General features: G+C 68.7%; 49 protein-coding genes and 2 tRNA genes (2 of these 51 only partly in view). 32 read left to right on the top strand and 19 right to left on the bottom strand.

Going from position 1 to position 57,671, the window contains the following annotated elements; all coding sequences use genetic code 11:
* The 3 genes from IE075_RS04460 to IE075_RS04450 form a co-directional block, all read left to right on the top strand.
* On the top strand, positions 1–814 hold the 3' portion of the coding sequence (locus IE075_RS04460; RefSeq protein ID WP_189453686.1) for a MoeA family protein. 44 nt of this gene lie to the left of the window's left edge; 814 of the gene's 858 nt are visible here — the last part of the coding sequence; the start codon falls outside the window, past its left edge; it ends in the stop codon at positions 812–814.
* An 18-nt stretch (positions 815–832) separates the two neighbouring features.
* Positions 833–1,963, top strand: a complete 1,131-nt coding sequence (moeB, locus tag IE075_RS04455; protein ID WP_189453684.1) for a molybdopterin-synthase adenylyltransferase MoeB — start codon at positions 833–835, stop codon at positions 1,961–1,963.
* Between the two features lie 78 nt (positions 1,964–2,041).
* On the top strand, positions 2,042–2,995 hold the full coding sequence (locus IE075_RS04450) for a DUF2272 domain-containing protein (RefSeq protein WP_189453682.1): 954 nt from the start codon (positions 2,042–2,044) through the stop codon (positions 2,993–2,995).
* Here the strand turns inward: IE075_RS04450 and IE075_RS04445 are convergent.
* Positions 2,987–3,808, bottom strand: coding sequence for an alpha/beta hydrolase (locus IE075_RS04445; protein ID WP_229792311.1), 822 nt, complete (start codon positions 3,806–3,808; stop codon positions 2,987–2,989). The two genes, IE075_RS04450 and IE075_RS04445, sit on opposite strands and share 9 nt — an antisense overlap.
* Positions 3,809–3,915: 107 nt before the next feature.
* On the opposite strand from IE075_RS04445, the gene folD reads away from it, so the two are divergent.
* The 4 genes from folD to tadA all read left to right on the top strand — a co-directional run bounded on the left by folD (position 3,916) and on the right by tadA (position 9,001).
* A complete protein-coding gene (gene folD / locus IE075_RS04440) occupies positions 3,916–4,797 on the top strand; it encodes a bifunctional methylenetetrahydrofolate dehydrogenase/methenyltetrahydrofolate cyclohydrolase FolD (RefSeq protein ID WP_189453680.1) in 882 nt (293 codons plus the stop codon).
* Between the two features lie 236 nt (positions 4,798–5,033).
* Positions 5,034–6,491: an IMP dehydrogenase gene (guaB, locus tag IE075_RS04435; protein ID WP_189453678.1), complete on the top strand. Its 1,458-nt coding sequence runs from the start codon at positions 5,034–5,036 to the stop codon at positions 6,489–6,491.
* Between the two features lie 118 nt (positions 6,492–6,609).
* Complete coding sequence (gene guaA / locus IE075_RS04430; protein ID WP_189453675.1) at positions 6,610–8,178, top strand: glutamine-hydrolyzing GMP synthase; 1,569 nt, start codon at positions 6,610–6,612, stop codon at positions 8,176–8,178.
* A gap of 325 nt (positions 8,179–8,503) precedes the next feature.
* Positions 8,504–9,001, top strand: a complete 498-nt coding sequence (gene tadA, locus IE075_RS04425; protein ID WP_268244908.1) for a tRNA adenosine(34) deaminase TadA — start codon at positions 8,504–8,506, stop codon at positions 8,999–9,001.
* Between the two features lie 9 nt (positions 9,002–9,010).
* Here the strand turns inward: tadA and IE075_RS04420 are convergent, their stop codons facing one another.
* Complete coding sequence (locus tag IE075_RS04420; RefSeq protein WP_189453672.1) at positions 9,011–9,469, bottom strand: DUF2721 domain-containing protein; 459 nt, start codon at positions 9,467–9,469, stop codon at positions 9,011–9,013.
* A gap of 32 nt (positions 9,470–9,501) precedes the next feature.
* Between IE075_RS04420 and orn the strand changes: the two genes are divergently transcribed.
* Positions 9,502–10,113: an oligoribonuclease gene (gene orn, locus IE075_RS04415; protein ID WP_229792310.1), complete on the top strand. Its 612-nt coding sequence runs from the start codon at positions 9,502–9,504 to the stop codon at positions 10,111–10,113.
* 134 nt (positions 10,114–10,247) lie between these two features.
* Here orn and IE075_RS04410 read toward each other — a convergent pair whose 3' ends face one another.
* Positions 10,248–11,141: a mechanosensitive ion channel family protein gene (locus IE075_RS04410; RefSeq protein WP_189453670.1), complete on the bottom strand. Its 894-nt coding sequence runs from the start codon at positions 11,139–11,141 to the stop codon at positions 10,248–10,250.
* 116 nt (positions 11,142–11,257) lie between these two features.
* Complete coding sequence (gene ppsA / locus IE075_RS04405; RefSeq protein ID WP_189453668.1) at positions 11,258–13,636, bottom strand: phosphoenolpyruvate synthase; 2,379 nt, start codon at positions 13,634–13,636, stop codon at positions 11,258–11,260.
* 130 nt (positions 13,637–13,766) lie between these two features.
* Here ppsA and ppsR point away from each other — a divergent pair, with 130 nt between their 5' ends.
* The 5 genes from ppsR to IE075_RS04380 all read left to right on the top strand — a co-directional run bounded on the left by ppsR (position 13,767) and on the right by IE075_RS04380 (position 15,831).
* Positions 13,767–14,588 (top strand): posphoenolpyruvate synthetase regulatory kinase/phosphorylase PpsR, encoded by an 822-nt coding sequence (gene ppsR, locus IE075_RS04400; protein ID WP_189454794.1) that lies wholly within the window; start codon positions 13,767–13,769, stop codon positions 14,586–14,588.
* A 90-nt stretch (positions 14,589–14,678) separates the two neighbouring features.
* Positions 14,679–15,173 carry a DUF1249 domain-containing protein gene (locus IE075_RS04395; protein WP_189453665.1) on the top strand — a complete coding sequence of 165 codons (495 nt, stop codon included), beginning with the start codon at positions 14,679–14,681 and terminating at the stop codon, positions 15,171–15,173.
* A 45-nt stretch (positions 15,174–15,218) separates the two neighbouring features.
* Positions 15,219–15,294 (top strand) — tRNA-Ala (locus IE075_RS04390).
* Between the two features lie 68 nt (positions 15,295–15,362).
* A tRNA-Glu gene (locus IE075_RS04385) sits at positions 15,363–15,438 on the top strand.
* 132 nt (positions 15,439–15,570) lie between these two features.
* On the top strand, positions 15,571–15,831 hold the full coding sequence (locus IE075_RS04380; RefSeq protein WP_229792309.1) for a hypothetical protein: 261 nt from the start codon (positions 15,571–15,573) through the stop codon (positions 15,829–15,831).
* 111 nt (positions 15,832–15,942) lie between these two features.
* Here the strand turns inward: IE075_RS04380 and IE075_RS04375 are convergent, their stop codons facing one another.
* A complete protein-coding gene (locus IE075_RS04375; protein WP_189453661.1) occupies positions 15,943–18,447 on the bottom strand; it encodes an ABC transporter permease in 2,505 nt (834 codons plus the stop codon).
* Complete coding sequence (locus IE075_RS04370) at positions 18,444–19,166, bottom strand: ABC transporter ATP-binding protein (RefSeq protein WP_189454792.1); 723 nt, start codon at positions 19,164–19,166, stop codon at positions 18,444–18,446. Before IE075_RS04370 ends, IE075_RS04375 begins: the two co-directional genes overlap by 4 nt.
* A 66-nt stretch (positions 19,167–19,232) precedes the next feature.
* Here IE075_RS04370 and IE075_RS04365 point away from each other — a divergent pair, with 66 nt between their 5' ends.
* A complete protein-coding gene (locus tag IE075_RS04365) occupies positions 19,233–19,892 on the top strand; it encodes an arylesterase (RefSeq protein WP_189453659.1) in 660 nt (219 codons plus the stop codon).
* A gap of 246 nt (positions 19,893–20,138) precedes the next feature.
* Positions 20,139–22,496 carry a Tex family protein gene (locus tag IE075_RS04360; RefSeq protein WP_189453657.1) on the top strand — a complete coding sequence of 786 codons (2,358 nt, stop codon included), beginning with the start codon at positions 20,139–20,141 and terminating at the stop codon, positions 22,494–22,496.
* A gap of 111 nt (positions 22,497–22,607) precedes the next feature.
* Here the strand turns inward: IE075_RS04360 and IE075_RS04355 are convergent, their stop codons facing one another.
* From IE075_RS04355 to IE075_RS04345, 3 genes are all read right to left on the bottom strand, one after another.
* On the bottom strand, positions 22,608–22,907 hold the full coding sequence (locus IE075_RS04355) for a hypothetical protein (protein WP_189453655.1): 300 nt from the start codon (positions 22,905–22,907) through the stop codon (positions 22,608–22,610).
* Between the two features lie 286 nt (positions 22,908–23,193).
* On the bottom strand, positions 23,194–24,015 hold the full coding sequence (locus tag IE075_RS04350) for a hypothetical protein (protein WP_189453653.1): 822 nt from the start codon (positions 24,013–24,015) through the stop codon (positions 23,194–23,196).
* Positions 24,016–24,158: 143 nt separating this feature from the next.
* Positions 24,159–25,187: a sodium:calcium antiporter gene (locus tag IE075_RS04345; RefSeq protein ID WP_189453650.1), complete on the bottom strand. Its 1,029-nt coding sequence runs from the start codon at positions 25,185–25,187 to the stop codon at positions 24,159–24,161.
* Between the two features lie 260 nt (positions 25,188–25,447).
* Here IE075_RS04345 and IE075_RS04340 point away from each other — a divergent pair, with 260 nt between their 5' ends.
* Both IE075_RS04340 and IE075_RS04335 read left to right on the top strand, forming a co-directional pair.
* A complete protein-coding gene (locus tag IE075_RS04340; protein WP_189453648.1) occupies positions 25,448–26,230 on the top strand; it encodes a YdcF family protein in 783 nt (260 codons plus the stop codon).
* Between the two features lie 323 nt (positions 26,231–26,553).
* Positions 26,554–27,135, top strand: a complete 582-nt coding sequence (locus IE075_RS04335; protein ID WP_189453646.1) for a hypothetical protein — start codon at positions 26,554–26,556, stop codon at positions 27,133–27,135.
* A gap of 168 nt (positions 27,136–27,303) precedes the next feature.
* Here the strand turns inward: IE075_RS04335 and IE075_RS04330 are convergent, their stop codons facing one another.
* Positions 27,304–28,128: a DUF2382 domain-containing protein gene (locus IE075_RS04330; RefSeq protein WP_189453644.1), complete on the bottom strand. Its 825-nt coding sequence runs from the start codon at positions 28,126–28,128 to the stop codon at positions 27,304–27,306.
* Between the two features lie 154 nt (positions 28,129–28,282).
* Positions 28,283–28,843, bottom strand: a complete 561-nt coding sequence (locus tag IE075_RS04325; RefSeq protein WP_189453642.1) for a hypothetical protein — start codon at positions 28,841–28,843, stop codon at positions 28,283–28,285.
* Between the two features lie 332 nt (positions 28,844–29,175).
* On the opposite strand from IE075_RS04325, the gene IE075_RS04320 reads away from it, so the two are divergent.
* Positions 29,176–29,562: a host attachment family protein gene (locus IE075_RS04320; RefSeq protein ID WP_189453640.1), complete on the top strand. Its 387-nt coding sequence runs from the start codon at positions 29,176–29,178 to the stop codon at positions 29,560–29,562.
* A 180-nt stretch (positions 29,563–29,742) separates the two neighbouring features.
* Positions 29,743–31,014, top strand: coding sequence for a glycosyltransferase (locus IE075_RS04315; RefSeq protein ID WP_189453638.1), 1,272 nt, complete (start codon positions 29,743–29,745; stop codon positions 31,012–31,014).
* A 12-nt stretch (positions 31,015–31,026) separates the two neighbouring features.
* On the opposite strand, the gene IE075_RS04310 is transcribed toward IE075_RS04315, so the two are convergent.
* Positions 31,027–34,374 carry a GAF domain-containing protein gene (locus IE075_RS04310; protein ID WP_189453636.1) on the bottom strand — a complete coding sequence of 1,116 codons (3,348 nt, stop codon included), beginning with the start codon at positions 34,372–34,374 and terminating at the stop codon, positions 31,027–31,029.
* A gap of 229 nt (positions 34,375–34,603) precedes the next feature.
* On the opposite strand from IE075_RS04310, the gene IE075_RS04305 reads away from it, so the two are divergent.
* Both IE075_RS04305 and IE075_RS04300 read left to right on the top strand, forming a co-directional pair.
* Positions 34,604–34,870, top strand: a complete 267-nt coding sequence (locus IE075_RS04305; RefSeq protein ID WP_189453634.1) for a DksA/TraR family C4-type zinc finger protein — start codon at positions 34,604–34,606, stop codon at positions 34,868–34,870.
* A gap of 115 nt (positions 34,871–34,985) precedes the next feature.
* Positions 34,986–35,237: a DUF378 domain-containing protein gene (locus IE075_RS04300; protein WP_189453631.1), complete on the top strand. Its 252-nt coding sequence runs from the start codon at positions 34,986–34,988 to the stop codon at positions 35,235–35,237.
* A 152-nt stretch (positions 35,238–35,389) separates the two neighbouring features.
* Here the strand turns inward: IE075_RS04300 and IE075_RS04295 are convergent, their stop codons facing one another.
* Together IE075_RS04295 and IE075_RS04290 are read right to left on the bottom strand one after the other, a co-directional pair.
* Positions 35,390–36,280, bottom strand: a complete 891-nt coding sequence (locus tag IE075_RS04295; protein ID WP_189453630.1) for a pirin family protein — start codon at positions 36,278–36,280, stop codon at positions 35,390–35,392.
* A 130-nt stretch (positions 36,281–36,410) separates the two neighbouring features.
* Positions 36,411–38,309, bottom strand: a complete 1,899-nt coding sequence (locus tag IE075_RS04290; protein ID WP_189453629.1) for a diguanylate cyclase — start codon at positions 38,307–38,309, stop codon at positions 36,411–36,413.
* Between the two features lie 161 nt (positions 38,310–38,470).
* Between IE075_RS04290 and trxC the strand changes: the two genes are divergently transcribed.
* Positions 38,471–38,911, top strand: a complete 441-nt coding sequence (trxC, locus tag IE075_RS04285; protein ID WP_189454790.1) for a thioredoxin TrxC — start codon at positions 38,471–38,473, stop codon at positions 38,909–38,911.
* Positions 38,912–38,942: 31 nt separating this feature from the next.
* Here trxC and IE075_RS04280 read toward each other — a convergent pair whose 3' ends face one another.
* Complete coding sequence (locus IE075_RS04280; RefSeq protein ID WP_189453628.1) at positions 38,943–39,944, bottom strand: energy transducer TonB; 1,002 nt, start codon at positions 39,942–39,944, stop codon at positions 38,943–38,945.
* A gap of 129 nt (positions 39,945–40,073) precedes the next feature.
* On the bottom strand, positions 40,074–41,357 hold the full coding sequence (locus IE075_RS04275; protein WP_189453626.1) for a sensor domain-containing phosphodiesterase: 1,284 nt from the start codon (positions 41,355–41,357) through the stop codon (positions 40,074–40,076).
* 255 nt (positions 41,358–41,612) lie between these two features.
* Here IE075_RS04275 and IE075_RS04270 point away from each other — a divergent pair, with 255 nt between their 5' ends.
* The gene (locus IE075_RS04270) at positions 41,613–42,854 is read left to right on the top strand and encodes an acyltransferase family protein (protein ID WP_189453623.1); all 1,242 of its coding nucleotides are present in this window, start codon (positions 41,613–41,615) and stop codon (positions 42,852–42,854) included.
* Between the two features lie 54 nt (positions 42,855–42,908).
* Here the strand turns inward: IE075_RS04270 and IE075_RS04265 are convergent, their stop codons facing one another.
* The 3 genes from IE075_RS04265 to IE075_RS04255 all read right to left on the bottom strand — a co-directional run bounded on the left by IE075_RS04265 (position 42,909) and on the right by IE075_RS04255 (position 45,585).
* The gene (locus IE075_RS04265; protein ID WP_189453621.1) at positions 42,909–43,430 is read right to left on the bottom strand and encodes a hypothetical protein; all 522 of its coding nucleotides are present in this window, start codon (positions 43,428–43,430) and stop codon (positions 42,909–42,911) included.
* Positions 43,431–43,591: 161 nt separating this feature from the next.
* A complete protein-coding gene (locus tag IE075_RS04260) occupies positions 43,592–44,638 on the bottom strand; it encodes a mechanosensitive ion channel family protein (RefSeq protein ID WP_189453618.1) in 1,047 nt (348 codons plus the stop codon).
* Positions 44,639–44,784: 146 nt separating this feature from the next.
* Positions 44,785–45,585 (bottom strand): SDR family oxidoreductase, encoded by an 801-nt coding sequence (locus IE075_RS04255; protein ID WP_229792308.1) that lies wholly within the window; start codon positions 45,583–45,585, stop codon positions 44,785–44,787.
* Between the two features lie 385 nt (positions 45,586–45,970).
* On the opposite strand from IE075_RS04255, the gene IE075_RS04250 reads away from it, so the two are divergent.
* The 9 genes from IE075_RS04250 to IE075_RS04210 form a co-directional block, all read left to right on the top strand.
* The gene (locus IE075_RS04250) at positions 45,971–47,599 is read left to right on the top strand and encodes a TldD/PmbA family protein (RefSeq protein WP_189453614.1); all 1,629 of its coding nucleotides are present in this window, start codon (positions 45,971–45,973) and stop codon (positions 47,597–47,599) included.
* Positions 47,600–47,619: 20 nt separating this feature from the next.
* Positions 47,620–48,954 (top strand): TldD/PmbA family protein, encoded by a 1,335-nt coding sequence (locus IE075_RS04245; protein WP_189453611.1) that lies wholly within the window; start codon positions 47,620–47,622, stop codon positions 48,952–48,954.
* A gap of 107 nt (positions 48,955–49,061) precedes the next feature.
* Positions 49,062–50,687, top strand: coding sequence for a TldD/PmbA family protein (locus IE075_RS04240; RefSeq protein ID WP_189453609.1), 1,626 nt, complete (start codon positions 49,062–49,064; stop codon positions 50,685–50,687).
* Positions 50,684–51,385, top strand: coding sequence for a DUF4159 domain-containing protein (locus tag IE075_RS04235; protein WP_189453606.1), 702 nt, complete (start codon positions 50,684–50,686; stop codon positions 51,383–51,385). Before IE075_RS04240 ends, IE075_RS04235 begins: the two co-directional genes overlap by 4 nt.
* A gap of 214 nt (positions 51,386–51,599) precedes the next feature.
* Positions 51,600–52,595 carry an AAA family ATPase gene (locus IE075_RS04230; protein WP_189453604.1) on the top strand — a complete coding sequence of 332 codons (996 nt, stop codon included), beginning with the start codon at positions 51,600–51,602 and terminating at the stop codon, positions 52,593–52,595.
* 13 nt (positions 52,596–52,608) lie between these two features.
* Complete coding sequence (locus IE075_RS04225) at positions 52,609–53,508, top strand: DUF58 domain-containing protein (RefSeq protein WP_229792307.1); 900 nt, start codon at positions 52,609–52,611, stop codon at positions 53,506–53,508.
* Positions 53,505–54,749, top strand: a complete 1,245-nt coding sequence (locus IE075_RS04220) for a BatA domain-containing protein (RefSeq protein ID WP_189453602.1) — start codon at positions 53,505–53,507, stop codon at positions 54,747–54,749. Before IE075_RS04225 ends, IE075_RS04220 begins: the two co-directional genes overlap by 4 nt.
* Positions 54,750–54,799: 50 nt before the next feature.
* Positions 54,800–56,959 carry a DUF4175 domain-containing protein gene (locus IE075_RS04215; RefSeq protein ID WP_229792306.1) on the top strand — a complete coding sequence of 720 codons (2,160 nt, stop codon included), beginning with the start codon at positions 54,800–54,802 and terminating at the stop codon, positions 56,957–56,959.
* On the top strand, positions 56,959–57,671 hold the 5' portion of the coding sequence (locus tag IE075_RS04210) for a carboxypeptidase regulatory-like domain-containing protein (protein WP_189453600.1). 1,144 nt of this gene lie beyond the right edge of the window; only the first 713 of its 1,857 coding nucleotides appear in the window; it begins with the start codon at positions 56,959–56,961; its stop codon lies beyond the right edge, outside the window. The genes IE075_RS04215 and IE075_RS04210 overlap by 1 nt, the downstream gene beginning before the upstream one ends.

The raw sequence follows: 57,671 nt of genomic DNA, 5'->3' as shown, positions 1-57,671 counted from the left end.
CGTGCGCACCACCGATGTGCAGACGCTCGCGCTCGCACGCGCGCACAGGCGTGTGCTCGCCGAAGAGATGCTCGGGCCTGACGCCTCGCCCGTGGACGTCGCCGCGCCCGGGCAGGTGCTCACGCCGATCGCAGTCGCGCACGCGGCGCGCGTGGGCGTCGAGATTGCGCGGGTGCGGCGTCGGCCCACGATCGCGGTATTCGTCATCGAGAGCGGCGACCGCGGTGCAAGCGATGCGGCGCATGCGCTGCTGACGGGGCTGCTGCGCGCGGACGGCTTAGAGCCGACCGCATGGCCGTCGCTCCAGGCCGACGAACGCAACGTTGAAATCGCGATCCGCGATGCAGGATGCGCCTTCGATGCGATCGCCGTATGCGGCGACACGAACGGCAGGGCGCTCGTCGACCGGGTGCTCGCCGCGTTTGGCGACGTGCGCGTCGCAGCGCTGGATTTGGACGGCGAGGCCGCCGCATTCCGCTTTGCGACGCTCGATGCGGCCTGCGTGCTCGCGCTGCCCCTCGACCCGCTCGCGCTCGCCGGGCTGTATCTCACGGCGGGGCGCGCACTGATCGACGCGCTCGAGGCCAGGACGGACCGCCGTCTCCCGCAGCGTGCACGGCTCGACGCGCCGCGCGCGACGCCGCGTGCATTCGAATGGGCGCGCGCGCGTGTCGACGAGCCAGGTGTATCGACGCTCGTGTCAACTGGCATGGAGGTGTCCGCCGGGGCGCCGGTCGACGCCGTGCTGCTGCCTGAATCCGAAGGCGCGGCCGGCGACGCATCGAGCCTTGCGGTGCCGCTGCCCACTCTTTGACGCGGCGATAATCCGCGGATGGCAATCGAACGCATCACCCCGGCACAGGCGCGCGAGCGCAGCGCACGCGGCGTCCCGCTGATCGACATCCGCGACGCCCACGAGCGCGAGGTCGCGCACGCTACGGCGTCGCGGCACGTGCCGATGACCGCGCTGGAGTCGAGCCCGATCTCGCATGTGCCCGATCTGCACGCGCCGCTGATGCTGATCTGCGAGCGCGGCGGTCGCTCGTTGCGGGCCGCCCAGCGACTGGAGGCGTTCGGGTACACGTCCGTCGCCTCGGTCGACGGAGGCACCGCGGCGTGGGTTGCCGACGGGCTGCCTGTCGAACGTGCCGAGATCGACCGCGACTTCCACGATCGCTACTCGCGGCATCTGCGTCTCCCGCAGGTCGGGCTCGACGGCCAGCGCCGGCTCGAGGCGGCGCACGTCGCGATCGTCGGGGCGGGTGGCCTGGGCTCGCCGATCGCCTATTACCTGGGCGCGGCCGGTGTTGGCACGCTGACGATCGCGGACGACGACGTGGTCGATCGCAGCAACCTGCAGCGTCAGATCCTGCACACGGACGCCGCCATCGGCCAGCCGAAGGTTGCCTCCGCACGGCGGGCGGTCGAAGCACTGAATCCGCGCTTGCGGGTGCACGCATTCGCCGAGCGCGTCGCGGCCTCGAACGTGGAGAGACTGGTCGGCGAGGCCGACGTCGTGGTCGACGGTGCGGACAACTTCGCCGCGCGCTACCTGCTCAACGATGCCTGCGTGAAACTGGGCAAGCCGCTCGTGTACGGGGCCGTGCACCGGTTCGACGGCCAGGCGAGCGTGTTCGATGCCGGCCGGCGTCGCGGCGACGCACCGTGTTATCGCTGCCTGTTTCCCGAGGCGCCCCCGCCGGACGCCGCGCCGAACTGCGCGGAGGCGGGCGTGCTCGGCGTGCTGCCCGGCGTCATCGGGCTCGTGCAGGCGACCGAAGCGATCAAGCTGCTGCTGGGCCTAGGCGAGTCGCTCGCAGGCCGACTGCTGCACTTCGATGCGCTGGCGATGCGCTTTCGTGAAACGCGCCTCCGGCCGGATCCCGACTGCGCGGTGTGTTCGCCCGGTCGTGAATTCCCGGGCTACACCGACTGTGAGACGGTCTGCGCAACGCCCGGGTAATGCTGACGCGGCATGCGACTGAAACTCTTGAATACCCGATTGCCAGGCGTCGCGAGGCGTAAACGCGCGGGCGGGGCCTTGAAGCGCTGGGCACTGGCGGTCGCCTGCGCGCTGTGCGCCTCCGACGTGATCGCATGCACTCCGGCCGGTCGCGCCGAGACACTGGGCGAGCGCATCGCGGCCGTCGCGTGCACCGAGCACGAGCGCTGGTACGCCCCGTTTATCGACGCCAGCGGCAGGCTCGCGGCGGCTGGCGTGTCGGAGGCCGAAGCCTCGGCGCTTCGTGACGGCACGCCTGCGTGGCATCGGGTGGCGCAGTACTGGCGCAACAGCGGCGTCCGGTGGCCGTCACCCCTCTTGCCCGAGGGCACCGACTGCAGCGTGGTCGACGCCACGACCGCGCCGCCGGCGAACGTGGCGCTGTGCCGAACGTTTCTGGTCGACATGCCGTGGTCGGCGGTATTCGTGTCTTACGTGATGACGCAAGCCGGGGCGCCGGGGTTCACGCCGTCCGCAGCGCACATCGACTTCGTTGGCGCAGCACACAGGGGCGAAGGCCCGTTCCGGTTCGCGGATCCGCAAGCTGAAGCGCCGGCCGCCGGCGATCTGCTTTGCTACGTGCGCGAGCCGGAAGCGCTGTTCGGTCATCCGGGCCTGCGCGGGTGGCTCGATCGTTGGCCAGCGGAGTGGCTCCCCATGCATTGCGACGTTGTTGTCTCGACTCATGGCGGCCACGCCCGTGTCGTCGGCGGCAACGTGCTGCACGGCGTCACGATGCGGCTACTGCCGATCAACCGCGCGGGGCGGTTCCGAGGCCTGCCGCAGCGCACGGCGGAGGACTATCCGTGCGACCCCGATCGGCCCGCCATGTGCAACCTCAATCGACAGGACTGGGCGGCCCTGTTGAAGCTCGATCCCGCACTCAAGCCGAACGCGCCGCCTGCCTCTGAGCCCTCGTGCTGCACCGCGTGTCTGGTTCCGTTGCCCGCCGGCGTCGTGCGGTGCGAAGCGAACGCGCGGCTGTCACCCTAAAGCCTCATCGGCATGCGCGCTGGCGCCGCCGCATCCGCTTGAGGCGGGGCCGACGAACGACTGCAATGCCCGGTTGAACGCGGGTGCCTCGACGACATCGATGTGGGTCGCTCCCGGGAGCTCGACCACGCCCGGGGCGCGCGGTAGGGCGCGGATCAAGGCACGTGTGCTGGCGTTCGGCACGACGGTGTCGTGTCCCGCGACCGCGACGAGCACCGGGGTGCGCAGGTCCGCAACTGCCGCGGCGGCCTCGTACCGTTCGCGCAGCAGCAAGCGTGCGGGCGCCCACGGCAGGTGCGACTGGGCCACGGTCGACAGGCGGTCGAACGGCGTCACGAGGACCAGGCGATCGACGGCGCGCTCGGATGCGAGCCGCGCTGCAACGCCCGCGCCGAGGCTCCGGCCGATCACGGTCACGGTGCCCTTGGGGTGGGCCCTGCGAACGATGTCGAACACCGCGCGCGCATCCCCAACGATCGCGGTTTCCGACGGCGTGCCGTCGCTCGCGCCGTAGCCCCGGTACGCGACGAGGTACAGGGCGTGATGCGGAAACAGAGCGCGCAGGCGCTCGCGCATCGGCAGAAGCGTTTCCGCGTTGCCACCGAAGTAGACGATGGCGTCCGCGCAGTCGGCGCGCACACGCCAGCCGCGCAGCACGACGCCGTCGCGCGTGATCGAGAAATCCGTCGACGCGGCGGGCGTGCGGGTGAAGCCGGGGTGGTAGATCAGGCGCCGCTGCTGCACGAACAGCCACGCGCACAACGCAACCCAGAGCGCGAGCGCAATTGCCACGGCTCCGAGGGTGACTCGCATCAGGCTGCGACCGGGCATGGAGAGGTCTCTTCGAACGCGGCGCTGGATCGGCGAAGCTGCGCGATTCGGGGATAATGCCCGGCCCGACTCCGCAGGTCCCGCCCGGCATGACGGCCACGTCCGACGCGTCCACCGCCCGCATTCTCGACGGCAAGCGCATTGCCGAGAACCTGCTCGACGACCTGAAGGCACGCGTCGACGCACGCGTCGCCGCCGGGCTCAAGCCGCCGGGCCTCGCGGTGGTGCTGGTCGGCGACGATCCGGCCTCGAGCGTGTACGTACGCAACAAGCGCCGCGCCGCGCAGAAAGTGGGGATCCGCGCGATCGATTACGACCTGCCGGCAGACACGGGCGACGCCGACCTGCTGGCGCTCATCGACCGGCTCAACGCGGACCCGGACGTGCACGGCATCCTCGTGCAGCTGCCACTGCCGGACCGCCGGGACGCCACGGCGCTGATCCATCGAATCGATCCGCGCAAGGACGTCGACGGCTTCCATCCGCAGAACGTCGGGCACCTGACGCTGCGCCAGTTCGGCCTGCGTCCGTGCACGCCGCGCGGCATCACGACGCTGCTCGCATACACGGACCGCCCGGTGCGCGGGCAAAGCGCGACGGTGGTCGGCGTGTCGAACCACGTCGGGCGACCGATGGCGCTCGAGCTGCTGATCGCCGGCTGCACCGTCACCTGCTGCCACAAGTTCACGCCGCCTGACGTGCTCGAGGCGTCTGTCCGGAACGCGGACATCCTCGTGGTTGCGGTCGGGCGCCCGGGCCTGGTTCCGGGCGAATGGGTGAAGCAGGGCGCCGTCGTGATCGACGTCGGTATCAACCGCCTCGACGACGGACGTTTGGTCGGGGATGTGGGCTTCGACGCCGCGGCCCAGCGCGCGAGCTGGATCACGCCGGTGCCCGGTGGGGTGGGGCCGATGACGGTGGCCACGCTGATGCAGAACACGCTCGAGGCGGCCGAGGCTGCGGGCAGCTGATCGGGCTCGCGGCGGGGCTGCCGTTCGCCGAGCGTCGATCGGATTTGCCGAGGTAGCTCAGCCTCGGATCTGGGTCTGCACGCCGAGCCGGCGCGGCTGGATGCGGCGTCGCCGGACGCTGGTCGAGGCGCGCCACCCCAAACCTGCGCCAACCGGCATAGGCGGTTCAAAAAAGCCGAAACCCGAGCGGTCGCCCAGCGGCTACAATGGCGTGCTTCATCCCTTCGGGACCGCCCATGCTGCGCATCCAGGCTGAAGCGCTGACGTTCGACGATGTGTCGCTCGTCCCCGCGCATTCCACCGTCCTGCCGAAGGACGTTTCGCTCGCCACCCGACTGACCCGCGATCTCGCGATCCGCCTGCCGCTGCTGTCGGCGGCGATGGACACCGTGAGCGAGGCGCGGCTCGCGATCGCCATGGCGCAGCTCGGCGGCATCTCGATCATCCACAAGAACATGGGGGTCGAGGCGCAGGCCGCGCATGTCGCGCAGGTCAAGACGTTCGAAGCCGGCGTGATCAAACAGCCGTTCACCGTCGGCCCCGAGACCACGATCGGCGAGGTGCTCAAGCTCACGCGCGCGCGCAACATCTCGGGCGTGCCCGTGGTGGACGCAGGCGGCCATCTGGTCGGCCTCGTCACGAGCCGCGACATGCGCTTCGAGAAGCAGCTCGACGATCCGGTCCGCCACATCATGACCAAGAAGGATCGGCTCGTGACCGTGCGCGAAGGTGCGTCGGACGACGAAGTGCTGGAGCTGCTGCACAAGCACCGCATCGAAAAGGTGCTCGTCGTCAACGACGAATTCGCGCTGCGCGGCCTGATCACCGTCAAGGACATCCAGAAGAAGCGCGACAACCCGAACGCGGCCTACGACGCGAGCGAACGCCTGGTCGTCGGCGCGGCCGTCGGCGTCGGTGGCGACACCGAGGCGCGCGTGGAAGCGCTCGTCGCGGCAGGCGTCGACGTGATCGTGGTCGACACCGCGCACGGCCATTCGCAGGGCGTGCTCGACCGCGTGAAGTGGGTCAAGACGCGCTTCCCGCAGGTGCAGGTGATCGGCGGCAACATCGTGACGGGCGATGCTGCGCTCGCGCTGATGGACCACGGCGCGGACGCGGTGAAGGTCGGCGTCGGCCCGGGTTCGATCTGCACCACGCGCATCGTCGCGGGTGTCGGCGTGCCGCAGATCACCGCGGTGTCGATGGTCGCCGAGGCGCTGCAGGACCGCATCCCGCTGATCGCCGACGGCGGCATCCGCTATTCCGGTGACATCGGCAAGGCGATCGTCGCAGGCGCATCGAGCGTGATGGTCGGTGGCCTGTTCGCGGGCACCGAGGAAGCGCCCGGCGAGGTCGAATTGTTCCAGGGCCGCAGCTACAAGAGCTACCGCGGCATGGGCTCGCTCGGCGCGATGGAGCAGGGGTCGAAGGACCGCTACTTTCAGGACGCGTCCGATGCCGACAAGCTCGTGCCCGAGGGCATCGAAGGCCGCGTGCCGTACCGCGGCCCGCTGCGCAACGTGGTGCACCAGCTCGCCGGCGGCCTGCGCGCGACGATGGGCTATGTCGGCTGCGCGACGATGGACGAGATGCGCAAGAAGCCGAGCTTCGTACGCGTGACCAGCGCCGGCACGCGCGAGAGCCACGTGCACGACGTCCAGATCACGAAGGAACCGCCGAATTACCGCACCTGACGGTGCGCGGGATCGGCTTGCGGACCGCGACACTGCTCGCGGTCCCGCGCCGATCGCCCCGAGCGGCGGGCGACATCGGCCCGCCTTTGCGTCGAACTCCACTGGCGAACCGAGCCCCGTGCAGAACATCCACAGCGACAAGATCCTCATCCTCGATTTCGGCGCGCAGTACACGCAGCTGATTGCCCGCCGCATCCGCGAGATCGGCGTGTACTGCGAGGTGTGGGCGTGGGACCACAACCCGGACGAGATCGCGGGTTTCGGCGCAAACGGCATCATCCTGTCGGGCGGCCCGGAGTCGACGACGATCGAAGGCGCGCCGCGCGCACCGCAGCAGGTATTCGATTCGGGTCTGCCGATCCTCGGCATCTGTTACGGCATGCAGACGCTCGCCGCGCAGCTCGGCGGTGCGACGGAAGCCGCCGACGCGCGTGAGTTCGGCCATGCGCAGGTCGAGCTGGTTGCCGCCGACGCGCTGCTCGACGGCCTTGAGAACCACGCCGGTCCGCCGCGCAAGCTCGATGTCTGGATGAGCCACGGCGACCACGTCGCGAAGGCGCCGCCGGGCTTCACAATTACCGCGCGCACCGACCGCATCCCCGTTGCCGCGATGGCGAACGAGGACAAGCGCTGGTACGGCGTGCAGTTCCATCCCGAAGTCACGCACACGAAATCCGGCCAAGCGCTGCTGCGCCGGTTCGTCGTCGACATCTGCGGTTGCCGCACGCTGTGGACCGCCGCGAACATCATCGAAGACCAGATCGCGCGCGTGCGCGAGCAGGTCGGCGACGACGAGGTGATCCTGGGCCTGTCCGGCGGCGTGGACTCGTCCGTCGTCGCAGCGCTGCTGCACCGCGCGATCGGCGACAAGCTCACCTGCGTATTCGTCGACACCGGCCTGCTGCGCTGGCAGGAAGGCGACCAGGTGATGGCGATGTTCGCCGAGCACATGGGCGTGAAGGTTATCCGTGTCGACGCCGCCGATCGCTATTTCGACCGCCTTCGCGGCGTCGAGGATCCGGAGGCCAAGCGCAAGATCATCGGCAACCTGTTCGTCGAGATCTTCGACGAGGAATCGTCGAAGCTCGCGAACGCACGTTGGCTCGCGCAAGGCACGATCTACCCCGACGTGATCGAGTCGGCCGGCAGCAAGACCGGCAAGGCGCATGTCATCAAGAGCCACCACAACGTGGGCGGGCTTCCGGAGCACATGAAACTCGGGCTCGTCGAGCCGCTGCGCGAACTGTTCAAGGACGAAGTGCGCCGGCTTGGCGTCGAGCTCGGCCTGCCGCGTTCGATGGTCTACCGGCATCCGTTCCCGGGCCCGGGTCTGGGTGTGCGCATCCTCGGCGAGGTGCGCCGGGAACACGCGGAACTGCTGGCCAAGGCTGACCACATCTTCATCGAGGAACTGCGCCGCGCGGACCTGTACGACAAGGTCAGCCAGGCGTTCGCGGTGTTCCTGCCGGTCAAGTCCGTCGGCGTCGTCGGCGACGCGCGTGCATACGAGTGGGTCATCGCCCTGCGCGCGGTCGAGACCATCGACTTCATGACCGCGCACTGGGCGCACCTGCCGTACGAATTCCTCGGCCACGTGTCGACTCGGATCATCAACGAGCTGCGCGGCGTCTCGCGCGTCGTCTACGACATCAGCGGCAAGCCGCCCGCGACGATCGAATGGGAGTAGGCAACCCGCTCGCGAGCTGTTGGCTCGCGGGTCGCCTACTGCCGGGCCGTGGATGGCGGGGCCGGGCCTTCGGAAGGTCCGGATGTTGCGCCACGGAAGGCTGCGGTCGACCGAGCCTATGGCCCGCAGGTGATCTACTAACCGGCCCTGGATGGCCGGGCCCGACCCTCGGCAGTTCGCGGTTTCGCGCCATGGATGGCTGCGTCGAATCGAGCCAGTGGCTTGCAGGTCACTTACCGGCCGGCAATGGATGGCGCGACCCGGCCGTTCAAAGAACGAGCCGTCCCGCCGTGGACACCCGCCTGTCACTCAATCGAGTCGCGGCGTGAGCCTGACAACCTGCGATTCCCTCGACCCGAACGACGAGCGCTGGATGCGCCACGCTCTTGCGCTCGCGGAGCGCGCCGAGCGCGAAGACGACGAGATCCCGGTCGGCGCCGTGCTCGTGTCGGCCGACGGCGATCTGCTCGGCGAAGGCTCGAACCGCAACATCACCGATCGCGACCCCTCCGCGCACGCGGAGATCGTTGCGATGCGCGAAGGCGGACAGCGCCTCGGCAACCACCGTTTGATCGGCACCACGCTCTACATCACTCTGGAGCCGTGTGCCATGTGTGCGATGGCGATCGTGCATGCGCGGGTGTCGCGCGTCGTTTTCGGTGCGTTCGACCCTAAGACGGGGGCCGCCGGCAGCGTGTTCGATCTGCTTGCCGACCCGCGGCACAACCATCGGGTTGCGGTGCAAGGCGGCGTGCTCGGCATCGAGGCGGGCACGATGCTCACGAACTACTTCCGCCGCAAGCGTGGCAAGCCGCCGATCTGACCGAGCGTTTCAGCCGCGGCGGCGCGACAGCTCGTGGTCGAGCTCCTCGTCGAAACTTCGAACTGACAGACTGACCTCGCTGCCGAGCGCGACGCTTGCCAGCAGCAGGAAGCTCACGCCGAGCACTGCGAGCACGGTGGGCAGCACGCCGAGACGGAACTGCAGGAACGCGTCGATCGCAAGCGCGAGGCTGGTCCCGACGAACGCGCCGAGCCCGGCATACAGCAGCTGGCACGCGCGCAACACGAGTTGCGCGCGCTGACGGTGGCGCTTGATCTGCGAGTCGCGCACGTCCCGATCGGGCGCGTCGTACTCCCACGCGACGATGAGCGCACGGAGGCGGTCGACCACGCGCGCGAGCCGCGCATTCGCGGACACGAGCAGCGATGCAGTCGCGGCCATGAGCAGGGCGGGGGCCAGCATCGAGGTCAGGATGGCGTAATGACCAAGGGCAGGAGAGTCGGGCATGGTCGACAAGCGTTGGAATCGGCTCGGCTATCATGCGCGGTCCCCGACTGCATCGCGAGCGCATGGCCGCCATTTCGAACAAGGACCACCGTCTGATCTGGATCGACCTCGAGATGACGGGGCTCGACACCGACAACGATTCGATCCTCGAGATCGCCACCGTCGTCACCGACGCCGAGCTCAACGTCCTTGCCGAAGGCCCCGAGCTCGCGATCGTGCACCCGCTGGCGCGGCTCGAAGCGATGGACGAGTGGAACCGCAACCAGCACCGCAAGTCCGGTCTCTGGCAGCGCTCGCTCGACGCGGGCGTGTCGATGCAGGAGGCCGAGCAGCGCACGCTCGCGTTCCTGGAGCAGTGGGTTCCCGCGGGCGCGTCGCCAATGTGCGGCAACTCGATCTGCCAGGATCGACGCTTCCTGCATCGCGAAATGCCGCGGCTGCAGAAGTATTTCCACTACCGCAACCTCGACGTCAGCACGCTGAAGGAGCTCGCGCGCCGCTGGGCGCCTGAAGTCCTCGCGGGTCTGGGAAAGGAGGCGAAACACACCGCGCTCAGCGATGTCCACGATTCGATCGCCGAGCTGCGCCACTACCGCGGCTTCATGGGGCGCCTCGCCGGCGCGGGCGTCGTCCAGCAAGGTTGACGCCGGAGATGCCTCGCGCGTTCGGCGTTCGACTGCGCTAAGCGCTGCCGGGGCCCGCCACGCATCCGCGTAGGCAAGCGAACTGCCAACTGCGGAAACTGGGCCGCCTTAACTGGCGGGCGGCCCAGCAGAACTTAAACCTCGGCCGGGGGCGAAGGCTTGCCGGCAGCGGCAATCTGCCGCGGGTCGATGACACTGCCGTCGCGCGGCGAGTGGTGATAGACGTGCACGTCGCGCTGCGGGAACGGGATCCCGATGCCGGCCGCGTCGAACGTCTTCTTGATGCGCTCGGTCAATTCGCACTTCGTAATGAAGAAGTCGGCATTGAGGGTGTGGCAGCGGATTCCGAGGTTGACGCTGTTGTCGGCCAGCATGTAGACGAGCACGTCGGGCGCCGGATCGGGGAGCACGCGCCGGTCGGCGCGCATGACGTCGAGCGCCCGCTCGCGCGCGACGTCGATGTCCGCGGTGTACGCAATGCCGATGATGAGCTCGATGCGGCGCATCGTGTCGGGCGTCAGATTGATGATCGAGTCGTTCGTGACGAGGCTGTTCGGCAGCACGATCGTCTGGTTATCCGCGCCGCGCAGACGGGTCTGGAAGATGCTGATTTCCTCGACCTTGCCGGTCTCGTTGTTGATCGTGACGATGTCGCCGACGCGGAAGGGTTTGAGCGTCACGAGCATCACACCCGATGCGATATTCGACAGCGAATCCTTGAGCGCGAGGCCGATCGCGAGACCCGCTGCGCCGAGCACCGCGAACGCGGACGTCATCGGCACTTCGAAGACGCTGAGCACCGTCAGCGCGAGCAAAACCAGCAGCGCGACGTAGGCGACCTTGCGCAGGAACTGCACGGCGGTCGCTTCGACGTGGGCACGCCTCAGCGCGCGCTCGGCGATGTTCGTGACCCACTGCGCGAGCCGCAAGCCGATGCCCAGAATCACAAGCGCCGCCAGGATCTTGAGGCCCCAGCCCACTGCAAACGCCCGCCAGTCGATGCCTTCCAGGGTCTCCAGCCACTGCATACGCGTACCTCTGCCTCGAAATTGGGTCGGTAGAAACGAGACGCCCCGCAGGAGCGGGGCGTGTGCCATGCGAAAGGCTAACGGGTGCACCGTTAGCCTTTCGATATCCGCTCGGCTCAGGCGGCCGCGGCCTTTGCCTTGGCGAGCCGCAGCCAAGTGTCGACGACCGTGTCGGGGTTGAGCGAGACCGACTCGATGCCCTGTTCCATGAGCCACTGGGCGAGGTCCGGGTGGTCGCTCGGGCCCTGGCCGCAGATGCCCACGTACTTGCCCTTCGCCTTCGCGGCCGAGATCGCCATCGAGAGCATCTTCTTGACCGCCGGGTCGCGCTCGTCGAACAGGCTCGCGACGATGGCCGAGTCACGATCGAGGCCAAGCGTGAGCTGGGTCAGGTCGTTCGAGCCGATCGAGAACCCGTCGAAGATCTCCAGGAATTCCTCGGCGAGCAGTGCGTTCGACGGCACCTCGCACATCATGATGATCTTCAGCCCGTCCTTGCCCTGCTCGAGGCCGTTGTTGCGAAGCACCTCGATCACCTTGCGGCCTTCGCCGAGCGTGCGCACGAAAGGGATCATGACCCAGCAGTTCGTCAGGCCCATCTGCTCGCGCACCTTGAGCACCGCGCGGCACTCGAGCGCGAACGCCTCGGTGAAGCTCGGATCGACGTAGCGGCTCGCGCCGCGGAAGCCGATCATCGGGTTCTCTTCATGCGGCTCGTAACGCGAGCCGCCGATCAGGTTCGCGTACTCGTTCGACTTGAAATCCGACAGGCGCACGATGACCGGGTGCGGCGCGAACGACGCGGTGATCGTCGCGATGCCCTCGGCAAGGCGGTCGACATAGAAATCCACCGGGCTCGAGTAGCCCGCGGTGCGTTCGTCGATTTTCTTTTTGACGTCGGCGTCCTGGCGGTCGTACTCGAGCAGCGCCTTAGGATGCACGCCGATGTGGCTGGCGATGATCATCTCAAGACGCGCCAGGCCGACGCCTGCGTGCGGCAGCATCGCGAAGTCAAACGCGCGCTCTGGGTTCGCGACGTTCATCATGACCTTGAGCGGTGCCGGCGGCATGTGCTCCAGGTCAGCGACGTGCCGCTCGAAGGGCAGGGCTCCGTCGTAGATGAAGCCGGTGTCGCCTTCCGCGCACGAGATCGTGACCAGCTGGCCGTCCTTGATCGTATCGAGCGCATTGCCGGTGCCGACAACCGCCGGCACGCCGAGCTCGCGCGCGATGATCGCCGCGTGGCAGGTGCGTCCGCCGCGGTTCGTCACGATCGCGGCCGAGCGCTTCATCACCGGCTCCCAGTCGGGGTCGGTCATGTCGGCGACGAGCACGTCACCCGGCTGCACGCGGCTCATGTCGTCGAGCGAGCGCACGACGCGCGCGACACCGGTGCCGATCTTCTGGCCGATCGAGCGGCCTTCGCAGATGACCGGGCCACGCTCCATGAGCTGGTAGCGCTCAATCTGCGTTGCCTTGCCTCGCGACTTCACCGTCTCGGGGCGAGCCTGCACGATGAAGAGCTTGCCGCTGACGCCGTCCTTCGCCCACTCGATATCCATCGGGCGGCCGTAGTGCTGCTCGATCGTCAGCGCCTGGCGTGCGAGCTCGTGCACGTCCTCGTCGCTGATCGAGAAGCGGTTGCGCAGCTCCGCAGGCGTGTCTTCGATACGGACGCGCTCACCCGGGGTGTCGGAATACACCATGCGCAGCTGCTTGGCGCCGATGCCGCGCCGCAGGATCGCGTGCTTGCCTTCGCCGAGCGTGGGCTTGTAGACGTAGAACTCGTCGGGATTTACCGCGCCCTGGACGACCATTTCGCCGAGGCCATAGCTCGACGTGATGAACACGACGTTGCGGAAACCGGACTCGGTGTCGAGCGTGAACAGCACGCCGGACGAGCCGACGTTCGAACGCACCATGAGCTGCACGCCGGCGGACAGGAACACGTCCTCGTGCTTGAAGCCGTGGTGCACGCGGTACGCGATAGCGCGGTCGTTGTAGAGGCTCGCGAACACTTCCTTGACCTTGAGGACGACGTCGTCTTCGCCGGTCACGTTGAGGAAGGTTTCCTGCTGTCCCGCGAACGAGGCATCGGGGAGGTCTTCGGCGGTCGCCGACGAGCGGACGGCCACGGCAACGTCGCCACCGCCGTTTTCCGAGCACAGCTGGCGGTAGGCGGTGCGGATGTCGCGATCGAGCTCGGGCTGAAGCGGGGCGCCGATGACCCAGTCGCGGATTTCCTTGCCCGCGATCGTCAGCGCGCCGACGTCTTCGACGTCGAGCGTCGCGAGTTTGTCGAAAATGCGCTGATGCAGGTCGTTATGCGCGATGAACGCCTTGAACGCCTCTGCCGTGGTCGCGAAACCTCCGGGCACGGAAACGCCGAGGTTCGCGAGGTTTCCGATCATCTCCCCTAGCGAGGAATTCTTGCCGCCCACACGGGCGAGATCGGACAGCCGCAGGGATTGCAGCCACAGGATGTTCTCGTTCAAGCAACGGTCTCCGAAAGGGGCATGCGCGTGCCACTGCGCGCTAGCCGGATATGATCGCCGGTGCGTCGGGTGCGTACAAGTTTGATCCGACGGACTTTTTTGCGGTCCTAACGACATGGCGAGGTTCAAGATGCTGGCGATCAGGCCCGTTTTTTATGTATCCGACGGCACCGGCATCACGGCCGAGACGATCGGGCACAGCCTGCTCACGCAGTTCACGGACACTCATTTCGTCAGTGAACGTTATCCGTTCGTAGATACGGTCGAGCGCGCGCAAGAAATCGCTGCCCGAGTCCGTGCCGTGGGCGAGCAGCACGGTGCCAGACCCATCGTGATCAACTCGTGCGTAAACAGCGACGTCTGCGCCGCCGTGTGCGAGAGCGGGGCGCTGGTGCTCGACGTCTTCGCGCCGTTCATCGATCCACTGGAGCGCGAATTGGGCCAGATGCGTCAGCGCCACATGGGGCGTGCGCACGCGATCGTGGACTTCGACGCCTACCACCGACGCATCAACGCAATGAACTTCGCGCTGACGCATGACGACGGGCAGAGCCTGGACTACGACGAGTCGGACGTGATCCTGGTCGCCGTGTCGCGCGCCGGCAAAACGCCGACCTGCGTCTACCTCGCGCTGCATTACGGCATTCGCGCGGCGAATTACCCGCTCGTCGACGAGGACCTCGATCACGACCGGCTGCCGCCGCGGCTGCGCGCCCACCGGCACAAGGTGTTCGGACTGACGATCGACCCCCAGCGCCTGAACCAGATCCGTCAGGAGCGTCGCCCGAACTCGCGCTACGCGAACATCGAGACGTGTCGCCGCGAGGTCGCGGCCGCGGAAGCGATGTTCCGGGCCGAGCGCATCCCGACGCTCAGCACGACGCACACGTCGATCGAGGAGATCGCGAGCAAGATCCTGACCACGTTCAACATCCGGCGCGAGATGTTCTGAACCGCGGCCGCGCGTCGCAGATTTCGAGATTCAACAGGCGATTCATGTGTCGGCACGGTCCGTCACGCGGGCCGCGTGTAGCATCGAAACATGACTTCGACCGTTGCCCGACACGCCCTTGTTCCGAAGCTCGATCGCCTCGGATGGCTCATGGCGCTGTACACCGAAAACGAGGCGCGGCTGGTGCGGATGTTCGCGCCGCGCAGCCTCGCCGTGGGGCATTACCGCTCGGACACGGGCGACGGGCTGCCGCTGCATTTGGAGATCATCGAGCAGCACCCATACACGACGGAGCTGCGGATCACGTATGCGATCGTCGATCCGGTGACCGGTGAGCCGGATCCGTCGGCGCACCTGCGGCTTTATCACGACACGCGGCAGCTGGAGGCGACGAACTGCTACGTGGGCCGTCGCTGGCAGGACGTCATCGGCATGTTCCCGCCGCCGGCGTTGCTGATCGGCCACCGCCTGCGGATGAACACGTTCCTTGGCAAGTGGCTCGAATATCTCGCCGAGCGGGGGCACGGGGCGGCGACGCTGCGCCGACTCGATGAAAATTCGTCGACCTTGTGCGAGACCGCTTGACGATGTGAAACGTGCTGCTTAAAGTAGCGGACTTTCCAGCCCAGTGGGGCCATAGCTCAGCTGGGAGAGCGCCTGCATGGCATGCAGGAGGTCGGCGGTTCGATCCCGCCTGGCTCCACCACTGGTTGGAAAGAAGCGCTAAGAAGTCGGGCTCAGGCCGGTTGTATCGTCCGATTTTGGTTTTACTGCGTCCCCATCGTCTAGAGGCCTAGGACATTACCCTTTCACGGTAGCGACCGGGGTTCGAATCCCCGTGGGGACGCCACTATTCAGAACAGAAGGGCTGCCGAAAGGCGGCCCTTCTGCTTTTTCGCGTGTATGCATCCGGGCGGCACTTCATCGCGCGCTCATGCCGGTGTCGCTTAGCTTGCTCGCACGCCCGTTGTGGAAGCTTGCGATGGCCCCTGCGCCCGACGACATTCAAAGCCTGCTGTACGGACTCGAGAGCCGCCTGCCGTCGATGCTTGCTGACGCGGCCTCGCGCGAGGCGTTCCTGGAAGCATTCGACCCGCAGGCGCGGGAAATCGCCGAGGTCGCCGGCGAGGAACGCAGCGCCTACGTCCGCACCGAGCTCCAGCGCATGCTCGCGAGCCAGGGGGTCATCGAAAGTCCGTTCGAATCGCCGATCGATCCGATCGACCCTACGAAGGATCAGTAAGCGAGCCCGCATCCGCCGGACACGACCGGACAGGCGGCAGGCGCGCACCTTGCTCATGTGCGCCCACGGCGGACTCCCGGCCATCGCACCGTGGTCCGCCCGCCGGCAACCCTATGAGTGCAGCTCGCGCAGAGTCACGGACGGCGGCGCGTCCAGCACGCGCCGCGTTGCCCACAGTCCGGAGACGAGCGCGGCCAGCATGCCGGCCGTGGCGCCGGCTGCGGCGAGGCGCCAGTCCGGCGCCCAGGGCAGGTCGAACACGCGCACTGCGACGACGCCCGCGAGCACGGAGGCGGCGATTGCCGCGGTCAGCCCGGAGATCAGGCCGATCGCAGCGAACTCCGACGCCTGCGCCAATCGCAGCTGCCGCCGGCTCGCACCGAGCACGCGCATCACTCCGCCTTCGAGCAGACGCTCGTCCTGGCTGGCACTGATCGCGGCGAGGAGCACGAGCACGCCGGCCGCGAGCGCAAACCAGAAGACGACCTGCACCACCGTGGCGACCTGGTCGCCCGTGCTACGCACCTGGTCGAGCACGGCGTCGATGTCGATCACCGAGAGATTCGGGAACTGCGCGACGAGCGCAGCGGTGAAGCGCCCGTCGGTGCGCGGCACCTTGACCGCGGTGATGTAACTGGCGGCGTAGCCGTCGAGCGAGCCCGGCGACGCCACCACGAAGAAGTTCGGGCGGAAGCTTTCCCACTCGACTTCGCGCAGGCTGGTGATGCGTGCTTCGAACGGCTGTCCCGCGATGTCGAAGCTCACCGTGTCGCCGACGCCCCAGCCCAGCGATTCGGCCAGCCCTTCCTCGACCGACAGTTCGGGCGTGGCCGGGGTGCGACGCGTCCAGAACCGACCTGCGGTGACCGTGTTGTCGTCGCGCAGGGCGTCGGTCACGGAGAGATTGAACTCGCGCTCGGCCAAGCGCCGCGCGCGGCCTTCCTCGAAGTCGTCGCCCGCCACCGCGGCGCCGTTATGCGCGACCAGGCGGGCGCGAATCATGGGGAAAAGCTCGGGCGGCGCGACGCCGCGCTCACGCATGAACGCGCGGATCGAGTCGATCTGATCCGCCTGCGCGTTGACGATGAAGCGATTGGGCGCTTCGGCGGACAGCGTGACCTGCCAGCGATCGAGCAGGTCCGTGCGCACGAACGTGAGCAGGAGCAGCACCATGAGCCCGAGGCCGAGCGCGGCGATCTGCGCGACGCTCGTGCCCGCGCGCCGGCTGACATTGGCGAGGCCATAACGCAGGCTGCCCCGCAGGCGCGTGCGAACACGGCGCAGCAAGGCGACCAAGCCCCAGCCGAGCAGGGCGAGCACGGCCAGTGTCACGACGATGCCGCCGAGCATCGCGCCCGCGAGCGTCGGCGAGCCGGCCTTCCACCACAGCAGCGTCGCGAGCCCGCCGAGTCCGAGTGCGCCGACGATCCATGCGCTCGGCTCCGTGGCATCGAGATCGCGGCGCAGCACGCGAAGCGCAGGCACGCGACGCAGGGCGAGCACGGGCGGGGCGCCGAACGCGAGCAGCACGGTGAGGCCGACGCCAAGGCCTTCGAGGGCCGGGCGCCAGCCGGCCGCCGGAATCGTCGTGCCGAGGGTGCGTTCGAGCCAGCCGCCGACGCCCCACTGCAGCGCGAAGGCAATCGCAACGCCCAGCACGCTCGCAGCCACGCCGAGCATCAGCAGTTCTCCGACGTGCACGATGACCAGCGTGCGCTGGCTTGCGCCGAGGCAACGCATCACCGCCGCACCTGCGCGGTGGCGTTCGCTGTGGCGACGTGCGGCCATGGCCACGGCGACGGCAGCCAGCACGACGGACACGAGCGCGGCGAGCCCGAGGAACCGCCCCGCGCGGTCGAGCGCCGAACGCAGTTCCGGGCGTGCGTCGCCGATCGTTTCGAGGCGCTGGTTGCGATCCAGAGCCGGCTTTGCGGCCGACACGAAGCGCTCGACGGCATCCGGTGGGCCGGCCACCGCAAGCCGGTAGCGGATGCGGCTGCCTTCCTGGACAAGGCCCGTCGACGCGAGCTCGTCGAGCGCGATGAAGACTTTCGGTGCGACGTCGAAGTAGTCGAGCGCGGCGTCGGGCTCCTGCACGACCAGCGCGGTCAGCCGGAAGCTGCGGTCGCCGAGGGCGATCGTGTCGCCAATGCGGGCATCGAGCGCGTCCGCACCGGCACGCGAGAGCCATGCGGTTCCAGGCGCGGGCACGGCGTCCGCGTCGCGCTCGGCGCCGGTGGCGTCGACAATCCGCACGCTGCCGCGCAGCGGATAGCCGGCACCGAGCGCGCGCAGGTCGCCGAGCTGCAGGCGTGCGCTGTCGCCGTCGCCGACGCGCACCATCGTCTGCAGTTCCTGGGTTCGCGCGCTGCGCAGCGCCGGCGCGGCCGCGGCCCGGCCCACGTCTCCTTCGATCGGCGCATCGCCGCGCACGACCGCGTCGCCGCCGAGCAGGCGGTTCGCTTCGATCGCAAGTCCGCGCTCGGCCCGGTCGGTGATGAACCCCACCGAGGTCACCGCGAGCACCGCGATCACGAGCGCCGCGAGCAGGATGCGGACCTCGCCCGCGCGAAGGTCGCGACGCAGTTGGCGCCAGGCGAGCGCGAGCGCGTTCACTGCGGCTGCCGGTCGTCGGCGACGAGGCGGCCGGCATCGAGCCGCAGGCGCCGGGCGCAGCGGCGGGCCAGCGATTCGTCGTGGGTGACGAGGACCAGCGTGGTGCCGCGCTGTGCGTTCATCGAAAACAGCAGTTCGATGATCGTCTCGCCGGTGTGCGTGTCGAGGTTGCCGGTGGGCTCGTCGGCAAACAGCAGCGAGGGCCCGGTGACGAACGAGCGCGCGAGCGCGACACGCTGCTGCTCGCCGCCCGACAGCTGGCGCGGGTAGTGGCCGAGGCGTTCGCCGAGACCGACGCTGGCGAGCATCTCGCGCGCCGGCCGCTCGACGTCGCGCTCGCCGCGCAGTTCCAGCGGCAGCATCACGTTCTCCAGTGCGGTGAGCGACGGCAACAGCTGGAAGTTCTGGAACACGAAGCCGACCTTCTCGGCGCGCACCTGGGCGCGGCCGTCCTCGTCGAGGTTCGAGAGCGCTTGGCCGTCGAGGTGCACCTCGCCGCGCGACGGCGTGTCGAGGCCAGCGAGCAGTGAAAGCAGCGTGCTTTTGCCTGAGCCCGACGCGCCGACGATTGCGACGGTGTCGCCCGCGTCGATGGTGAAGTCGATCGAGTCGAGGATCACGAGTTCGCTGCCGGGCAATGCGACCCGCTTGCCAAGGCCCTGAACATCGAGCACCGCACGCGTGGACGCTTCAGCGTGGGGCGGGGTGGCCTCGGCCATGATCTTCACGGGGTTGCCTCCAGGATGACGCGCTGCGGCCACGGTCGGCAGCCATGGGAGAAATGCATGACACCAGCATATGCGGCTTGGCGGACGTGGGTTCAATGGATGGCGACGGCGTTGCTGCTTGCAACGATGTTGCCGGCACTTGCGGCAAAGCCCGAGGAAAGCGCGCGTTCGCGCACGGTGCTCGTCATGGGCGACTCGCTGTCGGCCGCGTACCGCCTGCCGACGTCGCAGGGCTGGGTCGCGCTGACCGAGGACCGCATCCAGCAGCAGGCGCCCGGCTGGCGCGTGGTCAATGCGAGCGTCAGTGGAGAGACGACGGCCGGGGGCAAGTCGCGCATTGCACGCGAGTTGAAGCGTGCGAAGCCGGACGTGGTGGTGATCGAGCTCGGTGCGAACGATGGCCTGCGCGGCCTGCCGCTCGCCCAGACGCGCGCGAACCTCGACGCGATGGTGACCGCCGCGAAAGGCGCGGGCGCGCGGGTGCTCCTGATCGGCATGCGGCTTCCGCCGAACTTCGGCGGCGCGTACACGAAGGGCTTCGAGGAGAACTTCCGCGCGGTGGCGAAGAAGCACGACGTGGCGTTCGTGCCGTTCCTGCTCGAGCCGATCATGCTCGACCGCAGCGCGTTCCAGCGCGACAACCTGCACCCCACGGCCGCGGCCCAGCCGAAGCTGCGCGACCACGTGTGGCCGAAGCTCGCCCCGCTGCTGCGCTGAGGCCGGCTTTGCATGGATGACGAGAGCGGGGCCTGCGGGCCCCGTTTGCGTTGAGCGCCCGGGCGGGCGAGCCCGCGCGGATGCCACGCCCGGGTGTCGGGCCCGCTTGCAGATGCCGTCTCGCACCGGTCTTGTGAGCCCGGGCACGATTGCGGCTCCGCGCCGGCTGTCAACGGCTTACGTCGGCGCGGCTCGGTCGCCACAATCGGCGGCTCCCCGGCCCCGGCCGGCGCCACCGGTTGACCCATGTCGCACGCAACAGCCCAGCTCGCTTCGAAGATCGCCGCCACCATTGCCGCCGAGATCGGCGCCCAGCCCGCGCAGGTGCGCTCGGCCGTGGCGCTGCTCGACGAAGGCGCGACCGTCCCGTTCATCGCGCGCTACCGCAAGGAAGTCACCGGCGGTCTCGACGACACGCAGCTGCGCAACCTCGAGACGCGCCTGTCGTACCTGCGGGAGCTCGAAGACCGCCGCGCCGCGGTGCTGTCGAGCATCGAAGAGCAGGGCAAGCTGACCGACGAGTTGCGCGCCGACATCGAAGCCGCCGAAAGCAAGGCGCGCCTCGAGGACCTCTACCTGCCGTACAAGACCAAGCGCCGCACGAAGGCGCAGATCGCGCGCGAGGCGGGGCTCGAGCCGCTGGCCGACGGCCTGCTCGCCGACCCGACGCAGGTGCCCGAGGCGTTCGCGGCGCAATTTGTCGATGCCGACAAGGGCGTCCCCGATGCGAAGGCCGCGCTCGACGGCGCGCGCGCGATCCTCATGGAGCGCTGGGGCGAGAACGCCGCGCTCGTCGGCGACCTGCGCCAGTGGCTCGGGGACGTCGGCGTAATCCGCTCGCGGGTCGCGGAAGGCAAGGAGAACGAAGGCGCGAAATACCGCGATTACTTCGACCACGCCGAACCCTTGTCGAAGATCCCCTCGCATCGCCTGCTCGCGCTGTTCCGCGCGCGCCGCGAGGAGATCATTTTTGTCGATCTCGATCCCGGCAACGACGCCGAGGCCGGTCACTTGCAGGCCGAAGGCCGCGTCGCGCACTTCGCGGGTGTGAAGCCGCAGGGCCGCCCGGCCGACAAGTGGCTGCTCGACGCGTGTCGCCTCACGTGGAAGGCGAAGCTCCACCTGCACCTCATGCTCGACCTGTTCGCTCAGGCCCGCGAGAAGGCCGAGGCCGAGGCGATCGACGTGTTCGGCCACAACCTCAAGGACCTGCTGCTGGCCGCGCCGGCCGGCCCGCGCGCGGTGCTCGGCCTCGACCCGGGCCTGCGCACGGGCGTGAAGGTGGCCGTCGTCGACGCGACCGGCAAGCTCGTCGGCACCGACACGATCTACCCGCACGAACCGCGCCGGCAGTGGGACCAGTCCCTGCACACGCTGCGCGCGCTGTGCGCGAAGCACCGTGTCGAGCTCATCGCGATCGGCAACGGCACGGCCTCGCGCGAGACCGACAAGCTCGCGGGCGATCTGATCAAGCTCGCGCCCGAACTCAAGCTCACGAAGATCGTCGTGAGCGAGGCGGGCGCGTCGGTGTACTCGGCGTCGGAACTGGCCGCGCGCGAATTCCCGGATCTCGACGTGTCGATCCGCGGTGCGGTGTCGATCGCCCGCCGCCTGCAGGACCCCTTGGCCGAGCTCGTGAAGATCGAGCCGAAGTCGATTGGTGTTGGCCAGTACCAGCACGACGTGGATCAGTTCCGCCTCGCGCGCGCGCTCGACGCAAAGGTCGAGGACTGTGTGAATGCGGTCGGCGTCGATGTGAACATGGCTTCGGCCGCGCTGCTCACGCGTGTTTCGGGCCTGTCGACGACGGTTGCGGAGAACATCGTGCGCCACCGCGACCAGCACGGCGCATTCCGCACGCGGAAGTCGCTGCTCGACGTGCCGCGCCTGGGCGAGAAGACGTTCGAGCAGTGCGCGGGCTTCCTGCGCATCGCCGGCGGCGACGAACCGCTCGACGCCTCATCGGTGCACCCCGAGGCGTATCCGGTCGTCGAGCGCATCCTCAAAACGGCGGGGCGCGACATCAAGCAGCTCATCGGCGATATCACCGTGCTGCGCCAGCTCAAGCCCGAGCAGTTCACCGACGAGAAGTTCGGCGTGCCGACCGTGCGCGACATCGTCAAGGAACTCGAGAAGCCGGGCCGCGACCCGCGCCCCGAGTTCAAGGCCGCGCGCTTCGCGGACGGTGTCGAAGAGATCAAGGACTTGCGACCGGGGATGATCCTCGAGGGCGTGGTCACGAACGTCGCCGCATTTGGCGCGTTCGTCGACATCGGCGTGCACCAGGACGGTCTCGTGCACATCTCGGCGCTGGCCGACCGCTACATCAAGGACCCGCGCGAGGCGGTCAAGGCCGGCGACATCGTCAAGGTGCGCGTGCTCGAGGTCGACGTCGCGCGCAAGCGCATCGCGCTCAGCCGCCGGCTCGACGATTCGGTGCCCGCGCCGCGCAGCGAGCCTCGCGGCGACGTGCGGAGCGAGCCGCGCGGCGCGGGGCAGCCGCGTCGAGACGATCGCGGCCGCGGCGCCCCCGCGCGTCAGCAGCTGGCGCCCGCGAACAACGCGCTTGCCGCGGCTTTTGCCCGGGCGAAGCAGGACTCGTAGTAAGGCCCACGCCGCTTCCGCCCGGCCGGCGAGCGGGGCGTCGGCATAAAAAAAGCCCGTCTCAGGACGGGCTTTTTGTTGGCGCTGACAACGCGCCCGAGCTTCGTCGCGTCAGGCGCTGGCGCGCAGCATCGGCGTCGCCCACTGCGTGAGCATCATCAGACCCACGGCGCCGCCGACCACGGTGGCGAGCAGCTTCGGGCTGCGCGCCGGGTGCAGGCCGGACGAGGCGATGAGCGCGCCGACGAACAGCGGTACGAACATGTCCGCCGCCTGCCACGGGTCGCGCCCTGCGCTGTGCAATGCGAAGCCAAGGCCGGCGGTGAAAGCGAGACAGAACGCGGCGAGGACCAGGCCCTGCTTGAGTCCAATCTTGCGAGCCGGTGCCTGCGTCTGCGTTGTCGTTTCCATCGTGATTCCTTGTCGTCGTGCGGGACGCGCGGCGGGGGAGGCGCGTCGCGAGAGGATCGCATCATCGCGGCCCGCCCGGCGCCTCTCCGGGATCCCGGTCACAGAGCGCGCGATCGCCGACGGCGGTTCAGCCGCGATGTGGGCTTGTGCGCATGTTTCGCGCGGGGATATGCAGGCGCGGAGCGCACAGACTGTTCGGTCGCCTTCGCCACGCGTAACGGCGGAGCTCAGTCGACGACCGGTTACAGCGTGACTGCAGCCGCCGCGATCGTCCGTCGGACTCGGGTTAGCGAGGGCCCCGATCGCCGGGGCGGCGGGCGTCCTCGGCGTCCGCCTGGAGCGCCTGCTCGATGCGCTTGCGCAGGTCGTGATCACCGAAGAGATCGCGCAGCAGGCGCAGCTTGTGCTCAAGCGCGACGCTGTCGGCCAGCCGCATGCGCTCGATCCATTGCCGCGACGGCGTGTAGGTGGTCAGGTCGATGCCGGTCGCTTCGCGGATCTCGTCGAGCTTGCGCAGGCCGGTGCGCAGGCGCTCGAGGTCGCGACGCGTGGCCGCGTCCAGCGTGGCCGGCGACTCCGCCTCACGCGCGCGCTGCTCGCGCTCCCATTGTTCGCGGTGCTTTGCGTTCAACGCCGCAAGGTCATCGGCGTCGAGTCGATGCCGCGAGCGCAGCAACGAGGCGACGAAGGCGCGGGGCATCGCTTCGGCTTCGCGCAAGGCCGGGGCCACGCGACGTCGGATGGTCCCGTTCGCCGAGAGTTCCCACAGGCCCCAGCCGATCGGCAGTTCAGCCTCACGCACGACGCCGGGCGCTGCAAACAGGCACCAACGGTCGCAATACCGTGCGATGCGGTCCGCCTTTTCCGGGTTCTTCAGCTCCGCCAGCCAGTCGCCGCGGTTGCACTTGAACTCGAAGCCCGTGATATCGAGACCGCGCGAGGCCCACAGCGATAGCACCAACGCGTCCGCGCGCGATCCCATCGCGCTGCCGGCGGCCTCGCGCACTTCGAACACCGTGACGTACTCATCAGCGGGATGCTCGAGCTTGAGTGCCACGCAGAGGTCGTGGCTCGTGATCTTTACGGTGTCGCTCACAACGGCAGACATGGTGCACGCCACAGCGCGGCCGGACGCCGCGCGGGAATCGTCGCCGCGCGGCGTCGCAGAAACTGCGTCACGTGCGCTTGCGTTAGCGGATGATTCACGGGCGCCGGCGGTTTGAGGCCGAGCCGAAGCGCACCTCCTTGCATTCACCGAAGCCCATACAACGCCACGGCGCCGCCGAAATACGCGATGAGCACGGCCCAGCTGTCGACGCCCAGTCGCAGGTACGACCGGTCCCGGCGTTCGATCAAGCCTGCCACGTACAGCAGCGTCACCACGATGCCGAGCACCGCCGCGAATGCCGCGAACGGGCCCTGCGACGCGAGCACCGGCCCGCCCGGTGCCACCGCGTCGATCAGCAGAACGAGCATCAGATCGAAGACGTTGGTGCCGAAGATGTCGGCGAACGCCATCGTGTAGCGGCGGATGCGCACTGCGGCGACGACGGTGCTGATTTCAGGCAGCGACGTAGCGAATCCGACGAGCGTCGCGCCGACGAAGCTCGAGCCGAGACCGCTCTGCGCCGCGATCGCCTCGCCCGTACCCGCAAGCGCCCAGCCCGCGACCAGGACCACGGCGCCCATGGCACCGGTCATCCACAGTGCGCGCGTCAGGCTGGGGTCATCCGCGGTCTCGGCCGGCGCCTCCGGCTTGGGGGCGGGCGTGGCTTGCCAAGGCTCACGGTCGCCATTGCGCGAGATGATCCAGAACATTGCGGCGCCTGTCAGCGCAATAGCCAGGCTCCACGCGCCGACCCCCGCGACGGCGACGTCGCCCACCAGCACGGCGGCCGCGAACAGCGCGAGGAGAAGACAGGAGAACACCGCCTGCAGCAGCACGGTCGGGCGGGGAACCTGCGCGGTGAGCGCCCGCTCGCCGAGCAGTGCGTCGCCGATCGCGATGATGGCGACCTGCAAGGCGACGCCGCCGAGCAGGTTCGACACGGCGAAGTCCGCGCTCCCGCGCAGGCCCGCGGTGACCGACACGGCAATCTCCGGCAGCGACGTGATGCCGCCGAGCAGCAGCATGCCCACGACCGCGTGCCCGATGCCCGTGATGCGCGCGATGGCATCGGCATGCGCGGTCAACTTCGTGCCGGCCCACCACACGACTGCGGCGGCGACGGCGAACGTCGCGAGGTTGAGTTCGAGCGCGAGTGAGTGGAATTCGGGCATTCGGCCTGCAGGTCGTCCAATTCGGTCGCGAGCCAGCCGGCGTCGCACTCGCACCATAGCGAGCGGCACCGCACTCTCGGTTCACGTGTCGGGCACGGCCAGTTGCGCCTCCCGTGCGTTACCGTTTGTCCGTGCCGCGCCGGCACAGGAGCGCAAGCGCGCTGCTCGCAGCGCCGCTGCGCTGAACAAGTGCGGCTGGACCGCGCGGCGGATTACGTTGGTTGGACTGGCGTGACTTGCACGCGCAAGACGGACGGGCCTTGATTGCCGAACTCGTGAGCTGGGCGCTGTCGCCCCTCAACTGGCTGCTCATCGCACTTCTGATCGCGGTCCTGGGTGCTCGCTCGCGGTGGCGACGCGTGCTGCAGGGCATCGCGCTTGGGCTCGCGATCATCGCGTTCGCGGCGAGCACGGCGGTCGTGTCGAACGCGATCGCGCGCCGCGTGGAGTCGATTGCGGACACGCCTCCGCATTGCGAGTCGGATCCCCCGGACACCGTCGTCGTGCTCGCGGGCGGCGTCGACCGGCTGCCGCGCGGCGCCGATGTGTACGGCGTGCTGAGCGCGACGTCCCGCCGGCGGATCGAGCGTGGCATCGAGTACTGGCAGGCAGAGCCGGGCCGGAGACTCGTGCTGAGCGGCGGCCCCACGGCGCCCGGCTGGGTCCCTCTCAGCGGGCTGATGTCGAGCTACACACGCGCATTCGGTGTGCCGCCTGACGCCGTGGTCGAAGAGGACCGCTCGCTCACCACGTGGCAGAACGCGCAGAACGTCGCCGCGCTGCAGCCGCGACTTCCGCGCCGCATTGCTTTGGCGACGTCTGCCATGCACATGAATCGCGCAGTCCTCGCGTTCGAGGCCGCGGGCTTCGAGGTTTGCACGCTCCCGGCCGATCGGCGTGGCATTCGTGTGTCTTTGCCCGGAGGGATCGTGCCGTCGACGAAAGAACTCGAGAAGTCTGACGCCGCCTTGCATGAGCTCGTCGGCACGCTGCACTACCGGTGGCTGCGCTGGCGCACGGCACGCAGCAGCGATCAGCCGTAAGAACACCGCCGTGGTCGACGGAGCCACGTGCCGGCGATTTGATGTTGCTTGAACATAGGTGCTGCGAGCCTTCTTGGAACCCGAGCCTGTGGCCGATCGCGCGGCCGCGCTTGTCCGTACGGGCGCGCCGGTCAAGCCAAAACGACGCTCAGCGTCGTTCTGGATCGGCTAGCAGCGTAACGGACTCAGCTCCAGCGGGTTCGCTGCGGCGACGTGTGCAGCTTGCGCGTCATCCGCACCGCCACAGGGCCCCATCGATCGACCCGAAAGGAGATCCATGCATGAGCTCGAAGACCCAGACAACCGTCGCTCCCGCGCGGGGCATGCGCGCCGCCGCCTGTGCACTCGCGCTCGCCGGTCTCACCGCCTTCGCCGCACCTGCGTTTAGCGCGGGCAGCCGCGCGCCGGTTGTTGCCACCGGTCAGGCCGGCGCATCGGGCGCTTCGATCCCGCCATCGCTCGCGAAGTTTGACGCCGCCTCACTGACAGGGCAGCGCGTCGACGCCAGCGCCCTGGTTGGGCAGCCGACCGTTCTGATCGTCACGCCCACGCGCGACGCAGCCGAGTCCACCCGCGCGTGGGCCGAGGCACTGCGCGGCCGCCTCTCGACGAAGCAGGTGCGGGTCCGCGATCTCATCGCGATCGATCTGCCGTTCTTCATGTCACGCGACGACGCCCTGTCCCGCGCGCGCGACAAGATTCCTGCGAAGTACCACGACATGACTTGGCTGTCGGTGGACACGACCGTGGAGAGCGCGTTCAACATTCCCCGCGACGCCGGTCAGGCGACGGTGCTCGTGCTCGATTCACAGGGTGATGTCCGCGCGCGCGCGTCGGGAAACCCGAGCCAGGCAGAAGTCCAGAAGATCGTGAACACTGCCCAGTCGCTTACATCCTCGAACTGAGGGACGTCTCGGACGCAGCGCAATTAACGGGAGCCCGGCGAAGCGGGCCCCTGTAGATGTCCCTACGAATCGTGCTCCACCCGGTGACTTTTCGTTATCTCTGCGACCGGGTGCAGCACAGCAAAAAGGCCGGCGATTGCCGGCCTTTCTGTTTAAGCCTCGCGCGAATTAATGCCGCGTGTTGCGATCCGTACGATCGACGTCGAGCTTTTCGCGCTTGAGGTCGGCTTCGACAGTCTTCTCGTCAGTGACGAGCTTCTTGCGGATGACCACTTCCTCGCGCGCAACGGTGCGCTTATCGACGACGGCCTCTTCCTGCATCAGCGGAATGACGACCTCGTCTTCGCCGATCGAGCCGTCCGTTTTGCCACCGGCCTGGATCGGGCGCTTCTCGATGACGAGCTCTTCGTGCGCAAGCGGCACGGTCTCGCTGACGTGGGTGCTTTCGACGGTCTTATGCACGCGCGCTTCGCCAGCCGACACGGCGCGCTTACCGACGCGCAGCTCTTCCTCTGCGAGCGTCAGGCGCTCAACGCGGCCCGTGCCCTCACGCTTACCATAGAACTCGCGGGTGTCGCGGTCGTGGTCGCGGTCGCCGGCGTCCATTCCAACCGGCTCGCCATGGCGATACGGCGGCATCGCGATGAGCTGCGCGCCGTCGATACCGGTCAGCAGCACGTCGTCGCGATGGTCGTCGAGGCGCGCGCCGCTCAGCGGCACGAGCACGTGGCGGTTGTCCTTGAGGGACAGCGCCTTGCCGTCGAGCTCGATGTCGATATAGCGGACGAGATTTGCATCGGTGTCGACGATCAGGCTGTCGACTTCGCCGACCTTGCGGCCGTCCGAGGTGCGGACTGACCAACCGCGGATATCCGGGTCGCCATCGGCGACCTTGTAACCGTGCAGGTCATCCAGACGCTCGAGATTGGCCGTCGAGATCGGGGCATTGGTGCGGCCGGCCGTGGTGCCGGTGGTGTTTGTCTGACGATCCATAGTGATTCCTCCTGCGGCGCAAAGCGCCTTACTGCGGTGGGTAAAGATTGGGATGTGCGGCGACTCGTTTAATCGCGCTTGAGCGCGGGTCGCCGCTGAACTGGGTCGCGGATACTGAGCAGCCGCGGTCCGGTGTTTCAGTCAGCGCCAGTTATTAGCGCGAAACGATCGTGATGTCGCTGGGCTCAACCAGAAGGAAGGCCTGCTGACCGGTCACGAGCTTCTGAGCCTCGGCATCGAGCGTGCCACCCAGCTGCGCCAGCGTGCTCGGGTCATGCACGGCCGCGCCGTTGATCATGATTTCCTGGCCGGCGTTGACGTTGATCGCCTCTTCCATGTTCGGGCCCTTGGCGATGACGGCAAAAATGCGCTGGCCATCCTGCTCGATCCAGAAGCCGCGATCGGTCGGGACGTCCGTCACGCGAGCCGTGCCCGAAATCTCCTGGCCGACAAAGCCGGCCGGACCGGCAAGCACAGTGGCAACAGGAAGCAGTGCAGCCGCATTGGCCGTGGTTTCGACCGGCTCAACCGCGCCTACGGGTTCGACAGCGACGGGCGCTTCGGCGACCGGGGCTTCGACCGGGGCCACGGCTGCGGCCTCGACCTCTTCGCGGTCACCCATCTGCGTGAACGCCCAGATGGCCAACAGCACGAGCAACGCGCCGAGGATCCAGGGCCAGATGGATTTCTTTTTTTCGATTTTGATTTCAGCCACGGTAGTGCTCCTTTTCTACGAAGATTTACAACTTAAGGGTTGGCCGGTTCCGGCCGCATGAAGTGAGCTTGGAGATATCGTTATTTCTTTGTGCTAGAGCTTGCTCACGATGAGCTGCCGACAGCGATTGATCAGCTGCGAGCGACACCGTGCGCGCTGTCGCTGTGATGCTGTGGTGTACAGCGAATGTCTCGTGGCGCACCCTTTGACCAGCGTTTCATGGACACCGTGTCCGCCGGGGCTTCGGTTGCCGTGCGCTACGGCATCACATGCGCTTGGCTAGCGTGTGACCGACGGCGCACTGTTGCGCTGGCATAGAAGAAGGAGAACCCATGCAATCCATTCCCTCAGGCGCCTGGGTGGTCGTCGCCGACGGCGGCGGCGCGCGCATGCTGCAGAATGTTGGCGAAGCCAAAGCGATCAAACTCATCCAGCAGCGGTTGATCGAGCCGCAGAACCTTGACGGTGAAGGCCCGTCGGGCTCTCAGCCGAAGGAAGTCGACGTCGAGGAGGCGACGTTCGCGAAGCAGCTCGCAAACCGGCTCAATGATGGCGCTCTTAAGAACGACTATCGCCATCTCGTTTTGATTGCAGACCCGCAGACGCTCGGCCAGGTTCGTCCGCTGCTGCACAAGGAAACGCTGGAACGCCTCATTGGCGAAATGGCCAAGACGCTGACGAACGCGTCGATCGCCGATATCGAGCGCGTGTTGCACTGAGGCTCCTTCGCGGCGACGCATGCATCGCGTCGCCGCGAATCCGATGCGGAAAGAGGTTTTGCAGTACGGACACGCTTCCGTGCACGCGACGCGGCGGCGAGCGCCTACCGATGGGCGCACGACGCGAAGTCATCCCGCCGTTGCCTCTGAACTGTCATCCGGCGCGCATACGCTGGGGGCATGAAGATCCTCATGCTCTCGGATGTCTATTTTCCGCGTGTAAACGGCGTGTCGACGTCGATCCGCACCTTCGCGCTTGCACTGGCTCGCATGGGCCACGGCGTTACGTTGGTTGCGCCGGAGTACGAGGACCGCGGGCCCGCGGTGGCCGTCGATGACGGCGACGCGTTCGAGCTGATCCGTCTTCCGTCGCGCACCATCTTCTTTGATCCCGAGGATCGGTTGATCCGTCGACGCTCGATGCGCACGGCACTCGGGAGATTGGCGGTGCGCTCGTGGGACGTGATCCACATCCACACTCCGTTCCGCGCCCATCAGCTTGGGGTGTGGCTGTCGCAGGCGAGCGGCACACCGACGGTTGAGACCTACCACACCTATTTCGAGGAGTACGTGGGGCACTACGTGCCATGGCTGCCCAGCGCGATCACACGCGTGGTCGCGCGTCGGTTGTCTCGCAGGCTGTGCCACGACGTCGACCACCTCATCGTCCCCAGCCAGCAGATGGTGGACGTGCTGGAGCGTTACGGCGTTGGCACGCCGCATACGGTGCTGCCGACGGGCATCGAGCTGGACGAGTTTCAAGGCGGAGACGGCGCGCGGTTTCGCTCGCGACATGACATCAGCGCGTCGAGGCCAGTGCTGGTGACCGTGAGCCGGCTCGCCGTCGAGAAGAACATCGGCTTCCTGATCGACGTGGTCCGTCGCCTGGTGTCGCAATTCCCTGATCTGCTGTTCGTCATCGCCGGTGAGGGGCCGGACGCGCCGCGTCTCAAGAAGCTCGCGGCAGACCTGGTCGAACGGGGACACGTGCGCTTCTTCGGCAACCTGGACCGGCGACACGAGCTGCTCGACGCCTACCGTGCAGGCGATGCATTCGTGTTCGCCTCACCAACCGAGACCCAAGGCCTGGTGCTCATCGAGGCGATGGCGCTCGGGGTGCCGATCGTGTCGACCGCGGTCATGGGCACGGCGATGGTGCTCGACGGCGCCCGTTGCGCGGTCGTGAGCGAGGAGGACGTGGAGGCATTCGCCTCGCACACTGCAGCGCTGCTGCGCGACCCAGCACGGCGCGAGGCGCTCTCGGCGGCAGGCCCGCAGGACGCGGCCGCGTGGTCGAGCGAGACGGTCATGACGCGCGCGCAGGCGCTGTACGAGCGACTGGCCTATGGTGAGCGCCCGTGGCTGGCCGAGGCCGCATCGCACCTCAACGAAGCCTCATCGCGCACACGACCCGCGCCGCGTCGCGCCGTCGCAGACCCGGCCCGTCGTTAGGGCCGAGATGGATCAGCGTGGGCGCCGCGCGCGATCGAGCAGCGGCAGCAGCACGGCGGGATCCACCGGCTTGACGAGGTGGTGATCGAAGCCCGCGTCCTGCGCGAGGCGGCGGTCTTCCTCGTTGCCCCACCCGGTCACCGCGACGAGCACCGGTGCGGGTCCAGCCTTCGCGCGCAGGCGTCGCGCGACCTCGTAGCCGTCGAAACCGGGCAGCCCGATGTCGAGAAACACGACGTCGCAGTCGCCTGAGGCAGCAGCGTCGATTGCATCGGGACCGGAGTGCGCGATGCGCACCTCGTGGCCGCCGAGCTCGAGCAGCATGCCCAGGCTCATTGCGGCGTCGACATTGTCGTCGACCACGAGCAGCCGCAAGCAGGACGATGCGGGCTGCAGGGGCGTCGTCGGCACGGCCGGAACGCTCACGCCGTCAGCCAACGGGCGGGGCAGGGTGATCGTGAACGCGCTGCCGCGACCGAGGCCTGCGCTCCGGGCCTCGACGCGGCCGCCGTGCAGTTCAACGAGGCGACGCACGAGCGTCAGGCCGATGCCGAGCCCGCCCTGCGCGCGGTCGAGCGTGCGGTCGACCTGCGTGAACGCGTCGAACACCCGGCGCAGCATGTCCGCCGGAATGCCCGCGCCGTCGTCGCGCACGGTGATCGCCACGGCGTCCGCGGCGGCCGCCACGTCCAGTTCGATGTTGCCGCCGGCCGGCGTGTACTTCGCCGAATTGTGCAGCAGGTTCGCGACCACCTGCGAGAGGCGGGTCAGGTCGGCGTCCAGCGTGATCGGTGCCTCGGGCATGCGAACCGTCAGCGTCTGCGCTTGGCTGTCGACCAGCGGGCGCGTGGCCTCGACCGCGCTGTCGATCGCCTCGCGCAGGTCGATGCGCTGCCGATCGAGCGTCACCTTGCCGACGGTGATGCGCGATACGTCGAGCAGGTCGTCGACCAGACGCACGAGGTGCGCGAGCTGGCGCTCCATCATCGCGCGGGTCGACGCAGCCTGCTCCGTATCGCGCGTCATGCGCAGCACCTGCAGGCCGGTGCGGATCGGCGCGAGCGGGTTGCGGAGCTCATGTGCGAGCGTGGCGAGGAACTCGTCCTTCCGACGGTCCTGCTCGCGCAGCCGGTCGTACAGGCGCGCGTTCTCGAGCGCGACGGATGCGATCTGCGCGAGCTGCTGCAGGATGGCCTCGTCGGCTTCAGTGAAGTCCCGCTCCTGATTGCCGCGCAGCGTGATCACGCCGAGATTGCGGCCGTCATGCGCGGTGTAGGGCGCGGCAAGCCAGCCGTCCGTGCCCAGGTCGTCGCTCGCGTCGGAGCCCACGCAGAGGGTTGAATGCGGCGTGGCGCGCTGCCGCGCAGCCACACGCATGGGGCGGTTGGTGTCACGCACGCGAGCGCAGAGCGCGGCAAGCTCCGGCGTTTCACCTTGAGGATGTTCCGAGCCGTGGGCCCCGGCGCGGGAAAGCGCACTGAGCGTCTCCACGCCGTCAGGTTCGGACGTGAGCCGCGTCACCGCCGACTGGGCGCCGAGGATGCGGCGCGCTTCTTCGGTGACCACCCGCAGCACGCTGTCGGCGGATGACGCAGCCTGGATAGTGCGGGCGGCGATCGCGACCTGCGCGAGCAGGCGCCCCTGCTCGCGTTCGCGATCGAGCATCCGGGCGAGCCGTTCTTCGCTCGCCTTCTGCGCGCTCACGTCGACCGTGACGCCATCGAAGCGGATCGGGCTGCCGTCGGCGCCGTAGGCTGTACCGCCTAGCGCGCGCACCCACTTGATTGCGTCCGAGCCGGGGTCCGTCGTGCGGTAGAACACGTCGTAGGGCAGGCGGCTCTCGATGGAGCGGGCGATCGCGTCGCGGGTGGCCTCGCGGTCGTCCGCATGCATGCGTTCGTAAAATGTGTCGATCGTGACGCGTGCATCCGGCGACAGGAAGAAATGCGCCTTGACTTGCGCGTCCCATTCGAGCTCGTCGAACGGCAGGTCGCAGTACCAGAAGCCGACGCCTGACAGGCGCACGGCATAGTCGAGGCGGGCGCGACTGTCGGCGAGCGCGCGTTCGCCGGTCACGCGAGCCGTGACGTCCCGCGTGACCGACAGCTGCGCGAAGCCCCCGGAGTGCATCGGCAGCGGGACTGCGGTGGTCTCCATCCAGCGTCGGGTCCCGCCGAGGCCAACGATCTCGAACGCCAGCTCGGCGCGCTCACCGCGGCACACCCGTTCGTTGAGGTGCTCGAACGCTGCGCGGTGCTCGGGCGCGACGAGCGGAAACACGCAGGCGCCGACTACATGGGTCTCGTCCGTCGCCTCGACCATGCGCAGGCCAGCGGCGTTCATCTGCAACACGGCGCCGTCGGGCGCAACGAGCATCACGCACTCGGGGTTCGCCTCGACCATGGCGCGGTAGCGGGCTTCGCTGGCCTGCAGGGTGCGCGTCACGCGGGCGCGTTCGAGCGTTTCCCAGCAGCGCCCGACGACGAGTTCGACGAGATCGATCTCATCGCGCGTCCAGCGACGCGGCACGCGCTGATGCACGGCCATGGCGGCCGAGAAGACGCCGTTCTTGTGCAGCGGCACGCAGATGACGGCTGCGATCTCCGTAGCCCGGTACGCCGGCAGGTCGATGGCGCTGATGCGCCCGTCGCGCTCGGCGTCGACCACCACGTATGCATCGCCCGCGAGCATCTGGCGCGTGCACTCGGCACCGAAGGCCGCGACCGGCCAGCGGCCGACGATGCTCGGCACGTCGCGCTGCCAATCGCCGGTGATCACGAACAGCGACTCGTCCTCGATTTCGGCGTACGCGCAGCGGTCGGCCCCGAGGTGCTCGGCAAGCAGCCGCGCCGACGTGGACATGATGGCGTCCGGTGCGGTGAGCGGTTGCGTTGCCGCTGCAAGGTCATCGAGGAAACGGTGCTGCGCTTCGCGGCGCTGCAGCGCCTCATCGTGGCGAGCACGTTCGATTGCGAGTGCTGCTGTGCGCACGAGCGTGGACACCAGTGCCTGCTCGGCGTCGTCCGGCTCGCGCGCGGCGTCGGAACCGGTGTCGAACGTGCCCAGCACGCGGCCGTCCGCGCTGACGATCGGTGTCGAACAGACCGTCCGGGCACCGCTCAGCGTCAGCGGCTCCTCGGCTCCCTCCGCACCGATCGCGCGCTCGCCGGACATGTCGTCGTGAAGCCGGACCACCGCTCGCACGCGTTGCGCATGCGCCTCGACGATCCGGCACAGCGCTGCAAGCACGTCCGCAAGCGGCGCGCCGCGTACGACCATCTCCAGCGCCGCATGCTGAGCCGCGAGCAGCGCGGCCGGGGTTCGGGCCGCGGGCGCTTCGTCGGCGGCGATGACGCTCATCCGGCCCGCACCCCGGGAGCGGCCCAGCCGGTCGAAACAAGGCGCGACAGGGAGGCCAAGGGGCAGGGCATCTGGAGGTCCTTACGGGCAGTTGCGCAGTCTAGCGGGGCTCAGGTTGCGGTTGCGTGGCTCCACGCCTCCACTGACGCTCCGGGCTCGATAACCCATTCAGCGTTCAATTCACGAGCGCCGCCGTATGGTCAGGGCAGGCAAACCAGGAGGACAGGCCATGGCCACCGGTTGGGCAGGCGACGGCGCGGTGCAGGACCAGATCGACGCCACCGTGGACGATGCGGTGCGGCGCGCCCGCAGCCGGCTTGCGCAGGGGCCGGGGCGAATGCACTGCGAGGAGTGCGACGCCCCGATCCCGGAAGCACGGCGGCATGCCGTGCCGGGCGTGAGGCTGTGCGTGTCGTGCCAGGCGCAGGCCGACGCCGCGGAGGGCGCAGGCGCCGGCTACAACCGGCGCGGCAGCAAGGACAGCCAGCTGCGATGACGGGCGTGGCTCTAGCGCAATGTTGCGGCGTCGTCAAGTTTCCTTCGCTTCATGTTGACGGCCCGGCTGGACACTGGAACCGCAGTCCACCCTCGAAGCCGCAGCTGGAGACACCATGAAAGCCCTCAACCTCGTGACGCTTGCCCTCCTGATCATCGGTGGCATCAACTGGGGCCTCGTCGGCCTCGCCCAGTTCGACCTCGTCGCCGCGATCTTCGGCGGCCAGGACGCACCGCTCGCGCGGCTCGTGTATGCACTCGTAGGCCTGTCCGCGCTGTGGCAGATCGTGCCGCTCCTGCGTGCCAGCCACACGAACGAAGTGCACGCCGAAGCCCACGCCCGCACGCACCACACCCCGCGTCGTTAATCGACGCTGCAGTTCGGGCGACCCACGCGGTCGCGCGCTGCAAACGAGCCGCGCCGGGCACACCCCGGCGTGGCCTTCTTACGTTGGGAGTCTGGAGCGCCCCGCGGCGAACAGCGCACGCGCGATCGCGAGGCCGCACCGGTTCGGCGCCTTCAGGACATCGGGTTCGGCGGCGCCGGCTCGGGGGGCAGCGGGATGAATTCACCGTCATCTAGGTCGGGCAGCTTCATGCGGCCGGCGCGCCAGTCGGCCTTCGCCTGCTCGATGCGCTCTTTGGACGAGGACACGAAGTTCCAGTCGATGTAGCGGCGCCCGACAGGCTCCCCGCCGAGCACCAGCAGTGTCGACGGCGCCGTCGCGCGCACCGAAGCGGCGCGACCGCCCTCGATCACGAACATGCGGCCGGCCGCGTGCTCCGCGCCGTCGATTTCGAGCGCGCCGGAAACGAGGTAGATCGCGCGCTCCGCGTACGAATCAGGCAACGGAAGTGCGGCGCCGGCATCGAGCGTCGCGTGCACATAGAACATCGGCGAGTGCACGGGCACCGGTGCCTGCGCGCCGTACACATCGCCTGCGAGCACGCGCACGTGCAGCCCGCGGTCCTCCACGACCGGCAGCGACCCGGCGTCGAAATGTGCAAACGAAGGCTCGATCTCCTCCAGCCCGTCGGGCAGCGCCACCCAGGCCTGCAGCCCGTCGACGCAGTCGCCCTGCCGCCGCGCGCGCTCAAAACGCTCGGAATGGGTGATGCCGCGCCCGGCCGTCATCCAGTTGACCTCGCCGGGGCGGATCGCTTGCTCGGACCCGACGCTGTCGCGATGCATGATCTCGCCGTCGAGCAGGTACGTCACCGTCGACAAGCCGATGTGCGGATGCGGGCGGACGTCGACATTGCGCGACAGGCCGGCTGCAAGATCGGCCGGGCCCATGTGGTCGAAGAAGATGAAAGGCCCGACCATGCGCTGCGCCGAAAATGGCAGCACACGGCCGACTTCGAAACCGCCGAGGTCACGGCGTCGGGGTTCGATCACGCGTTCAAGCATGGCGGCTCTCCTGTCGGAAGAACCGCAGTGTGGCGCGACGCCCGCCGCTGCGGTGCATGGGCGGCGGTACGGAGTGTTTCAACGCGGGGCCCAGCGCGGATTGCGATGAGCGGGCGCTGCTGCGCCGGCGTCAGGCGGCGGGAACTCCGCCAGGTGCGGTCCGGCCCGTGGTCGCTGGCTGCGTCGCCAGGGTGACGCGGTTGCGGCCCGTCCGCTTGGAGGCGTACATCGCCTCGTCGCTTGCGCGCAGCAAGGTCGGGCCGTCGTCGCCGTGCAGCCCGAACAGCGCCACGCCGATCGACACCGTCACCTGCAGCGATTCGCCGGGCACCGCAGCGTCGAAGATCTGCGACTCGATCGACGCGCGCAGCCGCTCGGCGAACACCATCGCGCCCGCGGGCTCGGCTTCGGCGACGACCGCAAGGAACTCCTCGCCACCGAGGCGGACGGGCAGGTCGCTGCTGCGGCTGGCCTGGCGGATCTGGGCGGCCACGCCTGCGAGCACCCGGTCGCCGGCTTCATGACCCCAGGTGTCATTGATGCGCTTGAAGTGATCGATGTCGATCGCGAGGAAGGCGAGCCCGCCGCCGCGACGGCGCGCGACCGGGATCTGCACGCGCAGGTATTCGTCGAGGAAGCGCCGGTTGTAGAGCTTGGTCAGCTCGTCGGTGATCACCAGCTGCTGGAGTTCCGCCTGCTCGAGCTTTGCCCGCTGCTGGACCTTGCTGTTTTCGAGCGCCATCGCGAGCAATTTGACCGACGCGAGCAGCGTGCGCTCCTGCATCTCGCTTGGCCGACGCTTGCGCGGAGAAAGAGCGACGAGGAACCCCTGCGTGCCCGAAGGCGCGAGCAGCGGGTGCACCGCCAGCAGCGTGAGGCCCTGCTTCGCGATGCGGGCTTCGATCTGCAACTGGTGCGCCCCGCCCATCGTTTCCGCGGCGGTCATTGGCTCGCCGAGGTCGAGCGCGCCGCCCAGGCTGGGGTCTGAGGCCGACGTGGCCAGCTGGCGCAGGTAGCCGCGGTCGTCGAAGGCCTGGACCATCGCCGCATCGACGATGCCGTAGGCCGTGAGGATGTCGCAGGCGCTGCGCGCGAGCTGTTCCTCGGGCAGGTCGGGCGTCGACAACGCGGTCGAGAGCGCGGACAGCGTGGCGAGTTCACGCTCGCGCGCCTTGTTGCGGCTCTGGATCATGTGCAGCACGAGAAGCGCAAGGCCGAGCAGTGCGGCCGCTGCGGCCACGCCCCACAGCACCCAGCTCTGCCACGCAGGAGGCGGCGGAGAGAGCACTTCGATGTCCTGCGGCGACGTCACCACGACCTGGAAATCGGAGTCGTATGGCCACTGAGGTTTGTAAATCGACACCACTCCGGTCGCTTGGATGCGCGTACCCGGTGCGTATTGCTTCCAGTTGAAGTTGTCGACGACACGCGCGGGAATGAACAGCGGAATCGACTGGCCGTTCGCACCCTTGAGTTCCAGCAGCCCGAATGAATCCAGCGAGAGTTCGCCGGTTACGCCCTCCAGGCGCACGCGGTGGCCCATGTGGGTCCAGCTGTTCGCCTCGCGGATGTCCAGACCTTCGGACTCGGGCACCTTCGCGCGGCCGATGCGGCGCACCTCCGCATCGCGCAGCTGCACGGCGCCCCGAAACTGGGCGACCTTGCCGGTCGCTTCCACGACGTCGCCAGCCGCGAACTCGGCATTCGAGCGCTCGTTGAACAGGACGATTCCGCCGCGTTCGTCCTGGATCACGAGCTGCAGTGCGCGATTGCGCATGACGCCGCTGGGAACCGTCACGACGCCGCGCGTGCGCACGAGTTCGTTTTTGCGATCTGGCACCGTGTCGCGGTCGCGGTCGACGAGGAGCTTGTCGATCGTTTCGAGCTTAGGCGGTGCCTCCCGCTGCTCCGAGGACGACGCGCGGTCCGATGGGGCGGTGGGCGCGCTCGCGCCGACCAGCGGCCAGCCCGTGCAGAGAAGGATCAGCGCAATCGAGAGATGAGGCAGGCGCACGGCTGAAGTCGGCATGTTGATCGGGATGCGCGACCGAGGGGGCGCTTGAGGATTTGACGGCCGGGCACGGACTTTCTTGAGCGGCGATCGCCGTCGGCGGTCACACCGTGGCTGCATCGCGCGTTGACGCGCACCGGGTCACGCTGGCCCCCTCCCGCAAGGTGAGCCTGCCTGCCGTGCACGATGCTCCGCTCGAAGTGCCCTGCCTGCACTGCCAGGCGCTCAATCGGGTCCCGCCGGCCCGTATCGGCGAGGCGCCCAACTGCGGACGCTGTCACTCGCCGCTGTTCGCGGGTCGCCCGCATGCGCTGACGACCGCCACCTTCGACGCGGCGCTCCGGGGCGACCTGCCACTGCTCGTCGACTTCTGGGCCCCGTGGTGCGGACCGTGCCGAACGATGGCACCGCAATTCGAGGCCGCGGCCGGACAGCTCGAGCCGCGCCTGCGCCTCGCGAAGGTCGACACCGAGGCCGAGCCGGCATTGGGCCAGCGCCATGGCGTGCGCAGCATTCCCACCGTCGCGCTGTTCAAGGGCGGGCGTGAGATCACCCGTCAGGCGGGCGCGATGAGCGCCGCACAAATTGTCGCGTGGACGCGTTCGCAGGGCGCAGGCTGATATCCGGTCGACGGTCGTCGCCGTCCGGACATCAACCCTTGGGCAGGCGGAACGTCAGCGTCCGCGATGTCGACGCCGCCGATCCCGTCGACTCGAACCGCCAGCGCGACGCGGCGGCCAGCGCGGCCCGGTCGAACACGCCGGCCGGCTCGGCGGAGACCACGCGTGCGTTCGCGACGCGACCGTCGGGCTGGATCGTAAATGCGATTTCGACATGCCCTTCGAGCTTGCGGTTCATGGCCGCGAGCGGGTAACGCGGCGCTTCGTCCTCGAGCAGGCGGGGAAGCGAGCGTTCAGCGGCGGCCGTCTGCGAGACACGTGTTGGCCTCTCGGGTTCGCTGGCGACGGTCGGTGTCGACGGCACGCCGGCCGGGACGGGCTCGGCGCGGAGTGCAGCCGCGACCTCTCGCACGACGGCCGGGGCGGCCGCCGCCGCCGGCGCATCGAACTCCGCTGCCGCCGTGGGCGCGTTGATGAAGCGAGCGACGCTTGCGGTCTCGCTCGCCTGCGCTCGACGCTGATCCTCGGCGTGCATCGCCAACGCGGCGTCGCGCGCTGCCGTCTGCTCGTCCGCGAGCGATGCGCGCAAGCCGGCGAGGGACGCACGCAGGCGCGGCAGCGCGGGTGCTCGGTCGTCGATGCGCGACAGCAGCGCCAGCAGACGATCGGACTCCTCCGGCTGTCTGCGCGCGAGCGCCTGCTCCGCCGCGATGAGCACGTAGGGTTGGAATTCCACGAGCGCGGTCGCGATGGCGGCATCCCCGGGGGCCTTGTCACGGAGCGCCAGGTAGTACTCGACCGCGTTGTCACCGCCAGGCGTGTGCACGCGTCGATCCCGCAAAGCCTGGCTGGCGAGCGCACGCAGGCGATCGTGATCGAGCGTGGCCAATCGTTCGGCCGGCTGATCGCTTTGGACAGCGGTCGCCCCGGCAGCGGCCTCCCCCGGGTCGTGACCGCCTTGGCAGGCGGCGAGCGCGGCGGCGAGTGCGACCGACAGCGAAGAACAACGGAACACGACTAACGACTTCGACATGGGATCCCCGGGCGGTGACAGGCGCGGGGAGCCTAAAAAGGCCGTGTTACGCGGCGATGGCCTAGTGTTTGCGGAATACCGCGCTCGGCGCGGCCTCTGATGGCGGCGCCGCTGCCACTCCGGACACGTTCAGTGCGGAAGCGGGGCGGGGCGGCCGAAGTGGAAGCCTTGGCCGTACCGCACGCCGATGTCGCGCAGCATCGCCGCTTCGGCCTCGGTCTCAATGCCTTCGGCCACGATGTCGAGCTGCGAACGCCGCGCGAACTCCACCGTCGCGGACGCCAGCGCCTGCTTGGCCGAATCCTCGTCGATGCCGCGCGTGAGCTGTATGTCGAGCTTCACGATCTGCGGCCGCACGCGCAGGACGTGGCTCAGGCCGGAATAGCCAGCGCCGAAGTCGTCGACGGCAATCCGCACCCCGCAGTCGCGGCAGGCCGCCAGCGCGGCCATCAGGGGCTCGTACTCGCTCACCACCGCATGCTCGGTGACCTCGACCAGCACCGCGCCGCCACCGGCTTGGCGCAGCGCTGTGAGGAGGTCACCCGATTGCAGCAGCGCAGGCGATGCATTGATGCCCATGTAGAGCTGCGAGGGCATGCGCGACCGCTGGCGCAACGCGGCGCGTACCGCGGCAAGTTCCACCTCCTGGCCGAGCCCGAGCGCCCAGGCCTCGATGAACCACCGATCGGGCGTGAGCACGGGATCGGTATCGAATCGGGCGAGCGCTTCCATGCCCACGACTTCGCCGCCGTCGAGCTCGACGATCGGCTGGAACACGATCCGCATGTTGTCCACCGCCGACCGAACACGCGCGATCCGGGCAGAGCGCGCCGCGCCGGCGGCCTGGCGCTCGCCAAGTTCGTTGCCGATCAGCGCACCGAGCACGCGCATGAACTTCACGTCGCGCTCGTGGATGCTGCGGTCCACCTCGTGGCTGATGCAGCACAGCGTGCCGTAGAGGCTGCCGTCGGGCAGCTCGACCGGGACGCCGATGTAAGTGCCGATGTCGAGATCGCGGGTGATGGCGAGGTCACACACCCGGGGGTCATTGCGGCCGTCCTGCACGATCGAGGGCAGCTCGCCACGTGTAACCCGACGGCAATACGTCTGCTCGAGCGGATACGACGTGCCCGGCGCCACCGGGTTGCCGTGGACCTGCCCCGACGTCGCGCGCACGACCTTGGTCGAGCCTTCGAACTCGCACAGGAAGCCGATGTCCGCATCCAGATGTTCACGGGCCGCGGAGACGAGCCTGTTCAGGAACTCCGGCGTACCGCGCTCCAAGTCGCTGAATGCCATCCCGAGCGAGGGCACCTGGGTCCCGTCGAGCGCAGCGCGCGACGGCTCAGCGTGCAGGCCCGGCGCTTGAGCAGGCGTTCCCGGCAATGCGGTCGAGATCGTGCGTTGATCCATAGCTCATTTCCCCCTGACTCCCGTTCTCCCGGGTCTTGCTGACGCCGCGGTCCATCCGGCGATCTATAAGAGAGAAACGTAACGTACGTGCTACATCCGGCCTTTCTCAACCGGAGAGCTGTGAGACCGACGTCGCCGCCCCGCGAACGCCGTTCAGACCCGCACCATGTGAAGGGGAAACGACTGAATCCGGTGTGATGGCCTTGTGCAGCATCCGCTGCCGTCTATAGCAGTGGTTACGAGGGACCGATCGACATGGTTGCAACGACGCATTCAGCAGCGCGCACGGCTACGGCCGGCAATGCGCGGCTTCATTATCTCGACGCGATGCGCAGCGTGCTGATGCTGCTGGGCCTCGTGCTGCACTCAGCGCGACCGTACGACACGGGCTCGTGGCGGGTGAAGGACGTGCAGCAACTGCCTTGGCTGGACGCCGTGGTTGCGACCTTGCACCTGTTCCGCATGCCGGCGTTTTTCGTCATCGCCGGGTTCTTCGCGATGTACCTCGTGCGTAAGCGCACGACCGGCGTCTTCTTCAGCGAGCGCATGCGCCGCGTATTGATACCGCTCGTTGTGGTGCTCTGCACGCTGAACGTGCTGCAGGCTTGGTTCGTCGCGCGGTTCGTCCAGAACGATGACTCCCCGTTCGTCAGCGGGGTGCTGATGCCTGCGTTTGTCGACGGCGAACTCGTGTCGCACCTGTGGTTCCTGGGGTGCCTCGCGGTGTACTTCGCGCTGACGACGATTGCAGCCCCGGTGCTGCGCCGCGTCGGCGAGTGGGAACTGCCGCGCACGCGGCACGGCGACACGCTTGCGCTCATTACTGTGCTGGGCGCCGCGGTCGTGGCTCCGGTGGCGATTGCCGCGTTCGGCTCGGCGTTCTCGCCGTGGCCGCAGCAGCATCTGCTCGGTGTCTTCCGCCCGATGACGATCCTGGCGTACCTGCCGTTCTTCCTCGTCGGCATCGTGCTGTGCATGCTGCCGGACCTGCTCGCGCGGTTCTCCCGCATCACCGTGTGGTCGGTCGCGCTTGCGCTGGTGGGCGTGGCGGGTCTGCAGTACGCCGAAACGCAGGGGGGCACCGTCGGCAAGGCGCTGGCGCTCGTGTCCGAGGCCCTGCTCGCATGGATGGCGATCCGCGCGGTGTTCGCGCTGTTCCGGCGTTACACCGACCGGCCGTCGCCCACGTTCCGCTACCTGTCGGACGCGAGCTACTCGATCTACCTGTTCCACCACCTGATTGTGATCGTCACGGCCACGTGGCTCCTGCCGATCGCGCTCGCCGCCGGGGTGAAGTTCGCGATCGTGCTGACGGTGGCGACGCTGCTATCGCTGGCGCTGTACCACGGTCTTGTGAGGCGCTCGCTCGTGCTGTCGTACCTGTTCAACGGCGCGCCGCCGCCCGCCCTGAAGCTGCCGCAGGCCGCACGCGGCCCGACTTCCGGGGCGGGTGCCGACGGCGATGGCCGACCGCGCCGGGCGCCTGCGCGGGCCTGACGCAGTCAGAACCACGGCGTAAAGGCGCGCGAAGCGGGAAGCGGGAAGCGGGGCTCAGTGCGTGGGCCCCGCGGCGCCCGGTTCGCTGCGCTTCTGCATGTGCTCGATGCGTTCGGCCTCGAGAGCGACGAGCTGAGCCTCCAACGTCAGGCCGGCGTCGGCTGCCTCGCGGGTCGCTGCGGTGAGCAGCGGTTCGGACACGCGGCGGCGCAGAACGACGTCGCGTGAGGCATGCACCGCGATCGCCCGGTCGAGAAGGGCGATTGCCATGGCGGCGCTGTCGGTCGACGTGATCACCCGGCCGCCGAACACAAACACGTACTCGCCGTCGCGCTGCGCGATGCCCCCCACGATGGCCTCGTCGCGATCAAGCAAATGGGCGAGGGCGGGCATTGGGGCTGGGCGCCGCGTCGCGTGCGGCGCGTGCTTGCGCCGGGCATCGCGGCGGGCCTTGGAATTGATCGACATGGAAGCTCCGGTGCAGCGCTGCGCACGTGCAGGCGCAGCGGGAAAGTGATCGGCCTCGACAGGGCACGCGGCGCGGCCCCGCTGCGGGATACCGCCGAGGTCGCCCATGATCGCGGCCGCCCTCTGTACTGTCACGCGAAGCAGCTAGCGCGGCCGCGCACGTGTTCAAGGCCGTGGTTTCAAGGGCAGGCTCGTTGCGGGCGGAGACGCCCAAGTCGCGCCATTAGTCGAAGACCGTCGAGCGAGCCTCCAAGCGACGTCCGACCGTGTCACTCCAGCGGCGTGTTGTGATCGAGCAGGTCGGCACCGCCCCGCTTGCGCACCTCCTGGTCGATCTGCTCCGTGAGATCGCCGGTCGAGCGCGTGTCGATCGGGGGCCCGGACGGGCGCTTGGGGCGCTCGACGCTGGGCGCCTCCGCCGCGGAGGGCGGCGCGGCCGGGCCGGGGACCGCCGAGACCGTCGGGCCCGCGCCGTCGAGCTTGAGCCGGTAAATGGGCTCCGGCAGGTCCACGTTCTCGGTATCGAGCGCTTCCTTGACGATGCGAACGGCCTCGCTTCGCACCAGCAGGTAATCGTGCGACCTCTGGTCCACCCAGCCGTGGTAGCGCATCTGCACGCTGGAGTCGCCCAGCGCCATCACGAGGGCGCGGGGCGGCGGTGAGTCGACGACGCCCGGGACCGTGCGGAGCGCGTCGATGCCGACATGCTGGGCGTGCACCAGGTCTTCCTCGACGCCGATGCCCACATCGAACTCGAAGCGACGGGTGGGATTGCGCGTGTAGTTGAGCGCCACGCTGCGGAACACGAGCGCGTTCGGCAGCCGGAGGTGATTGCCATCGAGCGTCATGAGGATGGTGGCGCGCGACGTCAGCGCGATCACGTGGCCCTGGTTGCCGTCGATCTCGACCAGGTCGCGCGGCGAGAAGGGCTGGCGAAGACTCAGCAGCACGCCCGCTAGGTAGTTCTCGAGAATGTCCTTGAACGCAAAACCGAGCGCGACACCGAGCACGCCGGCCGTGCCGAGGATGGCGCCGACCATTGCAGTTGCATTGAGAATTTCGAGCGCGATGACGACGCCGATCAGCGTCACCGCCCAGCGCACGGTGGTGCGCGCGAGATCGCGCAGGAACGGGTTGTGCCGGCCCACACGGTCGAGCGCGCGCCGCTTCGAAAGCCAGCCGCCGATCATCCACGCAAAAACGATCACCACCAGCGCGATCAGGAACACCGGCGCCGCGGCGAGCCAGCGTTCGACGTCTTCCATGAGTCGTGCGAGCACAGCGTCTGCGTCGAGTCTCGGATCGGGTGCTTTCATGCGCGAGCCTCGCTGCCGGGGATCTCGACGCTAGCCCAGCCGGTGTCAACGATGTTTCAGGGTCCGCGTGGCGGAGGCGCGCGCCTCATGTCCTCGGTCCAACTCAGCCCGCTGGTGGACACCACGCAGCGCACCCGACCCGATCCTCACGCATAGACCATCTTGCGCACCATGCCGCCGTCGATCACGAAGTTCTGCCCGGTCACGAACGCCGACTGCTCGGAGAGCAGGTAAACCGCGAGGTGCGCGATATCCATCGGAGTCCCCGCGCGGCCGGCCGGATGCTGTGCGTGGTCCTTGCGCGTGAGCTTCGGGGGCTTGCGATCGCCCGGCTTCTGCCATTGTTCGGTCGGCACCCAGCCCGGGCTGATCACGTTGACGCGCACCTCCGGGCCCGCGCTCATCGCGAGCGCATGCGTGAATGCGACGATGCCACCCTTCGCGGTCGCATACGGCTCGGTGTCCGCCTCCGACATCAGTGCGCGCGTCGATGCGAGGTTGACGACCGAGCCGCCGCATTCGCGCAGGCTCGGCAGCGCCTGCCTGCAGCACAGGAGCACGCTGGTGAGATTGACGGCCATGTAGCGGTTCCAGTCGGCCAGCGACAGCGATTCGAGCGGGCCAGCATCGGGATCGGCAATCGCTGCGTTGTTCACGAGGCCGTCGACGCGTCCGAAGGTCTTGGTGCCGTGCTCGACGAAGCGGCGAACCGAGGTCTCTTTCGAAACATCGAGTTCCCGAAAGCGCGCCGCCTCGCCGACGTTCCACTCGGCTAGGCAGGCCTCGCCCGCCTCAACATCCGCGTCGCCGATCAGGACGGACCCACCAGCCCCGAGGACGCCCTGAGCGATGCCACGCCCGATGCCCTGTGCGCCGCCGGTGATCAGTACCACGCGCCCCTTGAGGGGTAGGGGATCGGGCGGTTGGATCGGCGGTGGCGTCGGCACGGGCAGGCTCCGGCATGCTGGGAACCCGGTTATAGGCACCGAACGTGATGAACGGGCAAAGGGTGGCGGCGTTCGACATGCAGCGTGCATTGCTGCCAATCGTGTCGATTGCCCGCCTCTGACCGTTCACGGTCGCAACGGCTACGGAACGACACGGCGAGACCGGGGGCGGCGGGTCATGCAGTTCGCCCTACGCGAACGGCCGGACGCAGCCGGCGCTACGCCCGATCCGGCGATTCGCATTGCCGGCCGCAAATGCGTGCGGCTCGTAGCCCAAAGGTCACTTGACGCTGCTCTCACGCGATCCGCACAGTCGGTGCGCTTCGCACCTTCATGCCCGCCGCACCGCCGGGTTGCCTCGCGGGCCCTTCTGGGGAGAGATCACGTGGATCGACGTTCATTCCTGACGATGTCGGGCATCGGGGTGGCCGGCCTGATGTTGCCGTTCGGCCGGGCCATCGCCGCGGAGGCGCTGCTGGTGCCGATCGACGTCGCCAAGAAGAAGGCGCTTGCCGACACCGCGCTCGCCGCGGCGACGTCGGCCGGTGCCTCCTACTGCGACGTCCGCGTCGGCCGCTACCTCAACCAGTACGTCGTCACGCGCGAGGACAAGGTCCAGAACGTGGTCAACACCGAATCGACCGGCGTCGGCGTGCGCGTGCTCGTCAACGGCGCCTGGGGCTTCGCGGCGACGAACGACCTGACGAGCAAGGGCGTCGCGAATGCCGCCCAGCAAGCGGCGGCGATCGCAAAGGCGAACGCGAAGATGCAGTCCGAGCCGGTGCAGCTCGCCAAGGCGCCGGGGTACGGCGACGTGTCGTGGAAGACGCCGATCAAGAAAAATGCACTCGAAGTGCCGCTCAAGGACAAGGTGGACCTGCTCCTGGGCGTGAATGCCGCGGCGATCAACGCCGGCGCAAGCTTCGTGAACTCGATGCTGTTCCTCGTCAACGAGCAGAAGTACTTCGCCTCGACCGACGGCAGCTACATCGACCAGGACGTGCACCGCATCTGGGCGCCGATGACGGTTACCGCGATCGACAAGGCCACGGGCAAGTTCCGCACCCGCGACGGCCTGTCCTCGCCGATGGGCCTGGGCTACGAATACCTCGACGGCGACAAGTCTCAGAAGTACGTCTCGCCGAACGGCGTGGTCAACTACGGCCTGTCGTACGACATGATGGAAGACGCCGTGGCCGCGGCGAAGCAGGCGAAGGCCAAGCTCACCGCACCGTCGGTCAAGCCCGGCAAGTACGATCTGGTGCTGGATCCCTCGCATACGTGGCTCACGATCCACGAGAACGTTGGCCACCCGCTCGAACTCGATCGCGTGCTCGGCTACGAGGCGAACTACGCGGGAACCAGCTTCGCGACTCTGGACAAGCGCAAGGAAAACTTCCAGTACGGCAGCGAGATCGTCAATCTCGTGGCCGACAAGACGCAGACCGGCAGCCTCGGCGCGGTCGCGTACGACGACGAGGGCGTCAAGACCAAGCGCTGGGACCTCGTGCGCGAAGGCAAGCTCGTCGACTACCAGACCATCCGCGACCAGGCGCACATCGTCGGCAAGACCGAGTCCGATGGCTGCTGCTACGCGGACTCGTGGTCGAGCGTGCAGTTCCAGCGCATGGCGAACGTGTCGCTGCAGCCGGGCAAGCAGAAGCTCAGCGTCGCGGACATGATCAAAGACGTCGAGGACGGCATCTACATCATCGGCGACGGTTCGTTCTCGATCGACCAGCAGCGCTACAACGCGCAGTTCGGCGGCCAGCTGTTCTACGAGATTAAGAAGGGCGAGATCACGCGCCAGATCGAGGACGTGGCCTACCAGATCCGCACGCCGGAGTTCTGGACCGCCTGCGCCGGCATCTGCGATGAGAGCGACTACCGCCTCGGAGGCTCGTTCTTCGACGGCAAGGGCCAGCCGAGCCAGGTCTCGGCGGTCTCGCACGGTTCGAGCACCGCGCGCTTCAACGGCATGAACGTCATCAACACCGCCCGTAATCTCGGCTGAGCCGCGCGAGGACATCGAACATGAGCATCTACACCGAAGAGCAGGCCCGCGCGATCCTCGACAAGGTCATCAAGCTCTGCAAGGCCGACCAGTGCACCGCGTCGCTGACGGGCTCCGTCGACGGCAACGTGCGTTTCGCACTCAACAACATCTCCACCAGCGGCATCGTCGACAACACCGAGCTCGGCGTCGAAGTGGCCTACGGCAAGCGCGTGGGCACGGCGACGATCAACGAGTTCGACGACGCCTCGCTCGAGCGCGTCGTGCGCCGCGCCGAGGAACTCGCGAAGCTCGCGCCGGAAAACCCCGAGTTCATGCCGGCGATCGGCAAGCAGACGTACAAGGCGAGCCCGACGTTCAGCGCATCGACCGCGGCGATCACGCCCGAGTTCCGCGCCCAGGTCGCGGCCGACTCGATCGCGCCGTGCAAGGCGGAGAAGCTCGTCGCCGCCGGCTTCCTCGAAGATGGCCAGAGCTTCGTCGCGTTCGCGAACAGCAACGGCAACTTCGGCTACCAGCGCGGCACGAAGTTTGACTACACCTGCACCGTGCGCACCGAGGACGGCCGCGGCTCGGGCTGGGTCGCGCGCAACGTCAAGGATGCCGACGAGTTCAAGGCCGATGCCGACATCCGCATCGCGATGCGCAAGGCGACCGAGTCGGCCGATGCGAAGGCGCTGGAGCCAGGCAAGTACACGGTGATCCTCGAGCCGGCCGCGGCCGCCGGGCTCATCTCGTTCATGATGAACTTCTTCGACGCACGCCAGGCCGATGAGGGCCGCAGCTTCCTGTCGAAGAAGGGCGGCGGCAACAAGATCGGTGAGCAGGTTTACGACCCGCGCGTGCAGATCAACGCGGACCCGTGGGATCCGCGCGCGCCGGCCATGCCGTGGGACAACGAGGGCCTGCCGCGCGAGAAGATGGACATCGTCAAGGACGGCAAGATCGCCGCGCTGCAGTACTCGCGCTACTGGGCGCAGAAGCAGGGCCAGCGCGCGGTCGGCCAGCCCGGCAACCTGCTCATGGCCGGCGGCGACAAGAGCACGGCGCAGCTCGTGGCGAGCACGGACCGCGGCATCCTCGTGACCCGCACGTGGTACATCCGCATGGTCGATCCGCAGACCGTGCTGCTGACGGGCCTCACGCGCGACGGCACGTTCTACATCGAGAACGGCAAGATCAAGCACCCGGTGAAGAACTTCCGCTTCAACGAGTCGCCGGTGATCATGCTCAACAACATCGAGGAACTCGGCCGTCCGGTGCGCGTGTCCGACGGTGACGGCTCGTTCGTGATGATGATCCCCGCGATGAAGCTGCGCGATTTCACCTTCACCTCGTTGTCGGACGCGGTCTGACGACGGCATCGGGCCGGCGCCGCACGCGCGGCGCCGGCCCTGAAGCGCACGCCTCGTGCGTGCGCGCACTTCCGGAACGTCGAGTCCGCGCTTTTGGGTAGCATGCCGTGCAACGTCGCGAATTCCTGAGTTTCACCGGCATCGGCCTAGCGGGCCTGATGCTGCCGTTCGGCCGCGCTGTTGCCGCCGAGACGCTGCTCGAACCTGTCGACACCGCGCGTCGCAAGCGCCTCGCCGATGCGGCACTGACGGCCGCGCGCGAAGCCGGCGCGTCGTACAGCGACGTGCGCATCGGGCGTTACCTGCGGCAGTCGGTGATCACCCGCGAGGACCGCGTGGAAAACGTCGTCAACGGCGAGTCCGCCGGCGTCGGCGTGCGCGTACTGCTCGACGGCGCATGGGGTTTCGCCGCCACGCACGTGCAGACGCCGGAAGCCGTGGTCGAGGCCACGCGCCTTGCCGCGAGCATCGCGCGGGCAAACGCGAAGTCGCAGACGCGCCGCGTCGAACTCGCGCCCGTGCGCGGCGTCGGCGAGGTGCGCTGGGCCACGCCCATCCGAAAGAATGCGATGGCCGTGCCGATCGGCGAGAAAGTCGACCTGCTTCTCGGCGTCAATGCAGCCGCGATGAAGGCGGGGGCGGACTTCTTCAATTCAACATTGTTCGTGGTCAACGAGCAGAAGTATTTCGCGTCGACCGACGGCAGCTACATCGACCAGGACGTGCACCGCATCTGGCTTCCTCTTACCGCAACGGCCGTCGACAAGACCAGCGGCAAGTTCCGCACGCGCAATGGGCTCTCGGCGCCGATGGGCCTGGGCTACGAGTACCTCGACGGTGACAAGGCCGGGCGTTTCGAGCTTCCCGGCGGCGTGGTCGGTTACGGCACAAGCTACGACGTGATGGAGGACGCCGTTGCCGCGGCGCGCGATGCACGCGCGAAGCTCAAGGCGCCGTCGGTGAAGCCGGGCAAGTACGACTTGGTGATCGACCCGTCGAACCTGTTCCTCACGATCCACGAGAACGTCGGCCATCCGCTCGAACTCGATCGCGTGCTCGGCTATGAGGCGAACTACGCGGGCACGAGCTTCGCGACGCTCGACAAGCGCGAGCAGGGCTACCGCTTCGGTAGCGACATCGTGAATTTCGTCGCCGACAAAACGCGGCCCGGCAGCCTCGGCGCGGTCGGCTACGACGACGAGGGCGTCAAGACGCGCGAGTGGCACCTGATCCGCGACGGCATCCTCGTCGACTATCAGGCCACGCGCGACGAAGCGCACATCCTCGGGCACACCGAGTCGCACGGTTGCAGTTATGCGGATTCGTGGTCGAGCGTGCAGTTCCAGCGCATGGCGAACGTGTCGCTGATGCCGGGCACGAAGCCGCTCAGCGTTGCCGACATGGTCAAGGGCGTCGAGAACGGCCTGTATATCCACGGGCGCGGTTCGTACTCGATCGACCAGCAGCGCTACAACGCGCAGTTCGGCGGGCAGCTGTTCTACGAGATCAAGAAAGGCGAGGTGACCGGGCTCGTCGAGGATGCCGCGTACCAGATCCGCACGCCGGAGTTCTGGAACGCGTGCACCGCGATCTGCGACGAGCGCGATTTCCGCCTCGGCGGCTCGTTCTTCGACGGCAAGGGCCAGCCGAGCCAGGTGTCGGCGGTGTCGCACGGCTCGAGCACGGCGCGCTTCGACGGCGTCAACGTGATCAACACCGCGCGCTCGATATGAACCGCGCGCAGTTCCTTCGCTTGATGCTCGCTGGCGCCGCGGGGGCGATGCTGCCGTCGATCGCGCGTAGCGCAGCGGGGGCGTACGACTTCTGGTTCACCCGCCTCAAGTACGACTCGGGCGACTGGGACGTCGATGCGCGCATGCCGGCGAACCTCATCACCGCGCTCATCGATTACACGAACCTGCGCGTGGATCCGAAGGAGCACGTCGTCGCGCTCGCGGACCCGAAGGTGTTCAACGCGCCGTTCTGCTACCTCGCGGGCCACAAGCTCGTGGAGTTCAACCCGGTCGAGCGGCGCAATTTCGAGCGCTACGTGCGCAACGGCGGCTTCGTGCTCGTCGACGACTGCAACCACGACATCGACGGGCTGTTCGCGAAGTCGTTCGAAGCACAGATGGCGTCGATCTTCGGTCCGAAGGCACTGAAGACGCTGCCGAACACGCATGCGTTGTACCGCAGCTTCTTCAAGTTTCCGGACGGGCCGCCGGCCACGGGCTTCGAGCTCAACGGGTGGGGCGACGACCTCGTCCACGAGTACCTCAAGGGCATCACGATCGACGGCCGGCTCGGTCTGCTCTACAGCAACAAGGACTACGGCTGCGAGTGGGATTACGACTGGCGCAACAAGCGCTTCCTCGCCGAGGACAACACGAAGTTCGCGGTGAACATCGTGATGTATGCGCTCAACAGCTGATGTGCACGGGCACCCGAACCGCCGATGACGACAGCGACGCCGCGGCCCAGGTGTCGCGACCTGAGATCAGGCGCATCGGCAGATGCCGGTTCTTGTCCCGCGCACTCAGACCCGTTCGCGCCCCGAAGAACTGGCCGGACTTCCGGACCGTTTCGGTGAGCGGCGCAATGCGCGTTGCTCTCCCGGGCCACCTATTTAAGAACGCAGGATCGCGATGAACGCAGCGCCGACCGACACCGACCTCCAAGCCCAGCTCGCGCGCCTCGGCACGCTGGGCGAGGCCATCGCGCAGGCGATCGTCGGCCAGGACGATGTGGTCGAGCAGCTGCTGATCGGCTTGCTGGCCGGCGGGCATTGCCTGTTGGAAGGCGTGCCCGGGCTCGGCAAGACCCTGCTCGTGCGCTCACTCGGCCAGGCCCTCGAACTGCAGTTCCGGCGCGTGCAGTTCACGCCGGACCTCATGCCGAGCGACATCCTCGGCACCGAGTTGCTCGAGGAGGACCACGGCACGGGACATCGCCGCTTCCGCTTCCAGCCCGGCCCGGTGTTCACCAACCTGCTGCTGGCCGACGAGCTCAACCGCACGCCGCCAAAGACGCAGGCTGCGTTGCTCGAGGCAATGCAGGAGCGCACGGTGAGCTACGCAGGCGTCACGCACCCGCTGCCGTCGCCGTTCTTCGTGCTCGCGACTCAGAACCCGCTCGAGCAGGCGGGCACGTACCCGCTGCCCGAAGCGCAACTCGACCGCTTCCTGCTGCACATTCGCGTCGGTTATCCGACCGAGCGCGAGGAACAGACGATCATCGAGCAGACGACGGGCATCCACCAGGCGCAGGTGCCGCGCGTGATGGACGGCGCCGAGGTGCTCGCGCTGCAGGCGCGCGTTCGCGAGGTCCATGTCGGGGCGGAGCTGCTTGCGTGGATCACCCGCCTCGTGCGCGCGACGCGGCCGGGCGACGGTGCGCCCGCCGAAGTGCGCGACTGGGTGAGGTGGGGCGCGGGCCCGCGTGCGGGCCAGTCGCTCGTGCTTGCCGCAAAGGCGCGTGCGCTGCTCCACGGGCGTTTTGCCGCCACGCGCGAGGACATCGCGGTGCTGGCGGCGCCCGTGATGCGCCACCGCCTGCTGCTGTCGTTTGCAGCCGAGGCCGAACAGAAGTCGGCGGACGACGTGGTCGCCGCCGTGCTGCGCGCCGTACCGCTCTCGTCCTGATCTCAGACTCGACGTGAGTCCGGCCCCGCCGCCTGACGAGTTGATCCCGCCGGCCGTGCGCGCGCGCCTGAAGTCGCTGCGGCTGCGCGCCCGTTACGCAGTCGGGACGCAGGGAATCGGCGCGCACGCGAGTCGAAGCCGAGGCTCGGGCCTCGAGTTCGCCCAGTACCGGGCGTACGAACCGGGCGACGAGCTCAGGCAGATCGACTGGAAGCTCTACGCCCGGTCGGACCGGTTTTTCGTACGTGAGGCCGAGCGGGAGAGCCCGCTTGCGGTGTGGGTCCTGATTGACGCCAGTGGATCGATGGCGCAGGAGGACGCGGCCCGGCCCGGGTGGTCACGGCTGGCGGCGGCGAGAGCGATCGCCGCGTGCGTCATCGACGTGGCGCTGCGACAGGGCGACAGGATCGGCATCGCGACGTTGCACGAGGACGGGCTGCGCGTGTTGCCACCGGCATCGTCGTCGCGTCAACGCGACGGCCTGCGGCACGTGCTGAACGGCCTCGATGCCAGCGGGCAGTGGCCACACGATGCCCGGCTGCGGCCGTTGTGGGAGCGCATCCGCGCGAATGATCTGGTCGTGCTCCTGAGCGACCTGTTCGACGCGGGCGCCGTCGAGGTGCTCACCCGTCTCGCCGCGGCCAGGCGGGACGTCGTCGCGATTCAGCTTCTGGCGGCCGAGGAGCGCGACTTTCCGTTCGAGGGCGGGCGTCGCTTTCGGGACCCCGAGACCGGTCGGGAACTGCTCGGCGACGGCGCGGCCATGCGCGCCGAGTTTCTCGAGCGATTTGCGCAGGCGCGCGAGGCGCTTCATGCGCGCCTTGATGCGGCCGGCGTGCGTCATGCCGAGTACGTGCTCGACGAGCCGCTCGACGCGCCGCTGCAGCAGCTGTTCGGCTCCCCGCGCGCATGAGCCTCGCACTGCTGTTGCCGGCAGGGCTCGCAGCGCTTGCGGCCGTCCTGCTTCCGCTCCTGATTCATCTCGCGCGCCGCAGCGAGCATCGGCCCACGATGTTTGCCGCACTCCGGTGGCTGGCCCGCAAACCGAAGCCGCGCCGCCGCATCCGCTTCGACGAGTGGCCGTTGCTGCTCGTCCGCGTCCTGCTGGTGGTATTGGTCGGACTGTTGCTTGCACAGCCCGTGCTCAAGGGCGTATCGGATGGCACGCCGTGGGTGGTCGTCGCGCCCGGCGTCGCCCTGCCGGAGGATCGGTCGACCGCCGCCGCTCGCGATGCGCGTTGGCATTGGCTCGAGCCCGGCTTCCCGGCGGTCGACGACGACAACCGACCCGGCGTCGTGACGCCCGGGTCCGCGTCGCCGACCAGCCTGTTGCGCGAGCTGGACGCCACGCTGCCGCCCGCCGTCGCGCTGACGGTGCTCGTTCCGCCGGAGCTCGGCGGGGTGGATGCGGCGCGTCCCGTGCTCACTCGGCGGGTCGATTGGCGCGTGGTGGCGTCCGATCCGTCCGGCGCTTCCGTCGGTCGGGACCGGGCCGGAGAGGGCGGTTCACTGCCTGCGCCTCCAGGCGTCCGCGATCTTCCACCTGCGGTCAGCGTGCGGCACGCGGCGGACCCCGAACCGGCCTTGCACTACATCCGCGCTGCGCTCGCGGCCTGGGAGCCCGCGCCGCGGCAAGGTGGCCGCGAGGCAGCGACGAAGCGGCACGACATCGCACCCGCCGGGCAGACGGTGCCCGCTTCGGCGAAGCACCTCATCTGGCTCGCCGCGGGCGACGTCCCGCCGGCGGTATGCGCCTGGATCCGGGCCGGCGGCGTCGCGCTGTTCGACGCGGCTGCAACCCCCTGCGCGGTGGCGCCGGCGCGCGTGCTTTGGAGGGACGAGTCCGGCGAGCCCACCCTCGAGGAAGTCGCGTACGGGCGCGGCCGGTCGCTCCGCTTCACGCGTGAGCTGGCGCCCGCGTCGATGCCGGTGCTGCTCGACGGCGCATTCGCCGTCCAGCTTCGAGCGCTTTTCGAGCCGCTGCCGGTCGCGCCGGCGCGGGTGCGCGCCGAGGACCACGCGCCGGCGGTGGGCGGGGCTGCGTATCTGTCGTCTCCGCGCGAGTTGGCGCCCTGGCTTATCGTGCTGGCGGCGCTGATGCTTCTCGTCGAGCGCGCCATGGCCAGCGGACGTCGCCGCGGGGGCGAGCCGTGAGCGCGGTGACGGCGCTTCGCGGGGTCCAGCGTGCCGCTCGGCGGCGCAGCGTGGCCGACACGGCTTGGCTCGCATTGCCCGGCCTCGTGGTCGTCACTGCTGTCGCTGCCAAGTGGGGCAGCCCCGCGGCCGCAGTCGTTCTGCTCGCGCTCGGAGCCGGTGCTGCGGCTCTGGTCGCCCGCCGTCGTGCAAGCCGCTTCGACGACCGCTGGCTCGTGGCCGAACTCGACGCGCGCCGACCGGACTTCGAGGACAGCACCGATCTTCTGTTGGCCTCCTCAGCGCCGCTGTCGCCGCTGCAGCGTCTGCAGCAGGCGCGTGTGCAGGCGCGGGTCGAGTCGGGACCGCTGCTGGACCTGCGTCCGCCGTGGTCGCTCGGGCCCGGTGCGGTCGGGCTCGTCATGGCTGCGTTTCTGGTTGCGGCAGTCGCGATGTGGCCCTCCGCGAGGCCGGTGACGGTCGAAAACGCAGTCGCGCTGCTTGGCGGTGGACCGGTCGCGCCGACCCGCACGCGCCTCGCCTCGGCGCAGTTGGGTGTCGAGCCGCCCGCGTACACGAGGCAGGCGGCGCGGGCGGGCTCGGATCTGAGCGCAAAGGCGCCTGCGGGCACGCGGCTGCACTGGACGCTGCGCTTCGACCCTCAACCGGAAGCCGCGTCGCTCGTGTTCCACGACGGGCGGCGCGTCGAGCTCGCGCGCGACGGCGACGACTGGCGCGCGCGCGATGTGCTCGTGCGCTCGGCGCTCTACCGCATCGAACTCGATCGCGCGGCGCCGCCGCTGCACCCCGCAGCGCGTCACCGGCTCGACGCCGTCGCCGATCGCGCGCCGCAGGTGCGTGTGCTGGAGCCCGACCGCAACCTGAGTCTCGTCACGCCCGGTCAGCGGCACTGGGCGGTGGCCTTCGAGGCGGACGACGACTACGGCGTGTCCCCGACCGGCACGCTGACGATCACCCTGGCTCAGGGCAGCGGCGAGACCATCACGTTCCGCGAGCGCTCGGTGAGCCTGCGGGGAAGCGGGCTGCCCAGCCGGAGGCGTTTTGCGCAGAGGCTCGACCTGGCGTCCCTCGGCTTCGCATCGGGCGACGACCTCATCGTGCGGTTCGCGATCGCCGACAACCGCACGCCGTCGCCCCAGACCGCGCGCAGCGCGAGCCTGATCCTGCGATGGCCTTCGGACCTCGGCACCGAGACCACCGGCCTCGACGGCATGGTCAAGAAGACGCTGCCCGCGTACTTCCGCAGTCAGCGCCAGATCATCATCGACGCCGAAGCCTTGCTGAAACAGCGGCGTTCGCTCGACGCCGAGCGCTTCGTGCAGCGCAGCGACGCGATCGGTGTCGATCAGCGCATCCTGCGGCTGCGCTACGGGCAGTTTCTCGGCGAAGAAGCGGAAGGCGAGCCCGCGCCGCCGCCGCTTCCGACCAACGACGCGCCCGCCGAAGGAGAGTCCGCGGGCGATCACGACGACGCCGGCCCTGCAGGCGCCCCCCGGGACGAGCACGGCCACGCCGCCGGCCACGACCACGGCGAAGAGTCCGAGTCGCCGCCCGCCGCCTTCGGTCGCGACGGCGGCGTGCTCGCCGAGTTCGGCCACACCCACGACGAGGCGGAGGCGGCCACGCTGCTCGACCCGGGGACCCGAACGACGCTCAAGGCCGCGCTGGACCAGATGTGGCAGTCGGAGCTGCACCTGCGCCAGGGTGAGCCCGCCAAGGCGCTGCCGTTCGCGAATCGGGCGCTCGGCTTCATCAAACAGGTCCAGCAGGCCACCCGCATCTACGTCGCGCGCGTCGGGCCGGAGCTTCCGCCGATCGACGAATCCCGGCGCCTCACCGGGGAGCGGGGCGGTCTCAGCCGCCCGGCCGATCCGCTGACCGCCGCGACCGCGCCAGACCCGACGCTCGCCGCGTTGTGGCGCTCGCTCGATGAGACGCCGACCTCCGGGGACAATCCACGCGCGGTCGACTTCGCCGCGCTCGAACGGTGGCTCCGCGAGCACCCGGACCGGGCGGCCGATCCCCTCGCGTTCGTCGCCGCGATCGAGTCGCTGCGCGCGTCGCCGGGCTGCGTGCCGTGCCGGCGCGAACTGCGGGCCCTGGTGTGGCCGCTGCTACCGCGCCCGCCCGCCGCGGTTCCGCGCCGTGACGGTGCCGGCGAGGCCGGGCGCCGTTACCTCGACGCACTGCGCGAGGAGCGTGCACGGTGATGGCCCAGACGCTCGATTGGCTCGACACGCATGCCGACGTCGTCGTTGCGTGCGTGCTCCTCATCGCCGCACTGCTGGCCATCGCCCGACTGTCTCTCGCGCAATGGCGTGCAGCGCCTGCCAGGCGCATTCGCCCGTGGCGGCTTGCCTTGCTCGTCATCGCACAGCCGCTCTGCGCCGCGCTCCTGTACCTGGCGCTGCTGCCGCCGAGCGTGCAGGGAAGCGGCTCCACGCTCGTCGTCGCGACCGAGGGGACGACGCGGGTGCAGTGGGATGCAGCACCACGCGGTGTCCGCATTGCGCTGCCGGAGGCGCCGGCATTGCCCGGCGGCCGGCGAACGCCCGACCTCGCGACGGCCGTGCGCCGTCATCCGGAGGCGACCCGGGTGCATGTGCTCGGCGCTGGTCTCGAGGCGCGCGATCGGGACGCGGCCCGCGGTCTTTCGATCGTGTTCGAGCCGCTGTCGCTCCCGCGCGGCGTGGTCGAGCTCGATGCACCCCAAGAGGTTGCCGTTGGCGGGGCGTTCGGCGTCAGCGGCCGCGTGCACGGCGTGCCTGGAGCCGTGGTCGAGCTCGTCGATCCTGCGTCGCGTCGCACGGACCGGGTGCCGTTGGGGCGCGACGGCGGCTTCACCTTGAGCGCGACGGCGCGGACGCCGGGTGCTGCGAGTTGGGGGCTTCGGGTGTTCGACGGGGAGAAGCGGCTCGTCGA

The sequence above is a fragment of the Cognatilysobacter bugurensis genome, from assembly GCF_014652095.1.
Classification (GTDB): domain Bacteria; phylum Pseudomonadota; class Gammaproteobacteria; order Xanthomonadales; family Xanthomonadaceae; genus Cognatilysobacter; species Cognatilysobacter bugurensis.
The sequence above is the reverse complement of the archived record's forward strand: the minus strand, read 5'-3'. Positions and strand labels throughout refer to the sequence as shown.

Coding starts and splice junctions, on each gene's coding strand:
- IE075_RS04310 (WP_189453636.1), bottom strand. CDS start 34,374: ATGAGCGTCATCGCCGCCGACGAAGCGCCCGCGGCCCGAACCCCGGCC.
- IE075_RS04380 (WP_229792309.1), top strand. CDS start 15,571: ATGGCCCCTGCGCCCGACGACATTCAAAGCCTGCTGTACGGACTCGAG.
- IE075_RS04290 (WP_189453629.1), bottom strand. CDS start 38,309: ATGCCGACTTCAGCCGTGCGCCTGCCTCATCTCTCGATTGCGCTGATC.
- IE075_RS04260 (WP_189453618.1), bottom strand. CDS start 44,638: ATGAAAGCACCCGATCCGAGACTCGACGCAGACGCTGTGCTCGCACGA.
- moeB (WP_189453684.1), top strand. CDS start 833: ATGGCAATCGAACGCATCACCCCGGCACAGGCGCGCGAGCGCAGCGCA.
- IE075_RS04350 (WP_189453653.1), bottom strand. CDS start 24,015: ATGTCTGCCGTTGTGAGCGACACCGTAAAGATCACGAGCCACGACCTC.
- IE075_RS04265 (WP_189453621.1), bottom strand. CDS start 43,430: ATGGGCGACCTCGGCGGTATCCCGCAGCGGGGCCGCGCCGCGTGCCCT.
- IE075_RS04230 (WP_189453604.1), top strand. CDS start 51,600: ATGAACGCAGCGCCGACCGACACCGACCTCCAAGCCCAGCTCGCGCGC.
- IE075_RS04235 (WP_189453606.1), top strand. CDS start 50,684: ATGAACCGCGCGCAGTTCCTTCGCTTGATGCTCGCTGGCGCCGCGGGG.
- IE075_RS04300 (WP_189453631.1), top strand. CDS start 34,986: ATGAAAGCCCTCAACCTCGTGACGCTTGCCCTCCTGATCATCGGTGGC.
- IE075_RS04280 (WP_189453628.1), bottom strand. CDS start 39,944: ATGTCGAAGTCGTTAGTCGTGTTCCGTTGTTCTTCGCTGTCGGTCGCA.
- IE075_RS04295 (WP_189453630.1), bottom strand. CDS start 36,280: ATGCTTGAACGCGTGATCGAACCCCGACGCCGTGACCTCGGCGGTTTC.
- IE075_RS04275 (WP_189453626.1), bottom strand. CDS start 41,357: ATGGATCAACGCACGATCTCGACCGCATTGCCGGGAACGCCTGCTCAA.
- IE075_RS04365 (WP_189453659.1), top strand. CDS start 19,233: ATGACACCAGCATATGCGGCTTGGCGGACGTGGGTTCAATGGATGGCG.
- IE075_RS04320 (WP_189453640.1), top strand. CDS start 29,176: ATGCAATCCATTCCCTCAGGCGCCTGGGTGGTCGTCGCCGACGGCGGC.
- ppsR (WP_189454794.1), top strand. CDS start 13,767: ATGCTGGCGATCAGGCCCGTTTTTTATGTATCCGACGGCACCGGCATC.
- IE075_RS04355 (WP_189453655.1), bottom strand. CDS start 22,907: ATGGAAACGACAACGCAGACGCAGGCACCGGCTCGCAAGATTGGACTC.
- folD (WP_189453680.1), top strand. CDS start 3,916: ATGACGGCCACGTCCGACGCGTCCACCGCCCGCATTCTCGACGGCAAG.
- IE075_RS04420 (WP_189453672.1), bottom strand. CDS start 9,469: ATGCCCGACTCTCCTGCCCTTGGTCATTACGCCATCCTGACCTCGATG.
- IE075_RS04395 (WP_189453665.1), top strand. CDS start 14,679: ATGACTTCGACCGTTGCCCGACACGCCCTTGTTCCGAAGCTCGATCGC.
- IE075_RS04345 (WP_189453650.1), bottom strand. CDS start 25,187: ATGCCCGAATTCCACTCACTCGCGCTCGAACTCAACCTCGCGACGTTC.
- IE075_RS04445 (WP_229792311.1), bottom strand. CDS start 3,808: ATGCGAGTCACCCTCGGAGCCGTGGCAATTGCGCTCGCGCTCTGGGTT.
- IE075_RS04330 (WP_189453644.1), bottom strand. CDS start 28,128: ATGGATCGTCAGACAAACACCACCGGCACCACGGCCGGCCGCACCAAT.
- IE075_RS04335 (WP_189453646.1), top strand. CDS start 26,554: ATGCGCGCCGCCGCCTGTGCACTCGCGCTCGCCGGTCTCACCGCCTTC.
- IE075_RS04315 (WP_189453638.1), top strand. CDS start 29,743: ATGAAGATCCTCATGCTCTCGGATGTCTATTTTCCGCGTGTAAACGGC.
- IE075_RS04220 (WP_189453602.1), top strand. CDS start 53,505: ATGAGCCTCGCACTGCTGTTGCCGGCAGGGCTCGCAGCGCTTGCGGCC.
- IE075_RS04410 (WP_189453670.1), bottom strand. CDS start 11,141: ATGCAGTGGCTGGAGACCCTGGAAGGCATCGACTGGCGGGCGTTTGCA.
- guaB (WP_189453678.1), top strand. CDS start 5,034: ATGCTGCGCATCCAGGCTGAAGCGCTGACGTTCGACGATGTGTCGCTC.
- IE075_RS04360 (WP_189453657.1), top strand. CDS start 20,139: ATGTCGCACGCAACAGCCCAGCTCGCTTCGAAGATCGCCGCCACCATT.
- orn (WP_229792310.1), top strand. CDS start 9,502: ATGCGCGGTCCCCGACTGCATCGCGAGCGCATGGCCGCCATTTCGAAC.
- IE075_RS04270 (WP_189453623.1), top strand. CDS start 41,613: ATGGTTGCAACGACGCATTCAGCAGCGCGCACGGCTACGGCCGGCAAT.
- IE075_RS04245 (WP_189453611.1), top strand. CDS start 47,620: ATGAGCATCTACACCGAAGAGCAGGCCCGCGCGATCCTCGACAAGGTC.
- IE075_RS04305 (WP_189453634.1), top strand. CDS start 34,604: ATGGCCACCGGTTGGGCAGGCGACGGCGCGGTGCAGGACCAGATCGAC.
- IE075_RS04370 (WP_189454792.1), bottom strand. CDS start 19,166: ATGGCCGAGGCCACCCCGCCCCACGCTGAAGCGTCCACGCGTGCGGTG.